The sequence below is a fragment of the Thermogutta sp. genome (assembly GCF_039793925.1).
GTDB lineage: Bacteria > Planctomycetota > Planctomycetia > Pirellulales > Thermoguttaceae > Thermogutta.
In genome coordinates this window covers 2,197-59,867 of the sequence record NZ_JBAMME010000011.1, presented here as the reverse complement: position 1 = coordinate 59,867, position 57,671 = coordinate 2,197, and the positions used below count along the sequence as shown (strand labels likewise).

37 protein-coding genes (1 of these 37 running past the window's edge) are annotated in these 57,671 nt (G+C 56.0%); 17 read left to right on the top strand and 20 right to left on the bottom strand.

Annotated elements, in window-relative coordinates; all coding sequences use genetic code 11:
- On the top strand, nt 1–19 hold the final stretch of the coding sequence (locus tag ABJK56_RS00605) for an RNA methyltransferase (RefSeq protein WP_347242730.1). Its footprint begins 809 nt before the window's first position; only the last 19 of its 828 coding nucleotides appear in the window; its start codon lies off the left edge, out of view; its stop codon occupies nt 17–19.
- 129 nt (nt 20–148) lie between these two features.
- Here the strand turns inward: ABJK56_RS00605 and ABJK56_RS00600 are convergent, their stop codons facing one another.
- Entirely contained in the window at nt 149–4,144 is a 3,996-nt protein-coding gene (locus ABJK56_RS00600; protein WP_347242729.1) for a hypothetical protein, read from the bottom strand.
- A gap of 449 nt (nt 4,145–4,593) precedes the next feature.
- On the opposite strand from ABJK56_RS00600, the gene ABJK56_RS00595 reads away from it, so the two are divergent.
- A complete protein-coding gene (locus tag ABJK56_RS00595) occupies nt 4,594–6,117 on the top strand; it encodes a PQQ-binding-like beta-propeller repeat protein (protein ID WP_347242728.1) in 1,524 nt (507 codons plus the stop codon).
- Nucleotides 6,118–6,299: 182 nt separating this feature from the next.
- On the opposite strand, the gene ABJK56_RS00590 is transcribed toward ABJK56_RS00595, so the two are convergent.
- The 3 genes from ABJK56_RS00590 to ABJK56_RS00580 all read right to left on the bottom strand — a co-directional run bounded on the left by ABJK56_RS00590 (nt 6,300) and on the right by ABJK56_RS00580 (nt 11,651).
- Nucleotides 6,300–6,950 (bottom strand): hypothetical protein, encoded by a 651-nt coding sequence (locus tag ABJK56_RS00590; RefSeq protein ID WP_347242727.1) that lies wholly within the window; start codon nt 6,948–6,950, stop codon nt 6,300–6,302.
- Nucleotides 6,951–7,184: 234 nt separating this feature from the next.
- Complete coding sequence (locus ABJK56_RS00585; RefSeq protein WP_347242726.1) at nt 7,185–8,492, bottom strand: lactate racemase domain-containing protein; 1,308 nt, start codon at nt 8,490–8,492, stop codon at nt 7,185–7,187.
- Nucleotides 8,493–8,558: 66 nt separating this feature from the next.
- Entirely contained in the window at nt 8,559–11,651 is a 3,093-nt protein-coding gene (locus ABJK56_RS00580) for a hypothetical protein (protein ID WP_347242725.1), read from the bottom strand.
- 478 nt (nt 11,652–12,129) lie between these two features.
- Here ABJK56_RS00580 and ABJK56_RS00575 point away from each other — a divergent pair, with 478 nt between their 5' ends.
- The gene (locus ABJK56_RS00575; protein ID WP_347242724.1) at nt 12,130–13,890 is read left to right on the top strand and encodes an NADPH-dependent assimilatory sulfite reductase hemoprotein subunit; all 1,761 of its coding nucleotides are present in this window, start codon (nt 12,130–12,132) and stop codon (nt 13,888–13,890) included.
- A 111-nt stretch (nt 13,891–14,001) separates the two neighbouring features.
- Here ABJK56_RS00575 and ABJK56_RS00570 read toward each other — a convergent pair whose 3' ends face one another.
- Nucleotides 14,002–14,532, bottom strand: coding sequence for a helix-turn-helix transcriptional regulator (locus ABJK56_RS00570; RefSeq protein WP_347242723.1), 531 nt, complete (start codon nt 14,530–14,532; stop codon nt 14,002–14,004).
- A 243-nt stretch (nt 14,533–14,775) separates the two neighbouring features.
- Nucleotides 14,776–14,973 carry a hypothetical protein gene (locus ABJK56_RS00565; protein WP_347242722.1) on the bottom strand — a complete coding sequence of 66 codons (198 nt, stop codon included), beginning with the start codon at nt 14,971–14,973 and terminating at the stop codon, nt 14,776–14,778.
- On the opposite strand from ABJK56_RS00565, the gene ABJK56_RS00560 reads away from it, so the two are divergent.
- The gene (locus ABJK56_RS00560; RefSeq protein ID WP_347242721.1) at nt 14,972–15,427 is read left to right on the top strand and encodes a hypothetical protein; all 456 of its coding nucleotides are present in this window, start codon (nt 14,972–14,974) and stop codon (nt 15,425–15,427) included. The two genes, ABJK56_RS00565 and ABJK56_RS00560, sit on opposite strands and share 2 nt — an antisense overlap.
- A gap of 27 nt (nt 15,428–15,454) precedes the next feature.
- Here ABJK56_RS00560 and ABJK56_RS00555 read toward each other — a convergent pair whose 3' ends face one another.
- On the bottom strand, nt 15,455–17,215 hold the full coding sequence (locus ABJK56_RS00555) for an ATP-binding protein (RefSeq protein ID WP_347242720.1): 1,761 nt from the start codon (nt 17,213–17,215) through the stop codon (nt 15,455–15,457).
- Between the two features lie 255 nt (nt 17,216–17,470).
- Here ABJK56_RS00555 and ABJK56_RS00550 point away from each other — a divergent pair, with 255 nt between their 5' ends.
- Nucleotides 17,471–18,730: a DegT/DnrJ/EryC1/StrS family aminotransferase gene (locus tag ABJK56_RS00550; protein ID WP_347242719.1), complete on the top strand. Its 1,260-nt coding sequence runs from the start codon at nt 17,471–17,473 to the stop codon at nt 18,728–18,730.
- Between the two features lie 153 nt (nt 18,731–18,883).
- On the opposite strand, the gene ABJK56_RS00545 is transcribed toward ABJK56_RS00550, so the two are convergent.
- The 5 genes from ABJK56_RS00545 to ABJK56_RS00525 all read right to left on the bottom strand — a co-directional run bounded on the left by ABJK56_RS00545 (nt 18,884) and on the right by ABJK56_RS00525 (nt 26,354).
- A complete protein-coding gene (locus ABJK56_RS00545) occupies nt 18,884–19,183 on the bottom strand; it encodes a hypothetical protein (protein WP_347242718.1) in 300 nt (99 codons plus the stop codon).
- A 152-nt stretch (nt 19,184–19,335) separates the two neighbouring features.
- A complete protein-coding gene (gene pstB, locus ABJK56_RS00540; RefSeq protein WP_347242717.1) occupies nt 19,336–20,304 on the bottom strand; it encodes a phosphate ABC transporter ATP-binding protein PstB in 969 nt (322 codons plus the stop codon).
- 143 nt (nt 20,305–20,447) lie between these two features.
- A complete protein-coding gene (gene pstA, locus ABJK56_RS00535) occupies nt 20,448–22,205 on the bottom strand; it encodes a phosphate ABC transporter permease PstA (protein WP_347242716.1) in 1,758 nt (585 codons plus the stop codon).
- Nucleotides 22,206–22,256: 51 nt separating this feature from the next.
- Nucleotides 22,257–25,034 carry an ABC transporter permease subunit gene (locus ABJK56_RS00530; protein WP_347242715.1) on the bottom strand — a complete coding sequence of 926 codons (2,778 nt, stop codon included), beginning with the start codon at nt 25,032–25,034 and terminating at the stop codon, nt 22,257–22,259.
- Nucleotides 25,035–25,343: 309 nt separating this feature from the next.
- The gene (locus tag ABJK56_RS00525; protein WP_347242714.1) at nt 25,344–26,354 is read right to left on the bottom strand and encodes a PstS family phosphate ABC transporter substrate-binding protein; all 1,011 of its coding nucleotides are present in this window, start codon (nt 26,352–26,354) and stop codon (nt 25,344–25,346) included.
- A 461-nt stretch (nt 26,355–26,815) separates the two neighbouring features.
- Between ABJK56_RS00525 and ABJK56_RS00520 the strand changes: the two genes are divergently transcribed.
- Both ABJK56_RS00520 and ABJK56_RS00515 read left to right on the top strand, forming a co-directional pair.
- Entirely contained in the window at nt 26,816–28,102 is a 1,287-nt protein-coding gene (locus ABJK56_RS00520; RefSeq protein WP_347242713.1) for an adenylosuccinate synthase, read from the top strand.
- Nucleotides 28,103–28,278: 176 nt separating this feature from the next.
- The gene (locus ABJK56_RS00515) at nt 28,279–29,040 is read left to right on the top strand and encodes an isoprenyl transferase (RefSeq protein WP_347242712.1); all 762 of its coding nucleotides are present in this window, start codon (nt 28,279–28,281) and stop codon (nt 29,038–29,040) included.
- 79 nt (nt 29,041–29,119) lie between these two features.
- Here ABJK56_RS00515 and ABJK56_RS00510 read toward each other — a convergent pair whose 3' ends face one another.
- Together ABJK56_RS00510 and ABJK56_RS00505 are read right to left on the bottom strand one after the other, a co-directional pair.
- Nucleotides 29,120–30,517, bottom strand: a complete 1,398-nt coding sequence (locus ABJK56_RS00510) for an MBL fold metallo-hydrolase (RefSeq protein WP_347242711.1) — start codon at nt 30,515–30,517, stop codon at nt 29,120–29,122.
- Between the two features lie 291 nt (nt 30,518–30,808).
- On the bottom strand, nt 30,809–32,101 hold the full coding sequence (locus ABJK56_RS00505; RefSeq protein ID WP_347242710.1) for a cellulase family glycosylhydrolase: 1,293 nt from the start codon (nt 32,099–32,101) through the stop codon (nt 30,809–30,811).
- 231 nt (nt 32,102–32,332) lie between these two features.
- Here ABJK56_RS00505 and ABJK56_RS00500 point away from each other — a divergent pair, with 231 nt between their 5' ends.
- The 7 genes from ABJK56_RS00500 (at nt 32,333) to mfd (ending at nt 43,674) form a co-directional block, all read left to right on the top strand.
- Nucleotides 32,333–33,289, top strand: coding sequence for a sugar phosphate isomerase/epimerase (locus tag ABJK56_RS00500; protein WP_347242709.1), 957 nt, complete (start codon nt 32,333–32,335; stop codon nt 33,287–33,289).
- Nucleotides 33,290–33,470: 181 nt separating this feature from the next.
- Nucleotides 33,471–34,844, top strand: a complete 1,374-nt coding sequence (locus ABJK56_RS00495; protein WP_347242708.1) for an OFA family MFS transporter — start codon at nt 33,471–33,473, stop codon at nt 34,842–34,844.
- A 325-nt stretch (nt 34,845–35,169) separates the two neighbouring features.
- Nucleotides 35,170–36,246, top strand: a complete 1,077-nt coding sequence (locus ABJK56_RS00490; RefSeq protein WP_347242707.1) for a sugar ABC transporter substrate-binding protein — start codon at nt 35,170–35,172, stop codon at nt 36,244–36,246.
- Nucleotides 36,247–36,382: 136 nt separating this feature from the next.
- Nucleotides 36,383–37,789 (top strand): DUF6298 domain-containing protein, encoded by a 1,407-nt coding sequence (locus ABJK56_RS00485; RefSeq protein WP_347242706.1) that lies wholly within the window; start codon nt 36,383–36,385, stop codon nt 37,787–37,789.
- Between the two features lie 248 nt (nt 37,790–38,037).
- On the top strand, nt 38,038–39,057 hold the full coding sequence (locus ABJK56_RS00480) for a D-2-hydroxyacid dehydrogenase (protein ID WP_347242705.1): 1,020 nt from the start codon (nt 38,038–38,040) through the stop codon (nt 39,055–39,057).
- A gap of 176 nt (nt 39,058–39,233) precedes the next feature.
- Complete coding sequence (locus tag ABJK56_RS00475) at nt 39,234–40,217, top strand: type I phosphomannose isomerase catalytic subunit (RefSeq protein WP_347242704.1); 984 nt, start codon at nt 39,234–39,236, stop codon at nt 40,215–40,217.
- A 193-nt stretch (nt 40,218–40,410) separates the two neighbouring features.
- Nucleotides 40,411–43,674, top strand: a complete 3,264-nt coding sequence (mfd, locus tag ABJK56_RS00470) for a transcription-repair coupling factor (RefSeq protein WP_347242703.1) — start codon at nt 40,411–40,413, stop codon at nt 43,672–43,674.
- A 301-nt stretch (nt 43,675–43,975) separates the two neighbouring features.
- On the opposite strand, the gene ABJK56_RS00465 is transcribed toward mfd, so the two are convergent.
- Nucleotides 43,976–44,236: a hypothetical protein gene (locus ABJK56_RS00465; protein ID WP_347242702.1), complete on the bottom strand. Its 261-nt coding sequence runs from the start codon at nt 44,234–44,236 to the stop codon at nt 43,976–43,978.
- 158 nt (nt 44,237–44,394) lie between these two features.
- Between ABJK56_RS00465 and ABJK56_RS00460 the strand changes: the two genes are divergently transcribed.
- Entirely contained in the window at nt 44,395–45,579 is a 1,185-nt protein-coding gene (locus ABJK56_RS00460) for a peptidylprolyl isomerase (RefSeq protein WP_347242701.1), read from the top strand.
- A gap of 128 nt (nt 45,580–45,707) precedes the next feature.
- Here ABJK56_RS00460 and ABJK56_RS00455 read toward each other — a convergent pair whose 3' ends face one another.
- Both ABJK56_RS00455 and ABJK56_RS00450 read right to left on the bottom strand, forming a co-directional pair.
- Nucleotides 45,708–47,069, bottom strand: a complete 1,362-nt coding sequence (locus ABJK56_RS00455; RefSeq protein WP_347242700.1) for a citrate synthase — start codon at nt 47,067–47,069, stop codon at nt 45,708–45,710.
- Between the two features lie 520 nt (nt 47,070–47,589).
- Nucleotides 47,590–49,221, bottom strand: a complete 1,632-nt coding sequence (locus ABJK56_RS00450) for a hypothetical protein (RefSeq protein ID WP_347242699.1) — start codon at nt 49,219–49,221, stop codon at nt 47,590–47,592.
- Between the two features lie 395 nt (nt 49,222–49,616).
- Here ABJK56_RS00450 and ABJK56_RS00445 point away from each other — a divergent pair, with 395 nt between their 5' ends.
- Nucleotides 49,617–51,077 carry a neutral/alkaline non-lysosomal ceramidase N-terminal domain-containing protein gene (locus tag ABJK56_RS00445; RefSeq protein ID WP_347242698.1) on the top strand — a complete coding sequence of 487 codons (1,461 nt, stop codon included), beginning with the start codon at nt 49,617–49,619 and terminating at the stop codon, nt 51,075–51,077.
- A gap of 68 nt (nt 51,078–51,145) precedes the next feature.
- Here the strand turns inward: ABJK56_RS00445 and ABJK56_RS00440 are convergent, their stop codons facing one another.
- On the bottom strand, nt 51,146–54,049 hold the full coding sequence (locus ABJK56_RS00440) for a hypothetical protein (protein ID WP_347242697.1): 2,904 nt from the start codon (nt 54,047–54,049) through the stop codon (nt 51,146–51,148).
- A gap of 205 nt (nt 54,050–54,254) precedes the next feature.
- On the opposite strand from ABJK56_RS00440, the gene ABJK56_RS00435 reads away from it, so the two are divergent.
- Entirely contained in the window at nt 54,255–55,208 is a 954-nt protein-coding gene (locus ABJK56_RS00435; protein ID WP_347242696.1) for a restriction endonuclease, read from the top strand.
- Here the strand turns inward: ABJK56_RS00435 and ABJK56_RS00430 are convergent.
- The gene (locus tag ABJK56_RS00430) at nt 55,177–55,620 is read right to left on the bottom strand and encodes a response regulator (RefSeq protein WP_347242695.1); all 444 of its coding nucleotides are present in this window, start codon (nt 55,618–55,620) and stop codon (nt 55,177–55,179) included. The two genes, ABJK56_RS00435 and ABJK56_RS00430, sit on opposite strands and share 32 nt — an antisense overlap.
- A gap of 46 nt (nt 55,621–55,666) precedes the next feature.
- Nucleotides 55,667–57,671, bottom strand: a 2,005-nt coding sequence (locus ABJK56_RS00425; protein WP_347242694.1) for an ATP-binding protein, incomplete at its 5' end; no start/stop codon positions are given.

The window sequence follows — 57,671 nt, the reverse complement described above, 5'->3', positions numbered from 1 at the left end:
CGCCTCACGGCAAAGGTAAAGTTGGCGACTCATCTGCGGGATAAAACAGACGGGCAATGAGCGGTATCGCGCAATCGAGCCGAGACGGAGTTATCTCTGGTCACTCGGTCATGAGCTGAGAATAAATTTTTCTGGAGGCCAGCACAGATCAGTCTTCGTCTCGCGGAAAGGAGAAGAGCACGCGGAATCCCCGGCGAATAGCTCGACCCCAATCCGTGACCTGCTTGACGATCTCGTCGGATTGGGCGACTGGAAAAGCTCCTGCCTGCCACGCTGGTCTTGCCCACTCCCAGGGACGTTCGAGTACCTCCAGATCGATCTCCGCCCGGTCGATTGCCTGCTCAAGGTCTTCCATCCACTCTGGCCGTCGGTAACCGAAAGGAATATGGAACGATCCCAATTTTTCAGCGCGTTGCGTGAATTGGTCAAAATGATGGCCAGGTTGCCCAGCGGAAAGCTCCCGCATAGCCGGGCGAACGAGCGCCGCGATATGAGCCTCTTGAAGCGGTCGCAGGCAACCACCTTTCAATAACTCGTACAGGCCGGCCAGATGGATGCCGTGCATTTTCCGCAGCCGTTCATACTTTTTAAGAAAGACCTCATCCCAGCCGCGGAACTGGGTGGCCAGTTCGTTTTCCCAGGCCTCGGCGAGCTCCCACTGTTCATGAAGAAGAAGCACACGGTGGGCGACAATAAACGGTTTGAGCATCCACTGACGGCGCAGAAATTCTGCCTTGAGTTTGAGGAATTCCAGAAGGATGTAGAGATTTTGTCCATAGTCCGACTGGACGGTCATACTGTTATAGTCGAGATAGTCCTCGTAATTTTCCAAAATACTCTCGATAACTAAACGAAGGTATTCACCGGCCTTTGCCAGCGAGAGTTCTCCCGACCTCACGTCCTCGCTGAGTTTTTGAAACTGAGGTTCGTCGGACTCAATCATGGTTTCCAGCCAGCGTGTTGTGCCGGTCGTCAGCACGCCACGGAGGTTGGCCTGGGCCATGAACATGGGTGTGAATATCGCCTGGCCATAGTCAATAATAAACTTCCGGAGGTCGCGCCATTGTTTTTGAAAGGGCGTGGTCTCTAAAGTGGAGAGGTAAATTTCCTGGGATAGGGCCATCCAAAAATCAGCAAGCACCTGGCCAACGGTGATCAAGTTTTCGAGAATGCGATGCCGGTGTTCTTCTACGGAGATATTGGTATTCTGGGGTGCGGAAACAAGCGCCGCCATGATGCCTTCGGCAAGGGCCTCAAACAGCCGTTCGATTTCCGAGACTTTTCCACCACTTTCCACCTGCGATTGCTCGGCACTTTTGACAAAGCCGACAACGCTAAGCGCCGGCAAAACCCAACCTGCCCGGGATGCCAGGTACACCAGCAGCCCGAGGGAGCGGTGGAGAAGCCGCGCGTCGAAATAGTTTTTCGGTGACCCGCCGCGGCTGATTGGTTGGTAAAGGACTGGCCTTTCACTGACAAGCGCGGGAATTTTTTCCAGAGTTTCTTCAAAAAGTTCAGGTTGTGAGAAGAGGACCGCGCGGAGAACGATTGAGTACGTGTCTTCCCACTCGTCGCGAACACTTGGCTCGGTCGGGAAATGCTCTCCCATGGCGGCTCTGATCAAAAATCTCAAGTTGGCAATATCCAGCGCTGCATGGAGGGCGCGTTCTAAAAGTGACTCACGGATGTTTCTCCGGCGCTCAAATTCGATCATGCTATCCAACGAGGTGCCGGGAGGTGGGACGCGAAATCGTCGCAAGTCCTCGGCGAGCTGAAGGAGGTCCTGTTGGACGTGATAGCTGTGGCGATACCAGTTGATCAGTGTCTCCCTGGTGAACTCATCCTCGGGGAGTTGATAGAGGGTGCCCAGAAGCGAATCAAAACGGATCAGCATTATGGCGCTGAGAAAATTACAGCGGTCAAAAATCTCGTTGTGAATGGCGGCCAAACCAAAGTCGGTAGGAATGTCCTCATCGACGATCGACCCTTCATAACCGTCGTCAGCGCTGTCACGGAATATGACGCCTTCATAGGCCGCTTCAAAGAGACTTTCTGGCTCGCTATCGGGCTCCTCTTCTCCGGTGAAAGTAGCGGCTTGACGCTCCGTTCGGCCAAGCAGTTCGGAGAGTTTCGGCACCCGAAAAAAGTCTTCTGCGTTTGCTTCCAGAAAATCCATGAATTTGCGGGTTTGCTCCCACCGATGCTGCGGGTTTTTCTCCTGTTTCCAGAAGGCCTGAAACCAGCGGAGCACAATGACCTGGAACGATATCTCACCGCTTCCCAGTCCCACTTCGTGTGCCCGCGAGGCCCAATGTACCAGGAGGGTCATCGCAGCTCTCAAATCGCCGTGCTGGACAAGGGTATCGACGAGAAGACCGTAGCTAATCGCCGACTGCAGCGATTCTGCATGTTTGCGCCAAAACGCAAGATTATGCGCTTCGCTGGGTTGCTGTCGCCAGTCGTGGAGAACTCCTGCCACCTGTTCGGAGGCTTCGCATTCCTCGCGTGCCACAAAACTGTTAATGTCCGAGATGGCCGTAGTTCCGAACTGATCCCACCATTCCGCCAGGGCTGCGGCCTGTTGGGCAATCCTAGCGTCCAGATCGAGATCACCGGAAGCGGCTGCCTCCCGCCGCAGGGCGGCGAACTCCTGGAACAGTTCCTTCATCAGGCCAACTAGCTGATCCACACGGTGGTCGTAAATCGAATCCCGGGTGTGTGCGAAAATGGGAAACAGGCCACCGAATCCCAGAATGCACCAAGGATCAATGAGTGCCCCGCAGGCGATTGCGCGATGGAGCAGATCAATAGCCTCGGTCAGCCGATCAGCCGATTCCTTAATCCTTCCGCGGCGCAGAAGCCACTCGCATTCGCTGAGCTGGCATCGAATTTCACAGCGGATGCGAGCCGCACCTGAGTGGATACGGTGCATCCAGCGGCGAGCTTCCTGGATCGCCCCCATTCGCGCAAAGCAGTATGCCCACGCGGCGGCACATAATTCTTGCGATCGGTACGCCGATAATCGTTGGTTCAGGGCTTGCCGGGTTCCGCCAAAGGGCTGTCGAAGCTGGCGTGCTTCTTCCTCCAGGCGGGTCCGCCTTGGCCCGCTGCACCGGTTCAGCAGATCCACATAAAACTGGTCACGAAGTCTGGCAATACCCTGGAGCCAGCGGTCGATTTGGACTGTCGAAAGGATGCCTCCCGGTCGATCACCGCAAATACCGGAGGCCATGAGTGTGGTACCGGCAAGCACAGCCGCCGCTTCGAAGAGGCGTTCCTCACGATCTGCCGGGTCTGCTTCCTCGACACGTGATAAGACACTCTCGATATGGGCATCGTGTAGCACGAACCGACAGTAATATCCCCGCCTGTTGAGTTTGTGTGGATCCCACAATCCATAGAGGTAATTCGGGCGCTGCTGGACCGGGTGGTCCATATCATATCCGCGAGGATCGAGCACGATTTCCTCGAGTTGTTCGAGATCGAAAAGGGCCGCCCGACGCAAGTCTTCAGGAGTTTCTCGAAGGATGTTAAGAGCCATTTCAAGAAGCGCCTGATACCCTCCTACGGCGGCTCCGGCTCCCCTCACCCACAGAGGGACCGCGCAAACGTACTCATGATCGTACGGGTTGCACCGCCGGTCCCCTTCCAAAATGGCTATCGGGCGGTATCCCAGATAATCGTTGAGTTGCTTGAGGGTGGTCTTCACTAGTGTGTCAGAAACGGTAAGTTCGCCTTCCATGCTCGCGAGGGTTGCCAGGATCCCCTCGCAAAATCGAGCCAGCAAAAATGGATGGCAGTAATCATCAATTTGCCAGTGGCTTAAGAGGTCCCGGTGAAAATCACGGTAAGCCGGGATGAGGGTGTCAAAAAGAAAGCTCAGAACGAATTGAGCTCGGCTGAGGTCGGAAAATGCGATATTCCTTGCTGCGAGTTCCGCACCGGTGCGCACGAGATGATTCCGGAGGCTGTCAAGTCGTGGGCTTCGGGTATCGACTTTCTTGTTTGCCGACTCTGTCAGACCCAGAGAAAGAAAAAGCGCATTCCAGGCCCGGAAAAACTGGGGATCTCGAACACCATCCGAGAAATTGAGATACCCCAGAATGATTTCTTCGGGGGAATTGAACTTCTGCGGGTCTGTCATGGCGCGAAACTCCGGTATGGCTGCTCCTCCTTTAACTGGCTAATAGACCCCCAATGTGGCGGGTTGGTCGAGGGTCCGCTTCGGGGTCTGGAAGAGCCTCAACTATCACGCATTCTACCGCAGAGGCTCGTTTTTTATAACCGATGCGGGACGTCACCGGATATCGTCTCTTGTCGTGGGTTCGCCAGACTGGGCGGGCACGCGCCATTGCCTGGGCACATGGTTCTCTAGCGACATTCGGGGAACACAGCGTTTTTTTTCCAAACTGTCCAATTATCATGGATAATAGTCGGACAAGGGGTTCACTCCGCACGGGCTGCTGGGAGGCAGGCTGCCGGTATTCCTTGCAGTCAAAGCCAACGCGGTGACTGGATAGGGTGAAGCGGCTTTTCGAAAGGACGCACCTGGCGTTGAAGGCCTGATCGACAGTCGACATACGAGGCAGAGAGATGACGCAGCGCGCGATGAAACATGCCCGGTTGTTGCTGGTGATAGCAGTTCTCCTAATGGGGAGTTTTTCTGGGCACTCAAATTCCGGGGCGGCGACCCCAGACCTCATTCGACCTGAGCGACTGGCTCCTTACGGATTGGAGCTGGCCTGGTTTAATCAGGTGCAGATGGACCCTGCTGTTGGACGGATGACGAGCTGGCTTTTGGATCGGGGAACACTGTTTGTCGTGACCGACACGGCCGTGATTCAGGCATTCGATGCCGAAACCGGCCGCTCTTTGTGGGCCACCACGGTCGGGAGTCCCGATTTGCTCACCTTGAAACCGACGGCTGGCGAGCATCTGGTGGCGGTGGTCAATGGAAGCACAATTTACCTTCTCAACAGGCACACGGGGGTCATCCTTTGGAAACGGCAGACCGAAGGCGCAGTGGGAGCGGGCCCGGCCATAAGCCCCACGCGCGTGTTTGTGCCACTTATTCGCGGGAAGATCGAGTCGTATCGATTCGAATGGGCCACTCCCGAAATGGCAGCGGCTACCGGGACGCAGCTTTTGGGGACGACTACCTCTGAGCAAACGGGGACCAGCCAACCGGCTACCAACAACCGATCGGCCGGCGCTCAGGGGGCTCAGCAAGCTTCTCAACAGGCAGAGTCAGAAACACTTCCTCCCGATGCTACCGTGGCCGCCCGACCAATCAGCAAGGAGGAACTTCGCCTTTCCACAAAGCAGAGGCCGGGCCTGTTTGTGATGTCCTGGGGACACGCGCTTGTGGAACCCCGGCTAACCTATGCGGATTCTAGTCGGGAGCGGGTGGCCTGGCCGACTGATCAGGGATTGCTTTTCGTGGCTGAACTGGACGTGCGTGCAGATCTGCGGTTTCAGGTCCAGTACTTTTTGCAGACGAACGGAGACATTGTCGCACCGCCCTGCATCCGTCCAGGTGATCCGACGCTCCCCAATGATCCCAACCGCATGCTGTTTGTGGCAACGACTAACGGTTTTGTCCACGCCTTACGGGAGTATGACGGGAAGGTGTTGTGGCGGTTTTCCACGGGGGAACCTATCAACCAGTCGCCAGCCCTTGTGGGAGATGATCTCTATTTCACGACACAAACTGGCGGGCTGTATCGCGTGAAGGCCACCACCGGTGAGCTGGTTTGGTTCAGTCGTGGAATCAGACAATTTGTGGCTGCAAGCGACCAGCACGTTTACGGGGTTGATGGAATCAATCAGTTAGTCGTCATGGACGTCCAAACTGGTTCGCGGCAGGGACAGTTCGATGTGACACGTTATCCACTCCGATACATGAATTCGCAGACCGATCGAATCTACCTCGCGAACGAGCAGGGGTTGATTCAGTGCTTGCGAGAGAGCAGGTTGACACAGCCCATCCAGCATGTGGTGCCTGTCACCCAAGCCCCCAAACAACCGCCCAAGCCAGCGCGGGCTCAACCCCAGGCTCAACCGCAGCCCACAACATCGGCTCCGACTCCTCCCGCGGGTGAAAATCCGTTTCAATGATGAAATTTAATTGCTGGCCTGTCATTGTCTGGTACGGTTGGTAACATTTGGGCGGCGGTCAGTGGCGACGACGGTCCAAACGTCTCGCCAAAGTGCGGGCAACTCACCGTTCAGGAGGCCGCTATGGACACGTGTGGATCATGAGCGGACATCTATGGAATCGGTGAGAACGACAAACGGGGCTAAGGGCCAGTTTGAGATGTTGTGTCACTTTTGGCAATAGCTCGCTCGGAAAGCGAGAGATTTTCGATCCGAGCGGTTTTCAGAACAGCTTGCCCAAGCAGGCGGTTGACACGCGTGACCACTTTTCTGGCCAGATAATCCACCTGTTGAAGTTCGGAGGGACTGGTGGCCCGAACGGTAACGAAAACCTCGTCCCGAATGAGGTGACCGAAGGATTGGATAAAACGGCTAAAACTTTCGCGATCGTCGAAAGTGGTCACCACCCGGAATTGGAAGCTGGCTTCGCGGAGAAGCCCGCTGGCCGGGTCGTAAACACGGACGCAAAAATCGCCAAAATCGGCTTCGCCGTGGCCCAGCCATTTGGCAGCCGGCGCAGGGCGGGAGTGGGACGCCCCCCACGCTTCACCCATTCCCAACTTCTCAAACCATTGGCTCCAGTGTACATGAGAACTTGCCAGAAGGCCGATAAAAAAGGCAGGAAGAATTCCCAGGAAGACGGCCAGCACTTCTAATAAAGCCAGCCTGCGACGTGGTGCAACCGAAGGCGCGGTGCCGGTTCCGGAGAGCGGAGCTCGCTGCGCTTCCCGCTCAACACCGGTTTCGTTATTTGCCGCAGATGAGGGCAGTGGGGATTTTTCGCCCTGCGCCACCAGCGCGCCTCCTGGGAAATAGCCTGAACCTGAAAAGGATGAGTCGGTTTACTCGCACTGAAAAGGTTTTCTGTCAAGAGTATAGCATATTTTCCGGCGGTAACCCGACGGCACGCACTGTCAGGCTGCGAGCAACCCACAGGTTGTACCCACCTGGTATACAACCCGGGGAATTTTAAGCCAGATCGGGGCCGCGGGTCTACCGGAAAGCGTGCTGAGGACACCGCGTCCGGGTTAGCATTCGAATCCGGGGGGCCGTTCGTAAAGTTTCTTCCGGGTGGCCCACAGACCGGCAGAAGGTGTGGGAATGTAATAGATCGTCTCGCCGTCTGCAGATGTATTCCAGCCCTGGCGGAGCTTGTCGATCGGGTAGCGGCGAAGCGTTTCTTGAAGATCCGCGTACTTGAAATTGACTCCCTCGATCTCCTCGCGCGTCAAATGGCCGGGGGCATAGGTGATGGTGAACCGACCTTCCGAGGAACCGTGAATGAGATGGGCTGCGGCGTGGGCGAGATCCTGGAGATCGGCGTTCGTTCGATACAGCTCCATGATCCGCTTCGTTCCGATATACCCATATTTTCGGATTAATCGATCCACTTCTTCCTGTTCGCCAAATCGTTTCAGTCCGGGCGCGATGATAATGAGTTCGCCACCATCTGCCATGACCATTCGGGTGCGATAGATTGCTTTGTTCGCCACCCAGGTGCTGACGAATTCGTCCTCCTGCATGTGGCACACAACTTTTTGGAGCGGCTCTTCAAACACCTTGATATTTTCTTCACGGGACTGTCGCGCGGCCATCAAATAGGTGTCCAGATCATCGCCCACATAAATTCCCGTGTGAACGAGCTGGTCCTCGGGATTGCGGGCCATGACAATTTGGATGTAAAAGTCCGGCAGAGAGGCGAGAAATTCTTCCTCTGCTTTGTTGAAACATGCCCGAACCGGGGTGATGAGCGTCCCCAGGTTGTTTTCTATTCCGCAGCAGGCCGCCGCAATGTGGGAGGCACAGATGGTCCGCTTTCCCGCCAGACCAATGAAATAGTTCTTGTTATGGTTGGCAAAGCCCAGCACTTCATGGGGAACGACGTGCCCGATGTTGATGATCAAATCCCACGTTTCCCGCATGAGCATTGTGTTCAGATCGATGGGAATAGACCAATCCGCGGCCCCTCGGCTGACCTCCTTGACAAATTCGGCAGGAATCTCGCCCACCGGCACGACGGTGTCGATCCAATGGTGGGCGTGAATTCGTTCGTGGGGAATGCTGCCGAACATTCGGGCATTCTGTTCGCGACTATGCGGCTCGTGCTGGCCTAATGTGGGGATGACATGTACGTCGGCGTCCCTGGCCAACATTTGATAGAGTATCTCGGTCATTTTGCCCGCGCCGGAGTGCATGCGGGTGATGTCGGGCGGGAGTAAAAGAACCCGCCGGGGGGAACGGCAGATCCTCGCCCGCGCTTCATCTACCGCTTGTTCCATCAGCTCGCGAATTCGCGGCCAGCCAATCTCCGATGCCCTTTCATAAAACCACGGCATAGATGGTCGTGCTCTCCTGTCTAGCGGTGTCGATGTATGTCTAACTGTCCCAGGGAAACTAATCTATTATGACGCGCCCGTGGAGAACTGGGGAGTCCGCGCGGGCGTCGCCTTGCTGCGTTCGACAAGAGGCGGTGCCGCCAATGTGGCCAGGAGGATGGCCACAAGCAAGGTGAAGAGTCCTCCGAAAATGCCCGTTTCCCAGGGCGAGTGATACGAGATCTGCACTTCACGAGTTCCCGCTGGGACCGTGATCACAGTTCGCCCCCAGGCGTCCGGCTCAATTGGGAGGGACTGGCCATCAGCCGTGGCCACCAGTCCCTTTCGCCATAGATAATTGAGCACAAGTCGTCCGCCTTCGAGTTTATCCGCACAGTTCACGACAAGGAGGGCACCGCCTGGGCAACGAAATTGGGCGGGTCGTCGGTTTGGAGGCCCTTCTCGCGGCGGTCCGTGTACTGCCGTAACGTCCCGCTGGACTGGCGCGGAGCCGGTCGAAAGCGAAGCCTGCTCCAGCTCGGGCTCTTCCCAGAAAGCCCGCGGGTCGGGATCCGCCACCGGAAACACAGCCACGAATTCGTCGGAATAAATTGGTACTTTGATTCGGCACCAGGTACGCATGCGGAAGTCGTCGAAGAGGCTTTGGGTCTCGGCCCAACGGGCATCCCAACTGGGGCTGCGGACCGGCTGCACTGCCGTCCGATGGAGCAGAACGTAGTGAACTCCGTATTTCTGGAGTGTTTGCAGAGGTGCGGTGGCCAAACCATCGACTACGCGGCGGTACTCACGCGTCTGGCGGACGAATTCGCCGTAGCCGTCGATGGACTCCACCCCGTACACCATCGGAAAATCGAGGCCCAGTCCCCATACAAGGTTCTTAACTGGCGAGCGAAACGGCGTTATGGGAGCGATTCGAGCCGGACAATCGCCCTTGCCCAACAGCTTTGCCAATTGCGGCGGAAGGGGACGGTAAATTCTGTCTCCATATCGGTAAAAGCACGCGTCGGCAAGAAATACGTGCCATGCCAGCAAAACAAGTGTCGTGCCCATCGTGATCCAAACGGCTCGACGCGCACCTGGCGAGATGCTCGCGGGCGCCCGAGGTTCCCGCCCATTTCGCTCCATAAAGAGGTGCTGACAGAATTTCGCCCCCACCAGAAGCGGTGCCAGGTGGAAAAAAGGAAGATATTTAAACGGGTGGTACGCCCGGCCGATGATTGGAAAATGCGACTGAAGCCACCACAACCCGCCGACGTTACCCAGGGCAAGTACCAGAGCAAGGATAGCGATCGACTGCCAGAATGAGGCGAAAAACTGAGTCACCTTGCGAGAGTGCAGACCGTACCATGCAGTCCCTGCCAACCACAGGAGCGTGAACACGCCGCCGGCGAAGTAAAACTGGCCGTGATGAGGGTTGGTGGGATCGGCCCAATTGCACGGGCTTGGAGCCTGCGCAAGCGGATATGGAAAAACAAGAGAGAGCAGGCCGTCGAAAATGCCTTCATGAGGTCCCGGGGGCCGATCGACTTGCGACACCACAAGGAGTTGTGGAACGAGGAGCGGGGCAGCTACCGCAATCGAAACGAGTGCCGCTGACCCCAGGATGGCCCAACGACGAATAGACCACCGGCAGGCCAGGCCTCGCAAAACAATCGCGGTGCCCAGCAACTGGAGTGTGTACAACCACATCTGGGCATTTCCCGCATGGTAGAAAAGGCCTCCAATAAAACCGGTGGAGAAAATCCATCCCCAAATCTTGGATCTGGAACCGGTGAATGGCTCCCGAACGCTCTCCAGTTTGCGAAGTTGAATGGCCAGTAAAGGGACGAAAAGAAATACTGGCGACATGTAATACCAGGATCGGCATGCGATCAGAGCGTACCCACACAGAACCCAGCATGTTGATGCACACATGCCAATGAGAGGGACGATCCCTTCCCGAGATAACAACCAAAAGATAGCCCAATAAGCCAGAAAAAGGTGAAACCAGCAAAACACATCCACACACCAGGTCGGGTCACCCAGCACATCTCGGGAAAAAAAGTACGCAAAATATGTCGGAGGATACGTCAGCGCAAAGGTCCCTAGCTCAGCCAGCGGCATACCCAAAAACTGGTAAGTCGCCCATTCGGGGAATCGGCCGGTGACTGCGATTTCGCACGCCCGGCTGATGACAGGGTAGAAGATGGCGAAGTTGTCGTCCTGAAGGAAATACCGCGGTTCGCGTGTCTCAAGATACGCGGCAGCCATCATTACCAGCAAAAACCCCCCTGCTCCGCACAGTAATCCGCGGTGTACAGAAGCATGTCCTGGAGGGGCATTCTCGGTGAGAAACCCCGATCGCAGGACTTTTCTCCCCTTTCCTATGTAAATCACGCCGAGGCCCATGGCTCCCCAGAGGACAAAGAACCACGTGCTCGGGTGCTTCAGGAAACTCGCGACAATATGACCCATCAAGGCTAAGTCGCCGGGATAGTTCCACAGCCCGGAAAACTGTGGCAGGACGGAATGTGACAGCTTCCCTTCCCACCGCAACTCGCCGGTGAAATACTCTCGGTAACGCGGCGGATCAGGTCCCAGGGCCGCCTCGGGAAGATCGGTCCGTACCCATTTGACTTCGTCCCCCGGGATCCGCAGCGACGTCCTGCCGCAAACGATGAGCACGCTGTCCACGCCTTCACTAGGAGGCCCTGCCATCCGTAGCCGGAGGGAACGCACCCAGGAGCCCGAGATTCTCCAACGCCATTCCCGCTGACTCATGGCTGGGGCGGTCCACCACGAAGGCACGGACTTTTCCGACAGTGCGTCCAAGCCGGCCTGGTCATTCGCGAACGGGAAAGAGCTTTCCGACCTGTCGTGAACGAAAGTTTGCGGTACTTCTCGGCCGGACGAGCCAGATGGGGCAGGCGTTCCTTGTTCCTTTCGCGAATAGCGTGGAAATTCCAGACAGACCGAGATGACGGCGTTACTGCGAGTGACCTGAAAGAGCTCGATGGTTCCACGCTCGACGGGTTTCCGACAATAGACCGTCACCTGCACGGGCAAACTGGCACCACCTTTCAACGCCCGAAAGGTATGAATGGCGAGGAGCCAGAAAAGGATGCCCAGCCCAAGTGCGGCAAGTCGGGCCCGGATCGCTGGCTTATCGTCGTCGAGCATAGGACGTCAATTAACCAGAACCAAAATCTCTCTTCGTTAGGGCTCCAAGTCGGAACCATGAGGATACAAAAGCTTCCGAAGCACATCCTTTGATTCTCTGGGCCACAAGGGGGAAACGCCACTACGTGGCATAGCTCTCCGCCGTTGATCGTTTCGCGGAGATCGAGCGGTTTGTTCGATGTGCGGACGTGTGGCCACAAGGCGATCTCTGCTCGATACCACTGGATACCACTGGTTCAGAAGAACTCCTGGCCGGCCCCGAACCCCCTATTCCCCTGGAGAGTGGTAGAGAGACTGCTAAATTAGATAAACTAGGTAGACTTTTTGTTCCGGAGTCGGTGCAATTTTGGGGTTGCCAATCGCATCGCCCAGGATATATAATGATGCAGTAAAGTTGTCATATTAGTGACGATTGTTTTTAGGAGGGTTCTAGTGTAACCCGGGTTAAGACACATCGAGCCAAAAGGATCCATAGGATATGACTGAATCGGCCCATCAAAAGCTTGAACGCAAACGGAGTGGTGTTGAGGAAGTCAAGGAGGCCAGCCAGTTTCTCTATAACATATTGGCTGAGGAAGTTAACAACGACCAGCCCGCATTCAGCGAGAAGGCGCTTCAGGTCCTCAAGCATCACGGCACTTATCAGCAGGATGACCGCGACAAGCGGCGAGAGGGCAAAACGTACATCATGATGGTGCGCGTGAAAGTGCCGGGTGGTGTACTCACCTGGCAACAGTTGCTCGCGCAGCTCGATCTGTGCGACGAACTGGGCAACACTACGGCGCGCATCACAGACCGGCAGGATCTTCAGCTTCACGGAGTTCTGAAGCGGAATCTGCGCGAGGCTATTCGGCGCGTCAATGAGGTTCAGATGACCACGTTGGGTGCCTGCGGAGACGTGGTCCGAAATGTCATCTGCTGCCCAGCTCCCTTGCGCCACGATGGGGTTCGCGAAGAACTTCAGGAGCTGGCCCGGGCTGTGACCCGACATCTGCTGCCCCGTACACCCGCGTACCATCAGATCTGGTTGACCGATCCGGAGACTCAGCAGAAGGAACTTGTCGGCGACCAGGCCGATCCTGAGGAAGTGGAGCCGATCTATGGCAAAACTTATCTTCCCCGCAAATTCAAGATAGCCTTCGGATTGTTGGATGATAACTGTGTCGATGTTTATGCGAACGACCTCGGGTTTGTTGCTATCGTTGAGGATGGCCGGGTTGCTGGCTTCAATGTGCTGGCAGGAGGTTCACTTGGGGTCACCCCCAGCAATAAGAACACTTTCCCGGCCCTTGCCAAACCGGTGGGTTTCATTGGTAAGGAGGAGGTCATCCCTGTCGCCGAAGCGGTGGTGAAAATTTTCCGGGATTTTGGTGAGCGAGGCGACCGGAAACGGGCACGCCTCAAGTACTTGATCGCCGACCGGGGTATCGATTGGTTTCGCCAAACCCTGGAGCAATATTACGGTCGGTCCATCCGAGATCCTTTGCCGGTGAATGTCCGTGGTTTTGATGACCACCTTGGCTGGCACGATCAGGGCGACGGCAAGTGGTTCTACGGGTTGAATGTGGAGAACGGGCGGATTCTGGACCGCGACGGATTTCGGTTGAAGAGTGCCATTCGAGAAATCTGCCGGAGATTCCAGCCGGGAATTCGCTTCACAGCCCATCAAAGCATTCTGTTTTGTGACCTCCCGGAAAATGTTCGCCCGGAACTGGAAGGGATCCTGCGGGAGCACGGGGTGCCGTTGAGCGAAGAAATCTCGGAGGTCAGGCGTTGGTCGATGGCCTGTGTGGCCCTGCCGACCTGCCCGCTGGCGGTCACGGAAAGCGAGCGTGTTCTCCCAGGACTGATCGACCAATTGGAGGTCGAGCTGGCACGGTTGGGGCTTCAGAACGAGCGCTTTACCGTGCGCATGACTGGTTGCCCCAACGGATGCGCCCGGCCGTACAACGCCGATATTGGGCTAGTAGGGCGAACGGTCAACAAGTACGCGATCTACTTAGGCGGGCGCCTGCTGGGCGATCGACTTGGGGAGCTGTACCTCGACACCGTTCCGCTTGCCGAAATAATCCCCACTCTCAAACCAGTGCTCGAGTTATTTGCTCAGCAACGGCAAAATGGGGAAACACTGGGGGATTTCTGCCACAGGATAGGAATCCACAGACTGCGCGAAATGTGTGCCGGAAATGGTCGTCAACCCGTTATGAGCACCGAGGCAATAGAGACCGAGACTTGCTGACAGTAATTTTGGATCGGCAGGCAAGTGCACGTCATCAGCTCGATATCGGGGACAGTGGGCGTGCTCTTTCAACACCCCCGAGCACCAGGCTGGGTCGGAAGAGTAATTGCTCTATGTGGGCTGGTGGGGTGATGATCCCACAGATGACGTGGGATGAGCACGCACCTTTTCGTAGAGCAGATTAATGATTCCCTCAATGACTTCAGCCTGATTGGTTTCCAGCAGGATGGCCAGCTTCCGCTCCAGGTCACGCCGTCGGTTGGTTTTTTTAGCTACAGCAATGACCCCTTCCTCGGTGAGTGCTCCTCCCGTGCCGAATCGACTGTACAGCTCTTCGAATTCAGCGGTTGTCCAGTCCTGAAAGAGTTCAGGGTGGGCCTGGATGACGCGTTCCACAATGGGGTTCGTTTGGCGATCGAAGCGGCGATAAAGCAGGCGTGTCGGGTCGATAAAGAGTTCGTCAACGGGGACTCCCAGTCCTTGGGCTAGTTGCCCGATTGTCCGAGGATGGGGCCGTTTGCTACCCTCCAGGATTCCTCGGATTGTTCGTTTGTCCAATTTCGTGCGTTCTGCGACCTCATTGATGGTAAGGCCGAGCTGAGACATGAGGCGCCGCAGGTTGTCGCCGAGTAAATTGTCCATTTTTACAACTCCTCCCACAGACGCTGCGCCCCGCCGAAATGTATCATAAGAATGTGCACTACCATGGTAATTCTTCTCACTTCACCTTCGCAACATAAACGGACGAATGTCAGTGAACCGAGGCCACCCCGCCTTCGCTCAGTCCCAGGTTTCTTCGTACACCAAAGTGTGTACCGGACCACCTGAACGATTTATACTCGATAAAAGACAAATTTTTTATGCAGGGCTTGCCGGCCGCACTGGTCAGGCCTGGCCAATTCGCGAAAGGCCTGTGGAGAAGTACGCAATATCTGCATCTTTCTTGAAATTATGACAATTTGCCCCCAGAAAATATAGGGCCATGAACAGACAGTACGAAATCGCTTGCGAGTGCGGTCGGAAAATCCCCGTTTCGGCGGGCCAGTCGGGAACCATGGTTGTTTGCGAATGTGGGCGTTCCATGACTGTGCCTTCCTGGGGAGAACTTTCGCGGAGGGAAATCGCAAGCGCAGATGGCGCAGCGGGGCAGCAGGTTGCCTACAGTCCTCTGACGAGTTGGGTTACCGGCTTTCGGTGGCTGGGCCTTGGTCTCATTCTCCTGGCGGTCCTCGGTATGCTCTACCTTTACAGAAGCATGCCCTCACTCCCGAACCTCCACAAGGTTCCCCCCGCAGCGGCCTACGATTATTTCCGTGTCCTCCGTACCGGGGTTGACGGGCCGATGCCGCGGTTCGAGAGAGACTTTATTGAACACGAGAGAATCTGGCGCGGGCTGTGGGATCTGGTCATCCTGGTTGCTATTGTCGGGGCCATCCTGGTGACGGGAATCACTGTTGCAGAATGGTGGGAACAGAGGCACCAGGCCAGGATAGCTGAGGCAGAGAGGGAGGACGAGGAGAAAACTCCCCCTGCGTGATTCGACTTCCCGGATTTCTACCGCTCCTCATTTGGGCAGGTGGATGGTGAAAGTGCTTCCCCGGCCGACTTCGCTTGTGACCGTCACATATCCTCCGTGGACCTGAGCCACGTGTTTGACGATGGACAGGCCCAGCCCCGTTCCGCCAAGTTCACGGCTTCTCCCGGGATCCACGCGATAGAAGCGCTCAAAGATGCGGGGAAGGTGCCGGCTTTCGATACCCCATCCCTCGTCGGCCACAGAAAACAGGATCTCCTCTTCTTGCATTTCCACACGCAGGGTGATTGTTTTTCCGGGATCGCTGTACTTGATCGCATTGTCGATGAGATTGACGATCGCCATCTGGAACAGGCGGGGATTCACGTTCAGGTTTGGGTCCACGGAAACTTCCGTCTTCAATGTCATGTTTTTTCTTTCCGCAGCAAGCTGACACTGGTCCAGCGCGCCTTGTATCAGGGCACTGGCCTTCACATTCTGGCGTTCAACCGGTTGATCCCTGTCACTGTCCAGTCGCGTGAGAACCAGAAGATCGTCCACAATTCGCTCCAGCCGCTCGGTCTGTTCCAAGACGATCTGGGTGAAATGCCGGGCTTGCTCCGGCTCTTCTATCGCGCCCTCGAGTAACGTTTCCAGAAAGCCTCTCATAGTGGTCAGGGGAGTTTTCAATTCGTGACTCACGTTGGCGACGAAGTCTCGACGCACCCGGTCGAGCACCTCAGTCCGCGTGATATCCCGAATGACCACGAGGTAATGCATCTCCCCGACGCCGTCCACGGGAAACGGTGCAGCTCGCAGTTCCAGATGCTGTTCAGGGGATTCGTGAGAAATGCGAAGCGGTGCTGGAGCTTCTCCGGAAAGCACCTGCTCCCACCACGGTGAAAAGGCGGGGTGTCTAATCCGTTCGGACAGAACGAGTTGGCCGGGGGACAACTGAGGCGGGAACCGAAGGAGTCGAGCCGCCTGGCGGTTCCACTTCTGTCCCCTGCCCGATCGATCAAGAATCAGAATGCCGTCCAAAAGATGGTCCAGAACGGCCTCGAACTCCATTTGGATTTGGCGAAGCGTTTGACGGTCGTTTTCGCGATGGACCGCGTATTCATTCCACTGTTGTACCAGGTGGGCAATTTCCAGCGGACACCACGGCGGCAGGGATGTGCTACAATTCTGCGCCAGCCGGTCGGGCGAGAACCGACCGATCGTTCTGCTGAGCCATTCCCCGGCGATTAGCCATGCTACGGCACCCAGGACGCTGCCCAAGCCGATGGTTCGCAAGCCACTCCAGAGAATCGTGCTGGACAGAGCTGACGAGCTCAGGGGAATTTCCTGCTCGAGCCATAACACCGCGGGAGAAGAAAGTTGGCTCATTGGGAAAGCAGCGATCCAGCGGAGATGGTCGCCCGACCGAGCCTCCATCCACCGGACCACCGGGCGTCCTGATCTCCGGCACAATTGGACCTCTGGCAGTTCTGCAGTGGCATGATCCAATAGCGGCGTTGTTGCGGCCAGCGTGCGTCCGCCTTCGTCGAAAATTGCAATCTGGAGTTCTAAGACGCCGGCCTTTTGACGCAGGACATTGGTGAGGGCCTGAGGGTTTGGCATCTGTTTGCCAACATCGTCCGTGAGAATAGCCCGGGCGAGATAGTGTGCCCGTTCTTCGATCCACGTGTTTGTAAGCTGCTCATGTGTGGCGAAGACTGTGAGCAACCAAAGCAAAACAATGGGCACAGTTGTGACAGTCCAAAAAAGAAGCAGGACAACAGGCAATCTCAATCGAAATACCCTCGACATGATTGCGGTTCCCCAATAGCCGTCTCTATGGGCGAGGTTTAACTCACCGGTCTTGTCGATTATTTGATCGGTTAACTGGACAAAATCCCCAGCCGACGCCCGCAAATACGCATTCCGATGTCGTCATTCCCTGCAAATTGATCTTGACTGTTTTCACTTGATCAATCTACGCTATGGCTTACGGTGCGTCCAAGTGGACGGATGCCAGCACATCTGGAGAGACAACCACGGAGGGTGATCGAAGAAGGGAATCACATGGCACCAACTCCTTGGCCAATGGAGAGGACGGAAGCGTCGTCACGCCCACAGGTTGCGGTTCCGTTTCTTGATCTCGGTCGTACCCAGGCGCCTCTGCGGGATGAAATTGTGGCAGCACTGGCGAGGGTCGTCGATTCTGGCGTTTTTGTTCTCGGACCCGAGGTGGAAAACCTCGAACAGCTCCTTGCAGAATACTGCCATTGCCGGCACGCCATAGCCTGTGCTTCGGGCAGTGATGCCCTGTTGCTTGCGCTGATGGCTCTCAATATCGGGCCGGGAGACGAAGTGATCGTCCCCAGTTTTACATTTTTCGCGACCGCCAGCGCCGTCACTCGGCTTGGGGCCAAGCCGGTCTTCGCCGATATCGATCCGCGATCGTACAACATATCGCCTGACCACGTGGCCCGGCTTATCAGAAAGAATACGAAAGCCATCATTCCTGTCCATCTTTTTGGTCAGGCGGCCGATATGAGGCCGATTCTGGAGCTAGCGGAACGCTTCGGGATCACCGTCGTGGAGGACGCCGCCCAGTCCATCGGCGCGGAGTACTGCGGAAGACGTGTTGGATCGCTGGGGCGGATTGGATGTCTGAGCTTCTATCCCACCAAGAATCTGGGCGGGATGGGCGACGGCGGAATGTTGACCACCAACGACAGCCAGCTCAGCGAGCAGCTTCGGATTCTCCGTGTTCATGGAATGCATCCGCGATATTATCATCGCATGATTGGGATCAACAGTCGGATGGACGCCTTCCAGGCGGCGGCCCTGTTGGTCAAATTTCGTCATTTGGAAGAGTGGGTGGCCCGTCGCCAGGAAATCGCCCGACGTTACACGGCGCTTTTTTTGGAAGCCGGCTTGGAACGGCACATTGTTTTGCCCGAAATGACCGTCGAAGGGCGCCACGTGTGGAATCAATACGTTATTCGGATACGCAACGGACGGCGAGACGCTCTCCGCAGGTATCTCCAGGACCAAGGAATAGGAACGGAAATCTATTACCCGCTTGGTCTGCACGAGCAGGAATGCTTCCAATTCCTGGGTTACGCTCCTACCGACCTGCCAGAAACGTTTCTGGCTAGCCGAGAGGTACTTGCCCTCCCAATTTTTCCGGGTCTGACGGAGGAAGAACAGCGGGCGGTGGTTGGGGCGATCGCTCGTTTTCTGGGTGGACAATCCCATACATTCCGGGTTGGGCCGCCCAAATTTCTGGAAAGAACGTCTCAACCGGTGACGGAAACGCACCCGACTGGCCGGTAACGGTGGCTTCGGGGAATACGGTGAACGGACAGTTCAGACCACAATGAGACTTCCTCCACCCCAAGCCGCGAAATCACGCTGAAGCTGGCCCGTGTGGCCTGAAGCAACTGCAAAGGCGGCCCACTCGTTAGCAGGAAGCGATTGCCAGGCGGATTATCCCCGTTTTTTCGCCATCTGCGCCGGTGCAAACACACCGGGCGGAGGGCCTTCCGGAGCCTTCTTCTTTTCCGTTTCGGAAGTCACGACTTTGCCCCAAGATGTTCCTTTAAACTCAAGTCCCTTAACCTTGTCCGATCTTCGACTGGGCGCCAGAGCAATCATCATCACGAAGACTGTGGCCAGGATAACCACCAGGTACCCCGGTGCCCAGGCCGGGCTGCCTCCCCCGCTCGCCTCTTCAGCGATGAGCAAGCTCTCTCCAAGATTCAAAACTGCCAGCCACAAGCCCATCACGCTTGCTCCTCATTTTTTATTTGACTACCTGTCAGTGCTTCGCGCGAGAACCACACTTTTCGATTGTAGACCGGCACACTGGTTTTGCCAATTTGGTGCTTGGGAATCTTTCCGCTCGAAGGGGGCTTGACGCCCTCGAATGGGGATGAACTTCATCCAAAACGTCCTGTTACATACGCCTCGGTTTCCGGCAGCCTCGGGGCGCTGAAGATGTCCGGGGTTGGGCCATATTCGATCAGACGACCCAAATAGAGCAGAGCCGTGTAGTCACTCACCCGGGCCGCCTGCTGCATATTGTGAGTCACGATGACGACTGTATATTCACCGGCGAGTTCTCGAATGAGATCTTCAATTTTGTTCGTCGCGATGGGGTCGAGGGCCGAACAGGGCTCATCCAGTAACAGCACTTCAGGGTTGCCTGCCAACGCTCGGGCGATACATAGGCGTTGCTGCTGCCCACCTGAAAGCTGGAGGGCATTCTGATTGAGATGGTCCTTCACCTCGTCCCAAAGCGCTGCTGCGCGGAGGCAACGCTCGCATTGTTCCTGAAGGTACTGCCGATTTCGGATTCCCTGAATCCGCAACGGATAGACGACGTTTTCAAAAATGCTCATCGGAAAAGGATTGGGCTTCTGAAACACCATCCCTGCCCGCTTGCGAATTTGGGTCGCATCCACCGTGGGGTCGAATACCGAAACCCCATCCAGCCGGATATCACCTTCCGTGTGCACATCGTCAATCAGATCGTTCATGCGATTGATGCAGCGGATCAGGGTGGATTTGCCACACCCGCTGGGACCAATAATGGCGGTCACTTTTCCTCTCGGGATGTTCATGCAAATGTCGAAGAGGGTTTGTTTTTTCCCGTACCAGAGGCTGAAATGGTCGATTTCAAGAACGGCTGGCTCCGCAAGCACCTGTGGATGGATTTCGCTTTCAAAAGGTTCACCCCGGGCGATAGCTGCTAAGCGAGAAGCACCCTGCAGGAGCGATTCTTCAAAAGACGGCGGTTTCCCGACACGGCTCGCGTGCACCGGGGACTTGGACTGCTGGGTCTCAGCGGGCGAACGAGGCGGAGTTGAGGTTGCTTCGGTGGACGGAGACACAGAATGGGAATCCATAGGAGACATTCGCTGAATGAACGAATCACTACCCGAGCTGGGCCGTTTCGAGTCTTTTTTCTGTCGCAATGCCGCATGCTTCCCGTTGGCGTTTACTGGTACAAACGCTCGTAGATAGCTCAACATAGTAAACCCAACCTCCATCATAAATGCAAGACCTGAGCGGCACGGCGCAAGCGGGCACGTAGCGCGAATGCCCACAGGTTCAGTGCCACAATAAGGAGAATCAGCACCAGGGTCGTCGAAAATACCATTGGTTTGGCGGCCTCGCTGTTGGGGCTTTGAAAACCGAGGTCATAAATATGGAAACCCAGATGCATGAAACTCCGCTGCAAATGGATGTACGGGAAGCGATGATCAATAGGCAACTCCGGAGCCAGTTTGACGGCACCGGTCAGCATGAGCGGGGCGACTTCTCCAGCACCACGGGCCATTGCCAGAATCGTGCCTGTGAGAATTCCAGGGAATGCTTGCGGTAAAACCACCCGACGCAACGTCTGCCAACGCGTCGCACCACAAGCGTACGAGCCCTCGCGAACAGATCGAGGAACCGCGGCCAGTGCTTCTTCAGTGGCCACGATGACCACCGGCAATGTGAGAAGTGCAAGCGTCAGCGAAGCCCACAGGATTCCACCAGTCCCAAACGTTGGGTTAGGAAGCCGGGCCCGAAAGAAAACGCTATCAATCGATCCACCCACCAGGTAGCAGAAAAATCCAAGACCGAACACACCGAAGACAATGCTGGGCACCCCCGCCAAATTATTGATGGCGATCCGTAAACCACTGACGAGCACGCCGCCCTTGGCATACTCCCGTAAGTAAAGAGCCGCCAGCACACCTAGGGGAACTACGGCGATTGTCATCAAAAGAGTGAGAAAAGCTGTCCCAAAAATCGCCGGAAATATACCCCCTTCGCTATTGGCCTCTCTCGGGTCGTCTGTCAAAAACTCCCAGACGCGGCTGAGGTAAACCTGGCAACGCGCCCAAAGGTCGAGCTGGTTCGCGGGATAGGCACGTACAATGTCGGCCAATGCTATGTCTTTTTCCTGGCCATCGGCAGTTCGTACCCGAATTGCATACCGAGCATTTTCGGCACGCAGTTGATCAATCTCTTGCCGTACCGCGTCGTAACGTTGGTGGAGTTCCTTTTCTGTCTGCGCCAGGATTGTCTCCAACCGGCGGTACCGTAGGGACTGTTTACCTTCTTCCAGTTCTACGGCTCGCAGGCGAAGACGAGCCGTTTCAAGCTCGTGATTAATGTCACCAAGGTCTCGAGTTTCCAACCGCCTGATCATCCGAAACCGGCGTCGAACCTCAGGATGGCAGCGGAGGAAGTTGTCCCAAATATTCGATGGCGTAGTCGCTTGCGGCTTTCCGTCGATCAGGAACGCTACGGGGAATCCATAAAAGCGTCCCCACGCTACCCGCTCGAACACCACAGCCCACTGGGGCCAGGTGGTCTTACCCAGCCGAGTCTCAGGTTCAGATACCCATCGAAAATGCTCGTTGGTGAGTTCGTAGTTACCCGTTCTTACCAGATACCGCAGTACCCAGCCCCCGTGCTTGTTCATGTAGTCTTCGAAAGATTTCCGGAGTTCTGGCGGCATCCCTTGAAGGGACTGAGGATCGGGACGAAACCATTCTTTGCGGGTGATTTCGCCCATCACCGCGAGATCTGGCTGCTCCCACTGGACGACACGCAGAGGCCAGAAAGTCCGCGTTCCCTCTACCAGGATGAGAGCCAGCAGACCGAACATCATGGCGAGCGCGATGACCAGCGCGCCACCGGTCAGCCACAGGGAGGGCTCAGCATAAGCCGAAAGCAATCGCCCCGGGCTATCCCGGGAATCCGGCCGCTCACGAGCAATCTGTATTTTTCTTGGGATCAAAACTTGTGTCATCGTCTTGAACCGTTAAGCCGTTGCGGTTTGTGTGACTCTTGGATTCTGATATCACAACTGAAATGCCTTCTTGCGGAACCGGAGACGCACCAGCTCGGCAACCGTATTGACGATGAATGTGATGACGAAAAGGCACAGGCCGGCCAGGAACAACATACGGTAGTGTGTGCTGTACTGGACGGCCTCAGGCAATTCCACCGCGATGTTGGCCGACAACGTTCGAAAGCCGCTGAATATGTTCCAATCCATGATGGGTGTGTTTCCCGCCGCCATCAGGACGATCATCGTTTCCCCGGCAGCACGCCCCAGCCCGATCATAAGAGCCGAGAAAAGCCCACTCATAGCAGTCGGAATCACCACTCGGATAGCGGTCTGCCAGGGCGTCGCACCCGCTCCAAGAGAAGCGGCACGGAGGTGATCGGGCACGGCCGATAGGGCATCGTCGGCTATTGTGTAGATGATGGGAATGATAGCAAAACCCATCACAAAGCCGACGATGAAGGCATTCCGCTGGACATACGTGCCGAGAAACAATCCGCGTGGATCGAGGCCGAGAATATTCACGAGCAGCCACCCCAGAAGAAAACTGGCAAAGAACGCCGCCAGGACGCCGAAGAGAAACAAACCGAGTTTGGTCCATGCCCAAAGCCGGTGGGAAGCAAGCGGCAGAAATCTTTCGAGTGTTGGTTCAATCCAGAGGATCTGGGCAGCCGCGACAAGCACCCCCATGAGGGGCAATAATGCAAACGCCCAGCCGGGGGCGCCGGTTCCTACCCTCCCGTTCAGCCATGCCTTGATATCTCCTTGAAAGAAGGCCTTTTCGGCCAGGGGACCCGCGTAGTTGGCCAGGGCCACCCCCACCGCGCAGGCCGCCAGGATCGTCCAGAAGCGATACCGCGACACCACGAACTGCCAGGACCTCGGGAGGACCCGAATGAGGTGTCCGCCAAGCAACAGCGCAAATGGTACCGTATAGAACACGGCAAGGACCTGAGGAAGGCGAGTTTCCACCCACGGAGCAAACACAAGTGCCGCTAAAAAACCGAGCACCACGCTGGGTAGTCCCGCCATCAGTTCCAGGCTGGGCTTGATATATGCCCGCACACTTTTATGAAGTACCTCACTGGTATAAACGGCCGCCAAAAGCGCCAGTGGTACGGCAAAAAGAAGGGCGAAAGCAGTGGCTTTCACCGTGCCGAAAATGAGCGGAGTGAGGCTGTACTTGGGTTCAAAATCGTCTGTACCGCTCGATGACTGCCAAACAAACTCCGGTTTGGAATACCCCTCATACCAAACCCGTCCGAAGACAGAACGGAGCGTAATACCAGCGTGGGGAGCGGCAAGGCGCCAAAGCCGGGCCTGGTGTTTTTCCACGGCAATGAGGGCGTCTTCCTTGGGACCAATCACCACGGCGGGAGCGCCCGTTTTCCACATTTTTTCGACATCGCTTAAAGCCCCACTTTGCCCGAAGGTTTGAAGTGCTGGTCCGGTCCCCTGTGGAGCAAATTTGTCCTCTACGACGAGTTGCTCGCTGGTGGCGTGAAAGACCCTCACCGTTCCGTCCGAGTACGCGACGGAGAACAGGCGACTCCGCTGGGACGGACCGAAGCACACGGCTGCAGCCGGCCCTTTACGAAAAAGATGTCCGCGCACAAGCTGAACACCATCCGGAGTGTTCGCGCTTTCTGGCTTAATGGGAAACCAGGCCGAGACGTCACCCTCGCGAGTTCCAATGAGAAGGCTGTTCTTTCCGATAAGTTGACCAAATGCTGTAACGGTATCGTTTCCGTGGGTGACTCGAAGTGTTTCTGCGACCTGCGGGGAATCCACCATACGGGTATCAACACGGAGGAGCCGCCCATCTCGCCACAGGAGGTAAACGGAATCGCCAACCCCCGACATGCACAAATACGCGGGGAACTTTTCTCCTAGCTCCGCTTGCAATCGCAAAGAACCCCCGGCAAATGTCAGCGTCTCTTCACCGGTCAGGAAATTGAGCTTCTTTTCTGATGTCCCCACATAGAGGACTCCGTCCTCAGTAAGGGCAGCGAAAAGTCGCGTTTCGCCGCGGAAAGAAGAGTCCACCAGAACCACGGCTCGGTCGCCTACGACGACCGGCTCGTCCCGCGACACCGACACCTGCAGGCTTCGCCAGACACTCCCTTCGGCAGGCCACCAAACGGTACCCTCCCTACTGACGACTTGTTTTCCACCAGCGAGGTGCGCCCATTGGGATTTTATCTGAGGCGGCACATCCTCCTCAGGGACACTCCCTATTTGAATGGTAAAACTACCCGAAAGTAGTTTACCGTCCTGCGTTCCCAACACAAATGATCGTCGTGGAGCATCTACCGCGACGCACACGATTTTCGCCGACTCTGCCAAGGGAATCTGATGGACCAACTGTCCATACTGGAGCTCCCAAACCGAAAAGATGCCGGTCCGAGACACGCCCCAGAGCACTGAGACGGACTCATCCAAGCCGAAAACCAGAGGTTCTGAAGAGGTCACATCCGGGGACGGTTCGAGTTTGGTCTGGTCCCCCTGGTCTTTCCGGGGCGCGTCGCTTGAATTCTGGGAACTGTGGCTCTCGCCGGCCGTCTCCACAACGCTCGAGGCGGTGGCTGGCGTTTCCCCCATAAGCAGCACAGTTGCCCGAGGACTCAAGGACGCGGGGCGAAACATGGGGAGGACAGTCCAGACCAGGAATACGAAAACCCCCAGGACGGCGACGATTGTGCTGATGCCCCCGAGTGTGACAATCCATGCAGCAATTCGGTCGATCCAGCGGATAACGCGAGTTCCTCGGCGTGATGAACTATCCATCATGCTCGCTCATGCTTGCCAAGATGATACATCCTGCGATGATTGGGTTTGTTGTGTCCGTGTCTTGTAATATCGCTATTTAAACTCCTGGGAAAGCACAGTCATTATCTACATTATGTATCAATGCCGATTTTGCCACGCATGCGACATTCGTCTTACGATCGATAGAAGACCCCATAAAAAGGCAGGGGACACCTTTTGGCGCCCCTGCCCTGATCCATTTGGAGGGGTCCGAACTAACTTGGACGCAAGTGGTCGGTTCGCTGCTGATTGTCATCGAGACTGGTTTATATTGGAACCGGCCTGTAACTGTCAAAAGTCGACAGGCAGTCCCACAGCCTGGAGGGCCTTGCGGGCAAAAACTGCTGGCACAGGGTAATATCCATCGCGGATCACGTCGCTTTGCCCCTGTTTGCTAAAGATATATTTGATGAACTCCGCCCGAAGCGGATCCAGTTGTGTTCCCGGTTTATAGTTCACGTACACATAAAGAAACCGGGAGAGGGGATAATCCCCTGTGTAAGCGTGATCAGGCTCGGCAGGGACGAAGGGTGCCCCGGGCTTGGCAGCCAGGGGGACGGCTCTCACGTCGGCGGTTTTGTAGCCAATCCCGCTGTAGCCGATGGCATATCGGTCACTCGCAACGCCCTGAACGACGGATGAGCTGCCCGGCTGTTCTTTGACCTCATCCTTGAAGTCGCCCCCAAACAGCGCGTGTTCTTTAAAGAAGCCGTAGGTTCCCGATGCCGAGTTTCGGCCGTAAAGACTGATCGGATGGGAAGCCCACTCTCCGGTTAGGCCCAACTGGCCCCAGGTGCGGATATCCGTGGGATAACCGCCGCGCCGAGTCTTCGAAAAGATCGCATCCACCTGTTGGAGCGTCAATCCTTTGATGGGATTGTCCTTGTTCACATAGACTGCCAGCATGTCGATGGCTGAGGGTAAGGCAGTTGGTTTGTAGCCGAATTTGGCCTCAAATTGGTCGATTTCTGCACTTTTCATAGGTCGACTCATCGGCCCGAATTGTGCCGTCCCCGCGATGAGGGCGGGCGGTGCCGTGGACGAACCTTTCCCTTCGATCTCAATTTGTACATTAGGATAGTAACGTCGGAAGCCTTCGGCCCAAAGGGTCATGAGGTTGTTCATGGTGTCAGAACCGACACTTTTCAGGTTACCCGAAACCCCCTGCACAGGCTTGTAATCCGGGAGTTTAGGGTCCACCTGTACCTGGGCGAAACAAGCCGCAGGCAACACCCAGATACCCGACACGGCCAGCGCCAATCCAGTAATCCAGCAAGCTGCGAGTGATGGTCTCTTCTTCATAACTGTTCTCCTTTGGCTTTCACGGAGCGGACTGCAGACCACAGTACCACGCTTCACATCGGGCCGGACATTCTGCCCAATGCCGCGGCCCTTCTCTCCCCCGTTTGAACCTCTTAGTTCTCCTTTCGTGGCCACGTTTGCTCTGATTTTAAAGGCCTTCTGTTAGGCATTTGTTAAGGAATCGTTAAGAATTTGTTAACATGAAATGGTGGAAGTCGCTTGAGATGACAGGTTTGCGGTGGCGCCCCAACCAGGGGACAGAGTTTCAATTGTGCAGGTGGTTCGCCTCCTGGGTGATTGTTTCGCACATGCTTGACGAAGGCTTTGCCTCGGCGTTAGACTCCATGATTTGGGTTTTGCACAACGGCTGGGAGAGAAGCCGCCGGGTGCCGGTTGCGCCAAGTGAATGTGTGTCCCATCATCGGGACGTTGTATTCTGAGGTGAAAAGGACAGCATAACCGTGAGTGCTACTGCCGTCATTGGACTTCAGTGGGGGGATGAGGCCAAAGGGAAGATTGTCGATCTCCTCACTGAAGAGCACGACATCGTTGTCCGCTATCAGGGGGGAGCGAACGCCGGCCACACGGTCGTAACGGGTGGAAAAACGTTTAAACTTTCGCTCGTGCCAAGCGGGATTTTTCGGCCCCGCGTCACCTGCGTGATCGCTACCGGTGTGGTCGTGAATTTCAAAACGCTCTGTGAAGAAATCGCCACTTTGCGAGCTCAGGGAGTCGTGATTGGCGAAAACCTGATGCTGAGCGACCGAGCACACGTCATTCTCCCCTGGCACATCGAGGAGGATCGTATCCTCAACGAATGTCCCGGAGGTGAGGCGATCGGCACAACCTTGCGCGGGATTGGACCGTGCTATCGAGATAAAGTCGGCCGCTCCCTCGCCGTGCGCGTGGGAGATTTTTTCGAGCCCGGCTTGAAAGAACGGCTCCTGGCCATCGCGGCTTCCAAGGCCAAAGCACTCATTCCTCTCGGTTTGGCACCGGACTCGCCCGCCCTGGATGGGGAAGCCGTTTACCGGGAATACTTGGCATATGCTGAAAAACTTCGTCCTCACGTGACGGATACAACCGCGTTCCTACTTGATGCCGCTGAAAATGGGAAAAAAATCCTTCTGGAAGGGGCACAGGGAGCCCTTCTCGATATCGACCACGGGACTTTCCCTTACGTGACGAGCAGTAACAGCTCGGGAGTGGGGATTTCCGCCGGTTCCGGCCTGCCAGCGAAATACGTGAGTAAAGTTGTCGGGGTCATCAAGGCGTACACGACCCGGGTGGGCGGTGGGCCCTTCCCTACCGAGCAGAATAATGAAGTCGGACAATTGATCCGCGATCGAGGTAACGAATACGGTACCGTGACGCGGCGGCCTCGTCGCTGCGGTTGGTTCGATGCTGTGGCGGTTCGCTACACCGCAAGACTGAGCGGCGTAGATAGTTTGGCGATTATGCTTTTGGACGTGCTGAGCACTCTTCCTGAAGTCAAAATCTGTACAGCCTACGAACTGGATGGCGAAAGGATTGATCGGTTTCCCAGTCACACGGAGCAGTTGCGCCGCGTCCGCCCGATCTATGAAACACTCCCTGGCTGGGAACAGGAACTTCGCGCCATCCGGCGGTTGCAGGACCTTCCCAAAGCCGCCCGGGCATATGTTGACCGCATTGCGGAACTTGTGGGAAGGCCCGTGGAAATCGTTTCCGTGGGGCCAGATCGCGAGGAAACGATTTTTTGCCAGTAATATTAGTTGGGGTGGGCCGATCGGAAGGACGCTGGGACAACGCATTGGTCAGCACTGAGCAGAACTTTGAAAAAAATCGGGTGAGGAGGACTGGGCCATTGATACGCTGAACAGACAGCAAAGTGACCACGTCGATAGATTGGAAAATTGGACCTTTTGAGAGAGGTGGGTGCTCCATGAAATCATCGCCAGTTAAAAGCGATTCTCATTTTGAGGTCCCGCCTGAGAAGCGACCACGCCATATAGCGGCCATTATGGACGGAAATGGACGCTGGGCTCAGCGCCGTGGTCTCCCGCGGATCGAAGGGCACCGGCATGGCGTGGCTGCCGTGAGACGCACTGTGGAAGAATGCGTGCGGCTCGGCATTGAATATCTCACGCTTTATTGCTTATCCAGTGAGAACTGGAAAAGGCCCAAGGGCGAGCTCGAATTTCTCCTGCGACTGTTGGAGCAATACATCGTTGAGGAACGTCAAACATTCCTGGAGAACAACGTTCGCGTGGTGGTCATCGGAAAACGGGAAGGTATTCCTTCTCAGGTTCAGCGGGAGATCGACAAAACCGTCGAAATGACGGCTGATCAGACCGGGCTGTGTCTGTGTTTGGCGGTAAACTACGGGGGCCGTGCAGAGATTCTTGATGCAGTCCGCGCAATCGCCACCAAGGTAGCGGAAGGCCAGCTCAGTCCAAAAGACATCGACGAAGCAACCTTCTCTGCCCATCTCTACACGGCAGGAATGCCTGATCCTGATTTGTTGATTCGAACAGCCGGTGAATTGCGGGTCAGTAACTTTTTACTTTGGCAAATCAGTTACGCCGAACTTTGGGTGACCGACGTCTGCTGGCCGGATTTCGATGAAAACCTCCTGCGACAGGCGATCCGCGATTATGCTCGACGGGTGCGCCGGTTTGGTGGGCTGGCGGTTACTCCAAGTTAATCGCAGGAGGCAACGTATCTCATGTGTTGATGATTCGATTTGCCACGGCTGGGACAAGCTTGCCCGTTGCTAGCTTGTTCTATTCCAGCTCCACCTCGTCCATATATTCCGGCACGCTTGCCCGCCATCCAAACCGGTTGCGGATCGTTTCGGCGAAAGCCAGCGACGCGTTTTCTTCACCGTGGGTGACGAATACCGATTTTGGAGGTTGCTTGATTTCCGAGAGCCAGCTCAGAAGGGCTGGCCGATCGGCATGTCCGGAAAGACCATGGATTTGTTCGATACGGGCACGGGTTGGCCACTCTTTGCCGTGGATTCGGACCTGAGGGTTACCATCAAGTATTTGCCGTCCCAGTGTTCCCCTCGCCTGATAGCCCACGAATAAGATTGTCGATTCCGGCCGAACAATGTTGTGGCGCAGATGAAACTTGATTCGCCCTGCGGTGCACATGCCCGATGTGGCCATAATGACAGAGGGAACGGTCATGGTGTTGATCTGTTTCGATTCCTCCACCGTGGAAACGAGGTGCAAGTTGGGGAAGTTGAACGGTGATTCATCCGCATCAATGAGCGCCTGCGTCTCCTCATCGAGGCATTCTCGATGGCGCCGAAATACCTCGGTGATTCGTACTGCCATCGGGCTGTCCAGAAAAATCGGCAGGGGCGGAAGTTTGCCTTCGCGATACAGGCGACTGAAGTAGAAGAGAAGCTCCTGGGCTCGTTCGAGTGCGAAAACCGGGATGACCACGTGACCTCCGCGGGCTGATGTTTCTTTGACCACTCGCGTCAGTTGTTCCATGACGCTCGGGCCGTGATCGTGTTCGCGATCGCCATAGGTGGACTCTATGATGAGATAGTCAGCTTGGTCAATAGTTTCGGGATCCCTGAGGATAGGGCGGTCCCGCATCCCGAGATCGCCGGAAAATACGATCCGTCGCCGCTGACCGTTCTCCACTGCATCAAGCACGAGAAATGCAGAGCCAAGCACGTGACCAGCATCCAGAAAACGGATGGTGACTCCGTTTAACTGAATAGGTTCGTGGTAAGGAATCGGCTGGAAATACGGCAATGCCCGTTCCACGTCGTTTTCGTCGTAGAGGGGAATTTCCGGATGTTTGCCAGTGCGACCTTCCTTGCGGTGTCGCTTCCTTTTATAGGCGGCATCTTCCACCTGGATATGAGCTGAATCGCGGAGGATGATCTCGGCAAGATCGGCCGATGCCGCCGTGGTGTAGATCTTTCCACGGAATCCTTCGCGAACCAGTTTGGGGATCAGACCGCAATGATCCAAATGGGCGTGCGTGAGAAGGAGCGCATCAATTTCTCTGGGCGGAACAGGCAGGGAGTCCCAGTTGCGATCGAGATACTGTCGTTCCTGGAACATTCCGCAGTCGATAAGAAGCCGCGTTTGTCCTGCCCGCAGGTAATATTGCGACCCTGTCACCTGCCTGTTTGCGCCAAGAAATTGAAGTTTCACGGGGATCCTCGACGAGTACTCACACGTGATTGAACGATCAAGACCTGCTGACCATTGCGAACGCGGAAAATGCGATCCTCTATGGAAACAATCGGCAAGGGCAAGACGCAACTTGCTCTTGCCGACGCTTGACTTGATACGCTCGACGGTACTACAAATGTTCACCCCACGGGTGGGTAGACGCTCCTCTCAAATTTAGCTTACGCAAGCAGACGGGGCCAACTCGGAAACATTCCAAGTCCCCGGATCGCGGAAAGACTTTTTTCGCCGTGAGAGCTTGCTTGGCAGCATTCATTCGGCAACCAGATAGGTCGGACTATCCGTTACCTCCATGGGGACCGGCTGCGATGTGACCTCGAGCACGCCTTTATCTGTCCCCAACGAATCTGTCACGCGGTACCGTCCCTGAGGTATCGGCAATCGGATGGTAATGGTTTTGCCGTCGTCCTGACACCAGGCCGCGACGGCTGGCTTGTTATCCTTTTCAAAAAGGAGCGCCCAGCAGTGAGTCCCATCGCTTTCCTCGACCTGTAAAGTTTTAACAAACCGAAAGCCGTGGAGCACCCGACACAGTGTCTGAGCTGCCCGATAGGCAGGTTTTGGGTCGTACACGGGATCACGCCCCTCGTAATATGGATGGGCGACGATTCCGAAATGGTGTTCAGGTTCTTTGGGATCCGGACCGTCGTCGTGCCAGTCGTACCAGATTGACACGGGTATTCCCGCGCTAAGATTTATAAGCCACTGCCGGGGGAGATACTTCCCCTGGCGCGTCTGATCATAGTTTTTCCATACTGCCGAATATCCCCATTCTCCCGAAATGATGGGGATCTTCTTGCCAGCCGGCGCGTATTTATCGATGAGTTGTCGAAGTTTTTCATACTCGGGGAGAACGGTTTCGGGAGGAGTCTGACGGTACGGGTGTACGGAGACGGCGTCCCAATATTCCAGCAAACCACCCCGGAAACAGGCTTCCAAAAACTTCAAGTCGATCTGCGATGTGGCGGGACCTATGTACAGCTCTTCCGGCGTTTCTTGGCGCAGCGCTTTACCGACCTCCAGGGCCAATTTAATGTAATCCTGAACGTTGGGCTTGGGTTTCCAGAAGCCGATATTCGGTTCGTTATACATCTCCCAGAGAATTCCCTTGCCGCGGAAATGATTGGCAGCCGCTGCTGCCCAGCGTGCGAAGGCTTGACGCCCTTCTTCGGTGTGGGGGGCCAAACCGTCATCGTAGAGTGGATTGCCATAATCGAGGATAAAGAGGGCGCGAATGCCGTGCTTTTCCAGTGAACTCATGAGCCGATCATATGCTGAGAAATCGTACTCTCCGCGTTTTCGCTCGGTTGCTCCCCAGGCAAAATCCATCCGGATCCATCTGACTCCGGAAGCAGCAAGCATTTCCATCTCACCCGGTCGTGGATCCGTGAAGTGGATATTAACTCCGAACCCCTGCGACACCACAGGCGGCGGGAACTTTTCTTGCGCTGCGCTCGGAAGCACTACTCCGGGCAGCAGACTGCCTAACACTGTTAACCCCAGGAGTGATCGAATAAGAAACGAAACGGAAGTGGTGGGTTGCACGGTGAGTCCTCCTCCATTCTGCAGAATCTCGTGAATGCGCGCGACTTGCGTGGGCGAGTTCTTTCCGAGTATATTTTTGTGCGACGAAAAAATCCGCTTCCCCTTGCGGTGGGTAATTGACATTTAGGAAGTTGGAGGTGCGGTCAACCCTACCCGACACCGGCCCGCTGGGTAGGGGCAAGACCGTCCCTTGCGGAAGATTTCATTATCACTAATGCAAAGGATCATGCAATGGCTGAGCTATCTCGACGTAGCTTTCTCAGAGCGGGAACCGCCGCCGTTTGTGCGGCCCACGGATCTGGTTGGCTCACGGCTCGGGCGACCGAGTATCTGGCCTCGGAACAGAGCCAACTTCACGTGGCCACAAACGTGTATCCATGGTTCACGTTTTATGGCCGGGAGAAGAAAGACTTCAATGCCGACCTGGATGCAGGCCTCGCAGAAGTTGCGGCTGCTGGCTTGGACGGCTTCGAGCCCATTCTCAACACTCCGGAGGATGTAGACAGGTTGGCGCCCCTGCTGGGAAAACACCATTTGGAGATGCGGTCGTTCTACATGAACACCGTGCTTCACGATCCACAGGCAGCCGACCAGTCCATTGAGCGCGTGCTCGCAGTTGCGGAAAAAGCACGGTCATGCCTGGGAACTCGGTTTGTTGTCACCAATCCCAGTCCCATCTCCTGGAATCGGCAGGAACCGAACATCGACAAGAACGACGAGCAATTGGAGATTCAGGCTCGCGCATTGGACCGGTTGGGCGCGGCCTTGAAAGAACGCGGGTTGAGGCTGGCGTACCACAACCACGATATGGAACTTCGTCAGGCGGCGCGAGAGTTCCACCATATGATGCTGGCCACTGAGCCCGAGAATGTGGGTTTGTGTCTGGATGCGCACTGGATTTACCGGGGGTCGGGCAATTCGCAGGTTGCCCTGTTCGATGTGATCAAACTTTACGGGTCACGAGTGTGTGAGCTACACCTGCGGCAGTCGCAAAACGGAGTTTGGACGGAAGCCTTTGGACCGGGCGATATCGACTACGTCCGTCTGGCAAATGAATTCAGGCGTTTGGGTGTGCGTCCCCATCTCGTTCTCGAACAGGCTGTGGAACAGGGATCTCCCAACACAATGGGAGCCCGGGACGCTCACCAAAAAGGGCGGGAATACGTCCTCCAGCTGTTTGGCGGATGATGCGGCTTGAACGGGGCGCCGCGAACGAAGCTCGTCGCTGTTGAGGGGCTAAACTTCGTGCCAGGTTGTCTGGCCATTGTGATCGGGACGAAGGGTTCTGTCGGGTAAATTGGAACGGTCATCGCGGCCGGGGATCGGCCGGCGGAGTTTACTAATCGACTTGCTTTCGGGAGGTGAAACGATGGGAACGGGTAAACCGATGAATCGCTGGTGGGTTGTATTGGGGGCAATTCTCATTCAACTAGCCCTGGGTGCAATCTATTCGTGGAGCGTGTTCACTAAGGCGCTAACGTCTGAACCTTACGCCTTCAGCAAAACCCAGACGCAGATCATTTTCAGCGTGGGGCTCGCGACTTTCGCGTTTGTCATGATTGTGGCTGGACAGCTCCAAACGCGCTTGGCGCCGCGTGTCATCGCTCTCTTGGGCGGATGGACGCTGGGCCTCGGGTACATCTTGGCCCGTTTTGTTGGAACCAGTTTTTGGGGGCATGTTTTGACGATCGGACTGGTTGGAGGTGCGGGAATTGGTCTAGCCTATGTAATCCCGATCGCGGTCGGGGTGCGATGGTTCCCGGATCGTAAGGGAATGCTTACCGGATTGGCCGTCGCGGGTTTTGGTTTTGGGGCATTCCTTTGGATTCAACTGGCGGGTAATCTTGGCCAGCTCATTGCGCGATTGGGCGTCGCCAACGTCTTCCTTGTGTACGGTATTCTCTTTGGACTTCTGGTCACCACCGGCGCGATTTGGATGGTCAATCCTCCGGCAGGATATACTCCACCCGGATGGACCCCAGAAGCGGCGGCAAAGGTAGCCAAGAAAATAGGCGGAACGCGGGAGTTTACACCCTGGGAAATGCTTCGCACACGGCAGTTTTATATGGTGTGGTTGATATTCGTGGCTGGGGCGATGGCTGGCCTGATGGTGATTGGCATCATCAAACTGTTTGGCATTGAACGCCTGAAAGGCTACTATGAAGCGGCAAACCTGTCCCCGGAGGTGGCCGTCAAGCGGGCCGAAGTCACTGCCGAACTGGCGATGGCGATTTTCTTTGCCTTGGCCAACGGACTCGGCCGGATTGGCTGGGGAGTTATCTCGGACTGGATCGGGCGAAAAGCCGCCTTGGTGGCCATGCTCATCTCCCAGACGATTGTGATGGCGGGGTTTTACTGGTTGGCTGCCAGCCCGGCCCTTTTCTTTCTGGGAGCATGTTGGATTGGCTTCAACTTCGGAGGAAATTTTGCCCTCTTCCCAGCCGCAACAGCTGACTTTTTCGGTAACAAGAATGTGGGCGTCAATTACGGCTGGGTATTCACCGCCTACGGCATCGGTGGGATCCTGGGGCCCATTCTCGGTGGTTTCTTCGGTGATGTTGCAAAGACCAGCCAGCGTTTGGAAGCCTGGTTAGTACCGTTTTTGGTTGCGGCTGCGGGATGCCTTCTCGGCACTATTCTCGCGGCGATGCTCAGTCCTCCGGAGCCAGCTCCGTCCGCAAAGGTGAGTTCACCTCTGGTTGAACCGAGATCCGCACGGAATGCATCGGCTGCACAGCGGTAAGCCGCTTTTCTAACAACGAATACAAAGAAACGCCGGTATCGCCTTCCGGTGGTAAGGATTATTTTGTTCCAGAGAAGCAATTGGTGATAGGGGGAAGTGAGATGTTGACCAGTTCCTCTTGGATGCACTTGTTCTTGTAGTGTAAACATCGGAGCTCTTAGATAGGTTGCTTACACAACTCTTTCCGACCCGCACACCTGGCTTGATTACGACTTCGAGCAGGTGCGGGCTTGATTTTCGTCTAGCGGGGGCTAAAGTACAACGCAGCGAGTATGCCGATGGATGTTCTCTGTAAAGACTGACCATGCATAGGAGATCGCTCAGCATGCGCAATAAGAGTGCCGAGTATCGGCGGCAAAGAGGTGCCGAGACGCCGGTCGATGTGACTCGCCGAGAGTGGCTCGCCGCAGCGGGAGTGAGCAGCATGCTCGGGCTGGTCGGCCTTTTGGGCTGTCAACCCACGAAGATTGTGGAGGAGGCTCAAAAAGGCCGTCGTCTGCGGGCTGCATTCTCAAATGCCGGACTGGCCGGAACGTGGAATAAACTGGGCTACGATGCGGCTAAGCTGTGGGGTGATCTGCTCAATGTGGAAGTCGTTTGGTTCGACGGCGAATTCAACGGGCAAAGACAAAGGGAGAAAATCGAATTGGCTGCCGCAGAGGACTGGGATTTCTGTGCCTTCCAGGCTCACCAGATCGACATCCTCGCGGAGCCCTGTCGGCGGCTCAAGGCCCGGGGAATCCCCATCATCGGAATGGATACTCTCATCGTTCCGGAGAATCAGCTCTTTGAAACAGGGGTGCTCATCTACGTGACCCCAGACCACGTGAAAATGGCGGAACAAAGCACACAATACATGGTGGACAAAATTGGCGGTAAAGGAAAGGTCATTCACATCGGCGGTCAAAGCGAGCACAGCGGCGCGCAGGACCGTGCCCGAGGGTTCCAGAACATTATCAGCAAATACCCGGAAATTGAAGTCGTGGGTGGGGGAGTCCGCTGGTGTGACTGGCAAACAGAGAAAGCCCGAAATACGTTTGAAGTACTTCTGGAACAAACTCAGGACCGGATTGCCGGGGCGTTTTTCCATAACGATGACATGGCCCTGGCCTGCGTGCCGTGTCTCAAGGGAACCCGCCATGAGGGAATGGTGGTCACGGGTGTGGATGGGCAACGTCCCGGACTCTTGGGTGTTCGGGACGGATTGCTGGCAGCCACCAGCGTCAATCCCGCTGCGATGATCCATATGTACGCCCTGGTGCTCGGACAGTTCATCGTGCGAAACCAGGAGAAGTTCGACCGGCTTCTCAAGATAGTCCTCCCCTGCCCTCTTGTATCCAAGGAATCTGGCAATCTGGACGCGATGCTCTACCTTTCGGACCCGAAACACTGCCTGGTCTAAAAAACAAAGGGAATAAAACCGTTTAATTGTTGATATCGAATAGATGACGTCTGGAGAACCAACCGAAGAAGAGTTAAAAAGTTGGAATGCGTGAGTTCTCTGGATTGGCGGGTCTTCGTTGCGGGAGGCCACTGTGATGAACCGATTGATCCGGGTAGCCAGGGTACTGTGGTCGTGCCTGATCCTTGTTACGGTCGGATCGACAAGTATTGGTGAAGTTTCAAACGATATTCGCCCTTGGTCGAAGAATCCGCGTTATTGGGAATATAAAGGGAAACCTGTCATGCTTATTGGGGGCAGTAAGGACGATAACCTCTTCCAAATTCCGGATTTAAAGGACCATTTGGATGAAATGCTCCAGGTGGGAGCCAACTACATTCGCAACACCATGAGCGACCGCCCGGATAAAGGCTTCGAAGTCTACCCGTTCACAAAATTGTCAAATGGGAAGTATGACCTCAATCAGTGGAACGACGAATATTGGATGCGGTTTGAGAATATGCTGAAATGGACTGCTGAAAGAGACATCATTGTGCAGATTGAGGTATGGGATCGCTTCGACTATTCGCGGGCCAACTGGGAACTTCATCCCTATAATCCTAAGAATAATGTTAATTATTCGTACGAGGAGTCCGGTTTCGCAGAGCACTATCCCGATCATCCGGGAGCCAATAAACAGCCGTTTTTCTTCACGACACCTTATCAACGAGATAACAAGGTCGTTTTTCCGTATCAGCGGCGTTTTGTGGATAAACTTCTTTCTTATTCGTTGCAATATGGTCACGTACTGTACTGTATCGACAATGAAACATCTGGGGAGGAAGCCTGGGCCCGGTTTTGGGCGGAATATATCCAAAAACGTGCAAAGGAAGCGGGAAAAACGGTATGTGTCACCGAAATGTGGGATGACTGGGATCTGACCGCGGCAAGACACCGGCGAACGCTGGACCATCCCGAACTTTATGCATTTGCCGACATCTCGCAAAACAACCATCAAAAAGGGGAAACTCACTGGAAAAACTTTCTGTGGGTCCGCGATTATATCGTTGATCACCCGCGGCCGCTGAACAGTGTAAAAATCTATGGCGCAGACACTGGCAGGTATGGTACAGATCAGGACGGTATAGAACGGTTCTGGCGGCTTTTGCTGGGTGGCGCAGCGGCTGTGCGGTTTCATCGTCCGGAGGCAGGACTCGGGCTGTCGGAGAAGGCGAAGGCTTCCATTCGGGCGGCGCGGAAGGTCGAGAGCCTTATTCCCTGGTGGGAGCTGGAACCCATCCTCTCCATCCTTCACGAGCGTGATCCGAACGAGGCCTATGCCGCGTTGGCAACAGGAAAGGGGTGCGTCGTGTTCTTCACCAATGGAGGCGGTGTCGAAGTGGATGTGTCCAATTTGCCTAAAACGCTGATGGTTCATTGGATCGATGTGAGTACCGGCGAGTGGGCCAGCAGGCAGCCGCTGCCCGCAACCAGCAGGGTAGTATTAAAAGCTCCGGGGGCTGGTTCGTGGGTGGCGGTTATCACAGAAGACCAGAAGAAGTAAAGTAACCGAGATCGTCCGTTCCCAAGCAGCGTGCCGCTTCTCTTTGCGTAAAAAGACATTATACTGAAAAGTGTAGGCCATATCGCTAAGCGACCTAACCCATTGGTGGGCCGGCAATTCGTGGCACCTTTCTCTGGAAAATGCCTACAGTTTTTCTAACTCTCCGTCAGCGATTACCAGAGTAGTCGCTTCACAGACAAACCGGCCAAACTGGTTTTGTGGCACAGATGTTGTGAAGGATATCCCCTATGCGGCCAAAAATCGTACTGTGTTTTCCCCATGAAGAGCGGCATCGTCAGGCAATCGCGGCGGCCGCTCCGTGGGGTGATGTTGTGTCCGTGTCCCAGGAACGAATTGCGGAGGAATTGCTGGAGGCGGACATTTTTTGCGGTCATGCAAAAGTTCCGGTGGACTGGGATGCTGTGGTGAAACGGGGGCGTCTGGTGTGGATTCAATCGTCGGCGGCCGGGATGGATCACTGCCTGGTTCCTTCGGTCATCGCCTCGAATATCGTGGTGACAAGTGCGTCTGGTGTCCTGGCGGATCAGGTAGCGGAGCACACGGTCGCGCTCATTACAGCCTGGCTCCGCAGCCTTCGCACGTTCTTTTGGGCCCAGCAGCGGGAGGAATTTGTCAGACGCCCGACACGTGATCTCCATCGCGGCCGCATCCTCATCGTAGGCTTCGGAGGTGTTGGACGACGGCTTGCCCAGGTGTTGCAGGTATTCAAAACGCGTATTTCGGCGACAGACCTCTTCCCTGTCGATAAGCCAACGTATGTGGAAAAGCTGTGCCCGCCTGAATCCCTCGAAGAACTTCTACCTGAAGCGGACATCACGATTTTGGCGCTACCCCTCAACGATAAAACTCGGGGGATGTTTGGTCGGGACCAGTTTGCGCGGATGAAGTCGGGATCGCTATTTGTGAACGTTGCCCGGGGTCCTATCGTGCGAACCGACGACCTCGTCGACGCCCTTGAAAAAGGTCCCATCGCCGGGGCAGTGCTGGACGTGACCGATCCGGAGCCGCTCCCGCCGGGACATCCTTTATGGAGATTGTCCAATGTGATCATCACCCCTCATGTTGGGGGTCAATCGGCGACGCGGGCAGACGATATCACGCGACTAATTTGTGAGAACCTTCGACGCTGGCACACCGGGCAACCTCTCATTAATCTTGTGACCGATAAAACGGCCGGATTTCCGTTCCGGGACGGCTCAACGCCGCTTTGGATTGACGTGTGTGACTCGATCAAAGGGGATTTTTGAGTTTCTCCACCGGAGAACAGCCACGTGTTTGGTCTCATACCCGCGGTTGCTCCCGACCCTTGTTGGTTAGCCGCCTGAGCACAGAGTTATAGCCGGCTCTGTCCCCAGAGCAGGTTTTGGCGGCGCTTCTGTGCTATGATGTTTAGGAAGTTGCGGCGATTCGGCGGGAGAACACTATGGAACCACTTTTTTTTGAGCCATTTTTTCGGGAGCAAATTTGGGGTGGGCGACAACTGGAAGCGGTGTTGGGCAAGCCTCTTCCCAGGGATGGCTGCTTCGGAGAGTCTTGGGAGATAAGCGCCCATCCTTTTCACGTCAGTCAGGTTAAGGGAGGCCGCTTTGAAGGATGGTCTCTCACCGAGCTTTGGTCGGCCTTTAAGAAAGAGCTGTGGGGTGAGAAGGGCGAACCGCAGAAGGAGTTTCCCTGGCTCATCAAATTTTTGGATTGCCGGGATTATCTTTCTATTCAGGTGCATCCTGACGATGCCCTGGCCGCGATATATTGCCCATCCGAGAAAGGTAAGTTCGAAGTCTGGACGGTCGTGGAGGCCGAACCAGGGGCGAAGATCTTTGCCGGTCTGAAAGCGGGTGTACGGCCCGACGAGCTCCGAGACGCCCTTCAACGAAAAGAACCGGAGACGTGCCTCCACGAAATGACACCCCGCGTGGGGGACGTGATTGTCATGCCCCCGGGAACCGTCCACTCTGCCGGGGGCGGCGTCCTGGTGGCAGAGGTGCAGACGCCCAGTGACGCCACATTCCGGCTCTACGATTGGAATAGGACGGACCGAAACGGGCTTCCAAGACCCCTTCACATTGAAGAGGCTCTTCGCGCGATCAACTGGGATCAGAGACCGCGCTTCGTAGCAAAGGCGCGGGAAGTTTATCGCGATACGGGTGCGGTGGGAGAACTCTTGGTGGAAGGTCCCCCATTCGTCCTGCGACGATGGACCGTTTCGCCGGGGGCCAGGCTTTTGATCAGCCGTGATGTGCTGGCCGCGTGGTTGGTGCTGTTGGGCAGCGGGGAACTCCTTGTCGGTGATTCGGTCTTCCCGATGAATCGGGGTGACACCGTTTTGATTCCCGGAAGCTGCCCTGATGTGCGGTGGGAAACGACGTCGGCCGGACGTGCGATCTTGCTTTCCTGTCATCCCTTGTGATTTGTACAACCTAGGCCAAACCGAGGACGCGGGGGCCCCTCCGGCATGAAAATAGTGCAATCTCACCGCAGCGAACCACCCGGAGAACTTGCTCCGGCCGCGTACTGCCATGACTGGCACTTCGTACGGCTGAGTCAATTGCGGTCGGCAAATGGTCTTATCATTCCCAAAACTCATTCATAAAATGAAGGGCATGGAAAGCGTGCAGCCGGACACGGAGGCGATTGCGACGAACCTGGGCTTCCTCGTCGACCTCATCCGTGCCCGCGATGACTTCGCTCGGTTGCTCGCGTTGCTCCGCTTCGGTCACGGTGCTCTAGCTGACGAAGCGGCGGGCTCAGGTTCTGCGCTTCTGGCGGCGAGCCTTGCTGGGGCATGCTCGGGCGTTGTACTCGTGGTCGTGCCTGACGAGCAGTTCGCCGATACGCTTCTGGAAGATCTCAGGCTTTTCGGAGTTGACGAGGTTGCTCTTTTTCCGGCGCTGACATCGCCTTTTGAAAAACCGCGGGCTGAGGATGAGACGCTGGGTGAGCGGCTGAGAATTCTGTTGCGTCTGATTCGGTCCCAATTCCCCCGGGTGATCGTCGCCTCCGGGGAGTCGCTTCTGCAGACCGTTCCGCCCGTGCGGGTGCTCGAAGAATGTCTGTGGACGTTGAGAATCGGTGACCATCTGGACGTTGCGGCTTTTTTGAAGGCAATTGGGGACCACGGCTACCGGAGTGTCCCCACGGTGGCGATGCCCGGCGAGTTTTCACTGCGGGGCGGGATTCTCGACGTGTTTGCGCCCGAGTGGACCGCTCCTCTCCGCATCGAACTCTTTGACGAGCGTGTCGAATCGCTCCGGCATTTTGATGTTTCGTCGCAGCGAAGTGTGGAGCGGGTGGAGGAAATCACGCTTATCCTTTGTGCTCCTACGGAACAGCCGGCGGGATCGTTTTTTGACTATCTGCCGCCTGAAAGCTGGACGGTGTGGATCGATCCGCAGGGCATTGAGGCCTCTTCGCGGAGCTACCTCGCTCGATTGGAAAAACGCCAATTCCATCATGCCTGGGAAAAAATCGTTCAGGATTCCCGGAGGTTTGCGCGGCTGGAAATTTGGGACATCGCGCCGGAAAACCAAAGCGAAGTTTTCCACGGGCAGATGGAATCCGTAGAGCGGTTTTCCGGGGATGTTGAACGGGTGCGGGAAGAGCTGGATGCGGTAGCCGGTGACTTTACCGCGTATCTGGTTTGCACTGCTTCCGCCGAAGTTGAGCGACTCCGGGAGCTTTTCGCCGGCACACGGATTGCGAGGTCCGGTAATCTTCATTTCGTGGTGGGGCGGCTCTCGCGGGGATTTCGACTTCGGTCTGACAAGATTGTTGTGCTCAGCGTCAATCAGCTCTTCCAAAGAACCGAGCTCCGCATCCCCGCACGACGGCCAGAGTCTCGCCCCATCGAGGATTTTTTGGATTTGAAAGAGGGAGACCTGGTCGTTCACGTGGCACACGGGATTGCCCGGTACCGTGGGTTGACGCTTCTTGAGAAAGGCGATCAGGTCGAGGAGCACCTGCTGCTGGAGTTTGCCGAGGGAACCAAGCTCTATGTGCCGACCTCCAAGATTGGTCTCGTTCAAAAATACATCGGAGGCGCTCGGGCGCGGCCGAAACTATCCAAGCTTGGCGGGCGAACGTGGGTCAAGCAAAAGCAGGCGGTAGCGGCAGCCGTCTTCGACCTGGCCGCGGAAATGCTCGAAATGCAGGCCATCCGGCAGACCCGTCCTGGCATCGCCTTCCCGCCAGATACCGTTTGGCAGCGGGAGTTCGATGCCTCCTTTCCATTCGAGGAAACACCGGATCAGTTGGAGGCCATGGCGGCCATCAAACGCGACATGATGAGTCCACGGCCCATGGATCGGCTCCTTTGCGGGGATGTTGGCTTCGGCAAAACGGAGCTAGCGATGCGGGCAGCGTTTAAGGCGGTGGATGCTGGGTACCAGGTCGCGATGCTGGTTCCGACGACCATCCTCGCCGAACAGCACGTGCGGACTTTCCGGGAAAGGATGGCGGAGTTTCCCATCCGGATTGAGTGCCTGTCCCGCTTTTGTACCTCCAGAGAGGAAGCTGAAATCCTTAAAGGGCTTGCCGAAGGGACGGTCGATATTGTGATCGGCACGCACCGACTGGTCCAACCGGACGTTCGGTTTCACAACCTGGGACTTATTATTATCGACGAAGAACAGAGATTTGGGGTCGAAATCAAGGAGCGGCTGAAGTCGTTCCGACAGACTGTTGACGTGCTCACCATGACGGCCACGCCCATTCCGCGCACTCTGCACATGGCGCTGGTCGGTCTGCGTGATATCAGCACGCTCCGCACACCTCCTCAGGATCGTTTTGCGGTGGAGACGCACGTGTGTCGATTTGATCCCCATTTGATTCGGCAGGCTGTGTTACGGGAGTTGAACCGTCACGGTCAGATCTACTTCGTTCACAACAGGGTCAAGGATATCGACGCCGTTTACCGGATTCTCTGCCAAATCGTACCTGAAGCACGGATCCGGGTTGCGCACGCGCAAATGCCCGATCATCAGCTTGAAGAGATCATGCTGGCGTTTGTGCGTCACGAGTTTGACCTTCTCCTGACCACCACGATTATTGAGAGCGGATTGGACATCCCTTCCGCAAATACGATTTTCATCGATATGGCGGAACGCTTCGGCCTGGCCGACTTGCACCAGCTTCGGGGCCGGGTTGGGCGTTACAAACACCGGGCCTACTGCTACTTGCTGATTCATCCTCATCAACGGCTCAACCCCAATGCCCAGCGGCGGTTGCAGGCGATTGAAGAATACAGCGAACTTGGTGCTGGTTTCGCGCTGGCCATGCGGGACCTGGAAATTCGTGGCGCGGGCAACATTCTGGGGACCGAACAGAGCGGACACATCGCAGCAGTAGGATATGAGCTTTACTGCGAACTTCTCGAGCAGGCCGTCCGCCGCCTCAAGAAGTTACCGCCGGCGACTTCCATTGATGTGGACGTGGATCTGCCCTGCCAGGCGTATCTTCCCGATTCGTATATCCCGGATATTCGCACGAAAATTGATCTTTATCGGAAACTGGCCCGTCTTACCGAAGTTTCCCAATTGGTGGACTTCGCTCAGGAATTGCGGGATCGGTTTGGTCCCCTGCCCTCACCAGTGGAACGGCTGTTGGAATTGCACGAACTGCGGATCCACGCGCACTGGTGGCGGATTCGCAACATCCACCAGGAAGCCACTTTTGTCGTCTTTCAATATGTTTCTCGAAAAAAAATGGAGGATTTACGGAAACTGGCCAAGGAACGACTCCGCATCGTGGACCACGAGTCTGCCTATCTAGTGGCCGACGATTGGGTGGGCGATATCGACCGGCTTCTCTCCGAGCTCAAAGCGCTGTTGCAGCAGCGTGCGGAGGATTCTTATAATCCGCGGGCTTGATTCGCCATTGAAAAATGCAAGGCCGATGATACGGGTGCCTTTTCGAGTCTTACCGTGGCGGTGAAATATCTCGGAACGATCATCCTCGGCTTGTGTCTGCCAATCGGGCTGATCCTTTATTGGGCGCCCGAGGAAGGCGCTCATTTTTTACGCTTTCTGGGGCAATTGGGCAGTGAGCTTGGGCATACTTTGGTCAGTCGGGTGACAGCGGCGGAATCCCACATTACGAAACCTGATTCCCCGAGTGAGGCGGCCTCCGGTAAGAGCACAGAGCTAACGAGGGTTCTCGGCGTGCCGACCGTCAGGCGACCCGCTTGGCCTCCACGATTTGATGATCCCCCCGTGGCTGATGGCCCACAAAGTCAGGTAGATATCCCAGCACGAAATGATTCTCAATCCCCAATGACTCCCAGGGCCACTGCGCCTTCTCAACGCGACGCTCTGCCGGAACCACCTGCTTCGCTGCCACAACAGTCGGCGAGTGAGCCCCCGACTTATCCGACAACTTCTCGGCCAGTGACCAGTTGGGAGCCTTCACAAGTTCGACCTGTTTTTGATCCAATGGAAGCTCAAGTTGTCCGGTTGCCGGACGTCGCAGGGGCGAGCCGCCCGCAGGCTTCCGGTCCGACTGCTGTGGCCAACGGATTTCCAGGGTATGGGTCTGGTGTTGCACATGTCGGAGATGTGAGAGCGTCGTCTTCACCAAGCGAAACCGCGGGAATGAGCTGGGCCACGCTGCCCCAGTTTTCTGAAGACTCCCGGGCACAAGCCGCGAGTTTTGTCGCACCTGGGGAGGTAACGGTGTCAGATCAGGAAACTTCCCGCGGCGACGGTTCCTCTCTTTCCGAGTGGGCCAGGACAGCGGCATCGCTCCAAACCGACCGCGTCGGGGATTTTCGGCAGGAAATCTGCGAGCAAGCGCGGGTGCTGGCGCGCGTAGGGTCAGAGGTCATTCTCGCTGGTGAAATTCTTGGGGCAGTGACGGAAATTCTTCTGCCCTATCAGGACAAAATACCCGTTGTGGTGTACGAGCAGTACAAGCAGCAGCTGATGCGGCAGCTTCTAAAGAAACGTATCGAAATGAAACTTGTTTACGAAGACATTAAACGTAAGATTCCTCGGGAAAATCTTGAGCGGATTGAGCAGGAAATCGCCAAGTTCTTCGAGGAAAAAGAAATTCCGGCGCGGCTTCGCAAAATGGGGCTTCAGTCTGCCAAAGAGTGGGACGAACGTCTCCGCAGTGTGGGGAGTTCTCTGGAGCATGAAAAGCGGGCGTTTATCGAAGGAACACTCGCTCGTGATTGGATCAAACAGCAGTTAACCTCGGCCAGTTCTATGGCCAGGACCTTATCACCAGAGGTTCTCTGGGAATACTACCGTACCCATATGAAGGAGTTCGAACAGCCCGCCGAGGTCCGCTGGCAGCAGCTTATGGTAAGGAAGCGGCCAGATCGCTCGGATGCAGAAGCATATGCCAAGCTTGCAGAGCTGGGTAATCGAGTTTTGCGGGGCGAGCCGTTCGAAGAGGTCGCCCGCTCTGGATCCGAAGGGCCGACCGCCTCTGAAGGAGGTGAAAGAGAACCGGTGCAGCCTGGGAGTTTGCGGTCCCGCGTCCTCGAGGAGGCCCTGTTCTCTCTGCCCGTCGGCCAGCTTAGCCCCATCCTGGAGGATGAACAGGGATTTCACATCGTGCGAGTTCTGGAACGCCGCGAGGCAAGCCGGATTCCGTTCACCGAAGCCCAGGTGCGTATCCGGGAGCGGCTGGCAGAGGAAGAAAAAGAAAAGCAGTTGAACGAGTATCTTGCAAAGCTCCGCGCGGAAATTCCTGTATGGAATATTTACGAAGCCCCAACGGAAGATTCCCGTCTGTTTCCTGCGTCTGGACAAGGCAACAGCGCACCGTGATCAGCTTTGGGGTGGCTCGTGTAATCAAGTCCTCAAAGCCAGCGCAGTCTGATCAGAACCGGGGCGGTACACGTTGTGCTATTCTCGGTTTGAATCCCGTGGTTTGGGTGAATTGAAGCACACCCTCATCAAAGCTCGAATTCGCCGCCGGGGAATGGACCTCCCACCGGCCGTTTGATAGAGACTTCGTGCGTGGGCTTGGGCGAGCGTTTGATCAAAGGCACAAAGGGACGCTCGGGATAACCGATATACAGTTGGCGGGGGCGGTGGATACGCTTGTTGGGTGTGAGATGCATTTCGCGCCAATGGGCAATCCAACCGGGTAGCCGCCCCAGGGCAAACAGAACCGTGAACATGTTTTTGGGAATCCCCATCGCCCGATAAATGATGCCCGAGTAGAAATCCACATTCGGATAGAGCTTTCGCTCGACGAAGTAGGGATCTTTCAGAGCGATTTCCTCGAGCTCCTTGGCCAACTCGAATAGGGGATCTGTGCCAATTTTCTTGGCGATCAGACGGTCGGCCATCTTTTTGATGATCCTGGCGCGGGGATCGTAATTCTTGTAAATGCGGTGTCCAAAACCCATCAACCGGAAAGGATCATTGGGATCCTTCGCCTTGTCAATGTACTTTCCGATGTTGCGGTTGTCTGCAAGGATCTGCTCCAGCATATTGATGCACGCTTCGTTTGCTCCACCGTGAAGCTGTCCCCACAGGGCGCAGATTCCCGCCGAGATGGCAGAGAAGAGATTCACGTTACTGGAACCCACCATCCGCACAGCCGATGTGCTGCAGTTCTGGCCGTGATCGGCATGGAGGATCAGCAGAAGATTGAGGGCCTCAACAAAATCCGGATCCATCCGGTAGCGTTCGCTGGGGACCGCAAACAGCATGTACAGGAAATTTTGACAGTACGTCAGGTGATTTTGCGGATAAACAAACGGCTGGCCGATCGACTGTTTGTAGCCGAAAGCCGCGATGGTGGGCATCTTCGCCATGAGGCGGTAAATAGAAAGCTGACGCTGAGCCTCGTCCAGAGGATCCAGTGAGTCCTTGCAATAAATGGCCAGCGCTCCCACCACCGAACTGAGGATGGCCATCGGATGTGCGTCGGGCGGAAAACCCGCAAAAAGCTGTTTCATCCCCTCGTGGAGGAGCGTGTGCCGACGGATGTTGTCGCGAAATTCTTCCAGTTGGTCCGCCGTCGGCAATTCACCGTAGATGAGCAGGTAGGCGACTTCCAGAAAATCGCAGCGCTCCGCAAGCTCCTCGATCCGGTAGCCGCGATAGCGGAGAATGCCCTTTTCTCCATCGATGTAGGTGATGCTACTGGTTGTGCCGCCCGTGTTGGCAAAGCCATCATCCAGTGTGATGTAACCGGTCATCTGATAGAGTTTCGATATATCGATGACCCGGTTACCTTCCGTTCCTACGCGGATCGGCAACTCGTATTCTTTGCCGTCCAGAATCAGCTTTGCGACCTCTCCCATAGACGCTCCCAATCATTCGGCAAGAGAAACTCGTGTGACCGGTTTCCGAACCCTCCCCCTCGCAACGGTGCGTTCCACCCGAAAAATCGCATTTTACGAGGCAACGCCCCCTGCGACCAGATGCCTCTTTGCCAAGCCGCTAGGCCGATTGCCGAAACTCCCAACGAACGGGTGTTGAACGCGGCAACCTTGCCGATTCCACGAAAGTCAGATCTAAACTATCATGATAAGATAAGTCGTGATGCCGTGCAACTAGTGACAGTGGGAATTGGCATTGCCGAAGTCATGACACTTCTTCATTTCGGAGTGTCGAACCGGCCGGTAACTGTAAAAAAGCGCCTTCACCCAATTAGACAGAGGCTGTCAACGAGTGCATCGCACCAACCCGAAAATGGAATGACCTGCGATATGCGTTTTGTCTCCACCACGCGACAAGCCAGTACTGGGTGCCATCGGGCGTCCGTCTGGCCGAGAGCTGGTTTGGTCGAGCTCGTCACACAATGGGAAGGCCCGGGGAGTTCTACGGGGCCACCTGCTCAACCAGCGTTGCGTTTCCCCAACTCTTTTCCGGTGGATCGAGGAGTTGCACCGACTCGGCCACAAGGAGAGGCCCACGACCGTCCGCAGAACGAACTTTTCGCCCGACGATCCCCACCTGATGGCCCACGTAGGTGCGAAGCACCGTCCCCGGAGCCGGACGGAGATAGGCTTCGATTTCTCCGCGCTCGTTGATCACTTGGTACGGTGGGTCGGACGGGCGTCTCACCTGCGCTCGAACAAGGCGTCCCACGGCGTCAAACCGCTGGCGCCGCAGTTCGTTCAACTCCCTCGCAATCTCCTCTCTGGTGGGAATGGGCCGGTATGGCTGCCCCATCTCGGGACTGACTTGCGCCTGGCCCTGCGTAAGCGGCTGAATTGCAGCGGTTGCATTGCCCAGGGGTTGTGTGACAAAGGAGGCCTGGGCCACTTCTGGAGAGGCCTGTGGAGTCTCCGGTGTCAAAGGGAGGCGGGGAACCGCGGGGTCAGACGTCGGCTGGAAAAACGCGGCCGAACTTGGATGAATAGCAGGGATCACAAGCCGGGTGGCGGGTGCGGGGATCTCCGTTAAACTCGATTGGCCTGAAAGCGCGGTCGCAGAAGTATCAGGAGTCGGTAGCACCATGGGCGGTTGCGTGCCAGGAAAGCCCGCGGAGACGATGCTGGAAGATAACGTGGCTTTGGCCGCCTGGGCGATTTGCCTGGCTTCTGCAATACGTTCGACAAGGGCTTTCAAACGTGTCACCTGAGACGGGGACAGCGGCTGCGCGGCCAAATAGGCCAGTGCGTCTTCTAGGGGTTTGAGATCCCACATGGTCGGGTCCTGCGTCAGCATTCTATTAAATTGGGCCTCAATGTGGTCCAGGCGTGCATCTACAGATGCCTGGCCTGGTGCAGGGGCGATTACACTGGCGAAAGTCGGGGATGTGGCGAAACTTTTGTCGGTGATCCTCTTCGATTGGACGCCAGGACCTAGGTGGACACTCGGCCGGGCTGACGGATTCCCCGCTGGACGCCAACCATCCCCCTGCTGCGTTCCACTTGTCTCGCCCGGCAACAGATACGACGCCGGCTTAATGGTGCCATTGTCTTCTGCCGTCTCGTTTTTCAGGCGGGTAGACGGTTGCTCCGCGGTTGTTCCCATCTGGTTTGGCCAGGCTGGCGGAGGGGGGGCGGGCACGGTGAGCTCTCTCAATTTGGACGTCATTATCCACACGGTTTGACCTTCAGCCAGACGGACAGCCGACCAGCCGCTGGGATCATCTAGAATCCATTCGACTACGTCGCCGGGATCAATCGTTGCGGCGATGGGATAGCTTTCACCGGGGCCTGTTCGTGCTGAGAGGGATATTCCCGGCATGCCGGGGGCGATCTGTCGCCACACCTGATCCGGAGGAATCTCGCCGCGACAAATCAGCGAGGCGAAAAGGACAAGAGAAGCTACGAGGAGTGTCAGCCTCACGAATTCGGCGAAGCTGTTGTGCCGTCCGCGCCGCCCTGTCCGTTCAGAGCTGGGTTGCTCCAAAGAATGGCCGGTAGCGCCTGGCGAAAAGGCCGCTGGAGCGCACTTTCGATATTTCCGGATGACGAAAGGTCGATTGACGGACCCTTCCATGTTGACAGTTTCCTGACAACTAAAAACAGTGAGTGACTTGGGACGACAATGCCTCGTGGGGCTTATATCAAATGAGAGGAAGTCGTGGCAAGATCGGCACGCGGAACCTGAATTGGAAATGGATAACACGAGCAGGACGTATAACCGGCGCAAAGTGGAGATTAGGGCAAACAGGAACCACAGTCGATCCAGTGGTCCGTCCATTGAGGGGGTTGACTCGAATAGCAAACCCCGATTTCCCCCTGATGGAAACGTACTGTCATTCTGCGCCTGCCCACGCCACTGGCGGATCACTGCCACGGAGAGTATTCTAACGGCGAATTGTTTGCCGAGTGCAAAAGGCTGATGGGTATTTTTACCATTTTTACGTTCGTTGGTTGGGGAGAATCGCTGTGATGTGCATCCGCAGAAAAGTGGGTTTCGTCGTGGGATTTCTCGTTGGGATGGTAATGGGAAATGCCTTTGCGGAGGGATCGGGAGCAGCGGATGTCCCAGAATCCAAAGTCCTCAAAGCGGGCGCGGCTGCGAGCAACATCACGCCTTGGCTTGACGAGCCGATCGTCGGCGGGTGGGAATCACCTCCGGGAAAATACATCCACGATGAGCTCTTCGCCCGAGCCCTTGTCTTGGATGATGGAACGACGAAAGTGGTGATCGTCGTGGTTGATAATCTGGGACTGGCCCGGGAGGTGTGCGATTTGGCGAAAAAGTGGATTCGGGAACATACAGGGATTCCTGAAGACCATATTTTGATCGCAGCAACACATACGCATTCATCTGTCAGTGCACGGCCAGCAAGCGTCCTCAAACCGGATCCTCAGATGTCCGATTACGCTAGTTTTGTGGCTCGGAGGATTTCGGACGGAGTGCGCCGCGCTGTGGCCCATTTGGAGCCTGCCCGCATTGCCTGGGCGACGTTGGACGTCCCTGAGCACCTCAACAATCGTCGGTGGTTCATGAAACCCGGCGTTCGGTTACTGAACCCGTTTGGCGGGGAGGACAAAGTCCGCATGAATCCGCCGGCGGGGAGTCCGGACCTGGTGAAGCCCGCCGGTCCGGTGGACCCCCAACTGGCGTTCATTTCCTTGCAGTCCCGTGACGGTCGGCCGATTGCTCTTCTGGCCAACTACTCGTTGCATTATGTCGGAGGAGTGGGGCCGGGCCACATTTCCGCGGACTATTTTGGTGTGTTTGCAGATCGAATCCAGCAATTGCTTGGCGCCGATCGCTTGGAGCCCCCGTTTGTCGGAATGCTTTCCAACGGGGCAAGCGGGGACGTCAACAACATCTCGTTCCAACGGCCCCGACCACCGAAAAAAACGTACGAGCAAATCCGCTACGTCGCTTACGACTTGGCACAGAAGGTATTCGATGCCCATCAGACGCTGCAATGGCATGATTGGGTCCCACTGGGAATGCGACAGCGTGAGCTTGTTTTAAAGGTGCGCAAACCCACGCCAGAACAGCTCAAGCGGGCACAGGAGATTCTGGCAGGCGCGCCACCGCTTCCGGAGCGACCTCACGAGGAAATTTACGCCCGTCGTGTCATGCAACAACACGAGGCGCCCGAAAACATTGCTGTTCCGCTACAAGCTCTGCGTGTCGGGGATCTTGGTATCGCCGCAATTCCGTTCGAAGTGTTCGCGGAAATCGGACTGGAGATTCGGGAAAAAAGCCCATTTCAACCCACGTTCACTATTTCCCACGCCAATGGCTCATACGGTTACCTTCCCACGCCTCGCCAGCACGAGTTGGGCGGCTACGAAACGTGGTTGGGGACCTGCAAGGTCGAAGAACAGGCTTCCATCAAAATCACCCAGGCAATTTTGGAGATGTTCCAGGAGCTTCGGCCTTAGTGGCCAGTATGCCCGACAACTGCCAGCTCTTTCGTCCTTGTGCGCGGGTGTGACTTTACTTGTTGCCTTTAGGGTTGAAGGGGTTCACCGAAGGTGATCACCGTTACTCGTGTTCGATGATGGACCTGCGGAGGAGTCTCCGCAGCACAACTGAAGTGAATCGTGTTGACGCCGTTTTTCACCTCAGGAATTTCCCCTTCTATCTGTGCGGTCGCAGTCAGGGCACCTCGGGCGTCGTATACGCGGACGGCTCCAGAACCGTCAAATTCCAGGTAATCCCCGCTGGTGAGCGTTACCGGGAAGGTGATGTGCCGCCCATTCAACTCCAGAGTTGGCCGGGTGATTTTAATCGACACAAGGGGCATAACACGCACAGGGCTGATTAGGCATGTCGTGCTTCCTTGTGCCGGGACGTTGTTGACGTAAATGTTGAGCTCGCTCACATGGTTGCGGATGAGGGGAGAGCGGTAAACCACGGCATAGTAACTTCCATAGGGCCAAACGTAACGGTGGAATTCGTCGGCATCGCGTTCCCGCAGAAGCAGTTCAACATATCGCCAACCCTGGAAATCAAGCTGGACGTAATGCTCGTCACACGTGGGCCAGTAATGGAGAGGGTTACTCAACTGAAGATTCAACACGGCCCCGCTTCCATCGCCACGCACCCAAAAACCCAGGGCTCCTCGATCTTCAAAATCAATGGGCGGTTCAAAAGTCTTTGTGAGCTTCGCCCAGGCACCTTTTGGTGAATTGCCCGAGTTACGCACGGAATACTTTCCACTTCGCTCCCCAGTTTTAACATCGTCTTGAACAAGTTCAAACTGTGCTGTGACGTTCGCTGCTTGGGCAGCTTGACTGAGTTCATCCGCTGATTTAAGCGAAAGAATCTCCAGGGCGCGCGAGCTGTCATAGGGTTCGACACCATAAAGGGCCTGGATTCGGACGCGGAGCGGCTGGGGCGAATAGCGATTTGTCACCTGCCAAGTGGTGCTCTCCGGAATGGCCGCCGTGATCTTGTGTGGTATGTAGTCCGCTGGGCGAAAGCTCCAGGATCCATCCGCATGAAGCTCTAAATGGAAATCCTGGCCCTCTTCCTTGAGTCGATCGCGGATACTTTGAGGAACCTGCTGGGAAAGCCGCAACCGCTCGTAGTGCGCAAGCATGTTCAGGTATTCTGGCTGACGGGCACATGGAGGATTGGGGCCGGGAGCGACTCCCTGAAATGAGAGCGGCATTCCATAGGCAAGGGCTTTGACGCAGAGATACTCAAACTCGTCGGGGAATTCGGCATCGTGATCCTGGGTGGGGCCGAGAATCGCCCACCAACCGAGCTGGACCGGCAACAAAGTACTCCTCCGATGTTCTTCGTTAGATCGGCAGTGCCAGTCTACAAACGGCTTCACTCCCCAGTTAGGATGGTCCCATGCGCCCAGGCGAGAATGGAAGGACCAGGAATGGTAATCCCAGCAACTTGCTTCAACAAGGGCGGGACGCTTCAGCCGGCGGAAAATGGCCTCGCGCATCCGACTGATCCCGTACCAACTGCCGGGCATGCCTTCGGCCCCATCCATGTAAATCATGTCAAATTTGCAGGTATTGTACACATCGGCGATGGCCTGCGCGATTTCATCGACAAGGGTGGAGTTTTGGTCGGGCAGAAAACAGCCGTAACGCACAAAGAGATGCTCAACCGAACTTCCAGGCGGGTGAGTCTGAGGCTTTGTACCGAACGCTCCCCTTTTGCACCCGAGGAAACCGAAAGGAGGTTCCTGGGCCAGTGCATTGTACTGAATGAGCTCATTCCCGATCCGAAGAACGTTTCCCCGGCTTCCATAGGCCCAAACCGTATCCAAGTCGCCGGGCTTTTCCTGAACGACGATCCGATCGGCCTTCTCGTCGAGCGCTGCGGCAAGTGTGAATCGGGCATCAACCGCGAGACGGGGATCCGGTTGTGGTGTAACCCAGGGATCCGTTGGCGAAATACAACCCGTGAGCGTGTGCATACCTGCTTTCAGGCCCGCTGCATGGATTTTTTCCACAACCTGGCGCAATCCCTCAATGCCGTGGGGAAAAAGATCCTTTCGCGGCTGATAATGGCCGAGCGTCTGCTCCCAGCCGATCATGTGGATCTGCGCAATGCCGGCGTTCTTGGCGAGGTCGATCCACTCATCTGCATTCTCCTCGGAGACGGTCGCAAAGACGTAGGAGCCCTGTGTCTCCGGGGCGTCCAAAGCCCATGGGCCGCCAAGTGGCGAGCGAACAGCGTCCTCTGCTTCCAGCGTTTCCTTGAGGGTATCCCGAAGCCGGGCTGTTGGACATCCGACGAGAGCCACGGTCGCTCCGGCAAAACCATGTTCACGGGAGGCCACGGCAGAGACGTTCGCGACTTGCGAAGGTTGCTGGGAACTCGCCGCTTGCCCGCCGGAAGAGGGATCGGCTGTTAGCCGTACACTGTGGACCTGGCCGAGAGCAAGTAAGTTGAGCGATCGCACGGCTACGGCGAAATTGTCATCCTGGGCAATCCCCGCGATCCCGCTTGTCAACTGCGACGGTTTGACGAGCAAATTGAGCAAACGAAGTTCATCGGCATCACCCTCGACTGATGCGATGCGGAACGTAAAATGGTGCGGCCGAGATGTGACTTCCAGGGTGACGCGGGTATTTTCGAATTCGACCATGACCGTCTCGCCATTTTTGGTGCATTGCCGCGGAATAAATGTTTTCCCCGCGTGGCGGTATGTCATGAGGTAGCCTGGATGAGTCGTAATGAGTTGTTCACCGTGGCCGAGTTTGTCGGTGAAGCTTACATTTCGACCGTCGGGACCGATAACGTAGCGAACGAATTCATTCTCCAGGATGATTTCCTGGCTGAAACACGGCGCGGGCAGGTTGCTCCACAGTGCAACGAGGATAACCATAAGACCAACCTGGCACATCGGCAACAATGGAAGGGAGTCTCGTAGTGACCGCATGGGTGAACTCCTTGGGCAAGACTGAATGGTTCGCAGACAGAGGTCCTTGTACTGTGGCACACGTCTTTGAGTGTGGGCAGAAACGTGCTACCATTCGGCCCCAGTGGATTATGACACTTCCCGTCCTTGGCGGAAAGATCCGCGCAGGTCTGGCTCGATCGAACGCCTTTTGACGAAGGCGTATCATGGAAGGATATAACGTGTTATGCAACTGCCGGATGATTCGAGGCAACTGATGGCAATGGAGGCTGCCACGCTGCGTAGCCTGCAACTGGCGGAGGCAGCTCTTTCTCAAATTAAGCAGCAAATCGGCTCGCTACGTTCTTCTCTTGCACGCTTGGAGTGCGAGAAGTTCTGGATGAAATTCAAGCTGCGTTACGTACAGTGGGCGAGTGCCATTCGGAAGTGGTTGACGCTACCCGAGTGGATGCGGCTTCTCCTGTGGACGAGTGGGGGAATCACGCTGGCAGTGGGATTAGCGATCACAGTGGGGTCCGCAGCGGCAATCGTCGGGCTGATTCTCGGCTGCATGGTAGCGTTGATGTCTGCCTTTCCCAGTGATGCGGCCTTGCTTTCTCTCAGGGAAAGAATAACCGATCGCCTACCCCGGCTATTGGAATCGCGTAGACAACTTTTGGCCGAATTGGCCCGGAAGAAAGAGCAATTATCACTAGCGCAGCGGCAGTTGCAGACGGTTCGCGGCACCTTGGAGGAGATACGGCGGTCCCGGCTGCGTCGGCTCGCTGTTCTGGCCTCGGCGGATTGGCGGTCGCTCCGCGGTGAAAGGTTCGAACAGTTTCTCATACATGTTCTCAATGAGTTGGGCTATCGGACCTATCATACGGGAAAAAGCGGGGATCAGGGCGTGGACATCATCTGCGAGCGGCAGGGATACAAGATAGCAGTCCAGGTGAAGGGATACGCCAATAGTGTGGGCAATGACGCTGTGCAGGAGGCATACTCCGGTAAGGCCTTTTACCAGTGCGATGGCTGCGCGGTGATCACTAACAATGTTTTCACATCTGGGGCTCGCGAATTGGCAGAAAAAGTCGGTTGCGTGCTCATCGACCAGACGACGCTGCCGGACCTGATTTTCGAAAAAATTGACCTGATCGAATTGTCTCGCACTATCCAGCCGCGCTCTCAGGGAGCCGCGTGATGGGGCGGCGAGAAGCAAGCGTCGAAGATGAGCGGACGGCTTGCAGTGCGTCGTGGATCGCCATGACAAGATCCCAGTCGCTGCATGGTTTGGTGAGAAAGCGAAAAACTTGCCCGCGGTTGATGGCTTCAATCGCAGTTTTCAGATCCGGCTGTCCTGTCAGGATGATGCGGGCCGTGCGGGGAGAATGCTCTGCGATCCATGCGAGCAGTTCTGTACCACGTGTTCCCGGCATGTTCTGGTCACAGATCACGACATCGACAAGCCACCGTTTGAGAATCTCTTGGGCGTCTTCGGCACTCCGTGCAGTGAGAAGTTGAAAGGGTTGATGCCGCAGCGCGCGTGTTAATCCGCGCAGGACATTAACGTCATCGTCCACAATCAAGACCAGTGTGTCGCGTTCGGTGCTCATATCATCCGCCCAGATGACACTTCTCAGGGCTCGAGACTTCAATACTTTATCCCCCGGAGTTTAAGCGCGCAACGTTCTCGTTCAAAAAAGTCGTTGTATCTGGCGGTGCGGCGGCTTGCTCGCTGGCAATAATAGGACTCAGTTGCGACGTGTGGGCATTAGCTTCCTGCAAATCCCGTGTAGGCAGCCGAATGACGATTCGTGTGCCTCTATCCTCTTCGCTTTCCACCTCGACACTTCCCTGGTGGCCTTCCACGACCACCCTGTATAGGTGAACCAGAGAGCGGCGGGATGTGACGGAGGCTGGTTGATTGGCGAAATAGGGTTCGAGAAAGTTTCTCCGTTCTTCGGGTTGAATTGCGACACCGTTGTCGAAGAATTCAATCTCCACCCAGTCGGTGTCCAGGCGGCGAGTACGGACCGTGATGAGGCCCTCTTCATCCCGCAGGTTGCGGCGTTTTTCGATGGCCTCCGCGGCTCCAAGAAGAAGATTGGACATGGCCTGCCCAAAGGCTCCCGCCATCAGTGGAACTCGCGGGAGGGTGCTATCGAACTCTGTGACGATGCTGGCAATTTTGGAAACATGCGAGCGTGTCACGTCGATGGCAGCTTGAATCACAGCATTAAGGTCGTGAATTGTCTTTTCGCTTGCGTCAGGACAGGCAAAAGTCCGAAGGGTTTGCACTATTTTGGCGAGTCGCTGGACACCAGCAAGCGTTTCTTCGATCGCGTCAGGGAATTCCCGAGTGACCAGTTCTTCATCCAGCGTATTTTCCCCGGTGGGCGTGGAGGATCCGCATGCTTGTGCTGCCAGCTCTTGCAGATTTTGGCTGATGTGTTGCCAGCTCTCCCGTAAGAAATGCAAGTTGTGTTCCAAATACTGAAGCGGAGAATTCATCTCGTGGGAGAGTATTTCGGCAAGATGCCCAATAGCTTCGAGTCGCTCGGCCTGCACCAAACGGTCTTCCCAGCGCTTGCGATCGGTCAGGTCCACCGTGATTTCGCTGATATACCACTTGCCATCAGATGCTAGAAAAGGAATCGCGGTTGTCTGTACCGGTCGATTACCTTCGCGGGGCATCATCCGTTCTTGAGTCACCCGCATTTTGGTTCGCAAAGCTCTGGCGGTGGGGCACGCCCAGCAGGGGCTGGTTGTTCCGCAAAAATACTCGTGCGTGGTCTTACCGCGGTAATCGCCATAAACTGCGCGCCGCCATGGGTCCACGTATACCAGCCGGCATTCCTGATCCGCGATGCTCAATCCCGTACGTGTGACTTCCAGCACGAGTTCGGTTTGTCGCCGGAAGGCGTGGATTTCCTCTTCCACTTTTTTTCGCGTCAGGACCGTGCTCAAACGCTCGGCGAGTTCATTGACAAACATCCGATAGACGGCGAAGCCTTCGTCGTCGAGAAGCTCTTTGGGACAGCATATCTCCACTGCCCCCACGTATTCATCTCCTAGAAAAATGGCGGCGCTCAGTTTGTGTTCTGTTTCTTCATAAGACTCAGCCTGATAAACCTGACCACGAAAAATAATCCGCGAATAAACATTGGGAAGGTCCTGGAATATCCCCGCCAACAAATAGCTGGTCAGCTCCACCATCTCTTCAATGGAAGCGCCACGTTCGGCTAGATCGCTGAGTCCTGCCAGGCATTCGAGCTGACGATTACGCCGCTTCAACTGTTGCGCCTGGATGGCGAGCCGTTTTTCGTACTCAATTCGCTTTTCTTTTTCTTGTTCTTCCCGAACGTGGGCATCGACAATTGGGGCCAGAAATCGGGCGATCATTTCGAGGGTCCGCGCATCCTCCTGCGTGTAATCGCCCGATTTGTTGGCCAAAAAGATTGCCCCAACCAACCGCTCCTGAACGATGAGAGGCACGCCGAGAAAGCGGGTGATGGGGACGTGGCCAGGGGGAGTCGTAACTGGTTGATTGACGCACACGGTGATCTGCTGCTTGAGCACCTGCGCGAGGACACCGTCCAGCTCATCCAAGTCAAACACGATTTTTTTGTCTGCCATCTCGCAGCGATCCCACACGCGGCCAGTG

What these genes read in the sequence shown, in the direction of transcription:
- ABJK56_RS00600 (WP_347242729.1), bottom strand. Translation starts at nt 4,144, where the DNA reads ATGACAGACCCGCAGAAGTTCAATTCCCCCGAAGAAATCATTCTGGGG.
- ABJK56_RS00595 (WP_347242728.1), top strand. Translation starts at nt 4,594, where the DNA reads ATGACGCAGCGCGCGATGAAACATGCCCGGTTGTTGCTGGTGATAGCA.
- ABJK56_RS00585 (WP_347242726.1), bottom strand. Translation starts at nt 8,492, where the DNA reads ATGCCGTGGTTTTATGAAAGGGCATCGGAGATTGGCTGGCCGCGAATT.
- ABJK56_RS00580 (WP_347242725.1), bottom strand. Translation starts at nt 11,651, where the DNA reads ATGCTCGACGACGATAAGCCAGCGATCCGGGCCCGACTTGCCGCACTT.
- ABJK56_RS00575 (WP_347242724.1), top strand. Translation starts at nt 12,130, where the DNA reads ATGACTGAATCGGCCCATCAAAAGCTTGAACGCAAACGGAGTGGTGTT.
- ABJK56_RS00570 (WP_347242723.1), bottom strand. Translation starts at nt 14,532, where the DNA reads ATGGACAATTTACTCGGCGACAACCTGCGGCGCCTCATGTCTCAGCTC.
- ABJK56_RS00560 (WP_347242721.1), top strand. Translation starts at nt 14,972, where the DNA reads ATGACTGTGCCTTCCTGGGGAGAACTTTCGCGGAGGGAAATCGCAAGC.
- ABJK56_RS00565 (WP_347242722.1), bottom strand. Translation starts at nt 14,973, where the DNA reads ATGGAACGCCCACATTCGCAAACAACCATGGTTCCCGACTGGCCCGCC.
- ABJK56_RS00555 (WP_347242720.1), bottom strand. Translation starts at nt 17,215, where the DNA reads ATGTCGAGGGTATTTCGATTGAGATTGCCTGTTGTCCTGCTTCTTTTT.
- ABJK56_RS00550 (WP_347242719.1), top strand. Translation starts at nt 17,471, where the DNA reads ATGGCACCAACTCCTTGGCCAATGGAGAGGACGGAAGCGTCGTCACGC.
- pstB (WP_347242717.1), bottom strand. Translation starts at nt 20,304, where the DNA reads ATGGATTCCCATTCTGTGTCTCCGTCCACCGAAGCAACCTCAACTCCG.
- pstA (WP_347242716.1), bottom strand. Translation starts at nt 22,205, where the DNA reads ATGACACAAGTTTTGATCCCAAGAAAAATACAGATTGCTCGTGAGCGG.
- ABJK56_RS00530 (WP_347242715.1), bottom strand. Translation starts at nt 25,034, where the DNA reads ATGATGGATAGTTCATCACGCCGAGGAACTCGCGTTATCCGCTGGATC.
- ABJK56_RS00525 (WP_347242714.1), bottom strand. Translation starts at nt 26,354, where the DNA reads ATGAAGAAGAGACCATCACTCGCAGCTTGCTGGATTACTGGATTGGCG.
- ABJK56_RS00515 (WP_347242712.1), top strand. Translation starts at nt 28,279, where the DNA reads ATGAAATCATCGCCAGTTAAAAGCGATTCTCATTTTGAGGTCCCGCCT.
- ABJK56_RS00500 (WP_347242709.1), top strand. Translation starts at nt 32,333, where the DNA reads ATGGCTGAGCTATCTCGACGTAGCTTTCTCAGAGCGGGAACCGCCGCC.
- ABJK56_RS00495 (WP_347242708.1), top strand. Translation starts at nt 33,471, where the DNA reads ATGGGAACGGGTAAACCGATGAATCGCTGGTGGGTTGTATTGGGGGCA.
- ABJK56_RS00490 (WP_347242707.1), top strand. Translation starts at nt 35,170, where the DNA reads ATGCGCAATAAGAGTGCCGAGTATCGGCGGCAAAGAGGTGCCGAGACG.
- ABJK56_RS00485 (WP_347242706.1), top strand. Translation starts at nt 36,383, where the DNA reads ATGAACCGATTGATCCGGGTAGCCAGGGTACTGTGGTCGTGCCTGATC.
- ABJK56_RS00480 (WP_347242705.1), top strand. Translation starts at nt 38,038, where the DNA reads ATGCGGCCAAAAATCGTACTGTGTTTTCCCCATGAAGAGCGGCATCGT.
- ABJK56_RS00475 (WP_347242704.1), top strand. Translation starts at nt 39,234, where the DNA reads ATGGAACCACTTTTTTTTGAGCCATTTTTTCGGGAGCAAATTTGGGGT.
- mfd (WP_347242703.1), top strand. Translation starts at nt 40,411, where the DNA reads ATGGAAAGCGTGCAGCCGGACACGGAGGCGATTGCGACGAACCTGGGC.
- ABJK56_RS00460 (WP_347242701.1), top strand. Translation starts at nt 44,395, where the DNA reads ATGAGCTGGGCCACGCTGCCCCAGTTTTCTGAAGACTCCCGGGCACAA.
- ABJK56_RS00455 (WP_347242700.1), bottom strand. Translation starts at nt 47,069, where the DNA reads ATGGGAGAGGTCGCAAAGCTGATTCTGGACGGCAAAGAATACGAGTTG.
- ABJK56_RS00450 (WP_347242699.1), bottom strand. Translation starts at nt 49,221, where the DNA reads ATGGAAGGGTCCGTCAATCGACCTTTCGTCATCCGGAAATATCGAAAG.
- ABJK56_RS00445 (WP_347242698.1), top strand. Translation starts at nt 49,617, where the DNA reads ATGTGCATCCGCAGAAAAGTGGGTTTCGTCGTGGGATTTCTCGTTGGG.
- ABJK56_RS00440 (WP_347242697.1), bottom strand. Translation starts at nt 54,049, where the DNA reads ATGCGGTCACTACGAGACTCCCTTCCATTGTTGCCGATGTGCCAGGTT.
- ABJK56_RS00435 (WP_347242696.1), top strand. Translation starts at nt 54,255, where the DNA reads ATGCAACTGCCGGATGATTCGAGGCAACTGATGGCAATGGAGGCTGCC.
- ABJK56_RS00430 (WP_347242695.1), bottom strand. Translation starts at nt 55,620, where the DNA reads ATGAGCACCGAACGCGACACACTGGTCTTGATTGTGGACGATGACGTT.